The sequence below is a fragment of the Streptomyces sp. NPDC006207 genome (genome assembly GCF_040613835.1).
Classification (GTDB): domain Bacteria; phylum Actinomycetota; class Actinomycetes; order Streptomycetales; family Streptomycetaceae; genus Actinacidiphila.
This window is the reverse complement of record NZ_JBEXSX010000024.1, coordinates 1-54716: the sequence shown is the minus strand read 5'-3', so window position 1 is coordinate 54716 and position 54716 is coordinate 1. Positions and strand designations below refer to the sequence as shown.

The 54716-nt window shown below is 72.5% G+C and carries 61 protein-coding genes and 2 pseudogenes (1 of these 63 running past the window's edge); 39 read left to right on the top strand and 24 right to left on the bottom strand.

The genetic code is table 11. From position 1 onward, the window contains the following. Together ABZ312_RS20760 and ABZ312_RS20755 are read left to right on the top strand one after the other, a co-directional pair. Positions 1-133: the 3' end of an alpha/beta hydrolase family protein gene (locus tag ABZ312_RS20760; RefSeq protein ID WP_500327337.1), read on the top strand. It extends 980 nt beyond the left edge of the window; 133 of the gene's 1113 nt are visible here — the last part of the coding sequence; its start codon lies beyond the left edge, outside the window; the stop codon is at positions 131-133. 125 nt (positions 134-258) lie between these two features. Then, positions 259-1641, top strand: a complete 1383-nt coding sequence (locus ABZ312_RS20755; protein WP_500327338.1) for a hypothetical protein — start codon at positions 259-261, stop codon at positions 1639-1641. 34 nt (positions 1642-1675) lie between these two features. Here the strand turns inward: ABZ312_RS20755 and ABZ312_RS20750 are convergent, their stop codons facing one another. Next, positions 1676-2089, bottom strand: a complete 414-nt coding sequence (locus ABZ312_RS20750) for a VOC family protein (RefSeq protein ID WP_500327340.1) — start codon at positions 2087-2089, stop codon at positions 1676-1678. Between the two features lie 102 nt (positions 2090-2191). Next, positions 2192-3094 carry a KPN_02809 family neutral zinc metallopeptidase gene (gene ypfJ, locus ABZ312_RS20745; RefSeq protein WP_500357594.1) on the bottom strand — a complete coding sequence of 301 codons (903 nt, stop codon included), beginning with the start codon at positions 3092-3094 and terminating at the stop codon, positions 2192-2194. Between the two features lie 242 nt (positions 3095-3336). Here ypfJ and ABZ312_RS20740 point away from each other — a divergent pair, with 242 nt between their 5' ends. From ABZ312_RS20740 to ABZ312_RS20730, 3 genes are all read left to right on the top strand, one after another. Continuing rightward, positions 3337-4935: an ABC-F family ATP-binding cassette domain-containing protein gene (locus ABZ312_RS20740; protein ID WP_499511146.1), complete on the top strand. Its 1599-nt coding sequence runs from the start codon at positions 3337-3339 to the stop codon at positions 4933-4935. 377 nt (positions 4936-5312) lie between these two features. Beyond that, positions 5313-5534 carry a helix-turn-helix domain-containing protein gene (locus tag ABZ312_RS20735; protein ID WP_018560612.1) on the top strand — a complete coding sequence of 74 codons (222 nt, stop codon included), beginning with the start codon at positions 5313-5315 and terminating at the stop codon, positions 5532-5534. A gap of 119 nt (positions 5535-5653) precedes the next feature. Then, a complete protein-coding gene (locus tag ABZ312_RS20730; protein WP_500327343.1) occupies positions 5654-6445 on the top strand; it encodes an enoyl-CoA hydratase/isomerase family protein in 792 nt (263 codons plus the stop codon). A 98-nt stretch (positions 6446-6543) separates the two neighbouring features. On the opposite strand, the gene ABZ312_RS20725 is transcribed toward ABZ312_RS20730, so the two are convergent. Next, complete coding sequence (locus tag ABZ312_RS20725) at positions 6544-7257, bottom strand: hypothetical protein (protein ID WP_500327345.1); 714 nt, start codon at positions 7255-7257, stop codon at positions 6544-6546. A 157-nt stretch (positions 7258-7414) separates the two neighbouring features. Here ABZ312_RS20725 and ABZ312_RS20720 point away from each other — a divergent pair, with 157 nt between their 5' ends. Genes ABZ312_RS20720 through ABZ312_RS20700 form a run of 5 tightly spaced genes read left to right on the top strand, consistent with a single transcriptional unit; the run spans position 7415 to position 9693 of the window. Further along, positions 7415-7909: an Asp23/Gls24 family envelope stress response protein gene (locus tag ABZ312_RS20720; RefSeq protein ID WP_500327347.1), complete on the top strand. Its 495-nt coding sequence runs from the start codon at positions 7415-7417 to the stop codon at positions 7907-7909. Between the two features lie 31 nt (positions 7910-7940). After that, positions 7941-8123: a hypothetical protein gene (locus tag ABZ312_RS20715; protein ID WP_018560608.1), complete on the top strand. Its 183-nt coding sequence runs from the start codon at positions 7941-7943 to the stop codon at positions 8121-8123. 8 nt (positions 8124-8131) lie between these two features. Next, on the top strand, positions 8132-8524 hold the full coding sequence (locus tag ABZ312_RS20710) for an Asp23/Gls24 family envelope stress response protein (RefSeq protein ID WP_500438423.1): 393 nt from the start codon (positions 8132-8134) through the stop codon (positions 8522-8524). Beyond that, positions 8521-9117, top strand: a complete 597-nt coding sequence (locus tag ABZ312_RS20705) for a DUF6286 domain-containing protein (RefSeq protein ID WP_500327349.1) — start codon at positions 8521-8523, stop codon at positions 9115-9117. The genes ABZ312_RS20710 and ABZ312_RS20705 overlap by 4 nt, the downstream gene beginning before the upstream one ends. Before the next feature lie 6 nt (positions 9118-9123). Beyond that, positions 9124-9693, top strand: coding sequence for an alkaline shock response membrane anchor protein AmaP (locus ABZ312_RS20700; protein WP_500327351.1), 570 nt, complete (start codon positions 9124-9126; stop codon positions 9691-9693). A gap of 51 nt (positions 9694-9744) precedes the next feature. Here the strand turns inward: ABZ312_RS20700 and ABZ312_RS20695 are convergent, their stop codons facing one another. The 5 genes from ABZ312_RS20695 to ABZ312_RS20675 form a co-directional block, all read right to left on the bottom strand. Then, positions 9745-10506: an SDR family oxidoreductase gene (locus tag ABZ312_RS20695; RefSeq protein WP_500327353.1), complete on the bottom strand. Its 762-nt coding sequence runs from the start codon at positions 10504-10506 to the stop codon at positions 9745-9747. 4 nt (positions 10507-10510) lie between these two features. Further along, positions 10511-12304, bottom strand: a complete 1794-nt coding sequence (locus tag ABZ312_RS20690; RefSeq protein WP_500327355.1) for a glycoside hydrolase family 15 protein — start codon at positions 12302-12304, stop codon at positions 10511-10513. A 58-nt stretch (positions 12305-12362) separates the two neighbouring features. Further along, entirely contained in the window at positions 12363-13190 is an 828-nt protein-coding gene (locus tag ABZ312_RS20685) for an SURF1 family cytochrome oxidase biogenesis protein (protein WP_500327357.1), read from the bottom strand. A gap of 86 nt (positions 13191-13276) precedes the next feature. Continuing rightward, positions 13277-13531, bottom strand: a complete 255-nt coding sequence (locus ABZ312_RS20680; protein WP_431963558.1) for a metallothionein — start codon at positions 13529-13531, stop codon at positions 13277-13279. An 80-nt stretch (positions 13532-13611) separates the two neighbouring features. Next, positions 13612-14598 carry a DEDDh family exonuclease gene (locus tag ABZ312_RS20675; RefSeq protein ID WP_500327360.1) on the bottom strand — a complete coding sequence of 329 codons (987 nt, stop codon included), beginning with the start codon at positions 14596-14598 and terminating at the stop codon, positions 13612-13614. A 269-nt stretch (positions 14599-14867) separates the two neighbouring features. Between ABZ312_RS20675 and ABZ312_RS20670 the strand changes: the two genes are divergently transcribed. Genes ABZ312_RS20670 through ABZ312_RS20660 form a run of 3 tightly spaced genes read left to right on the top strand, consistent with a single transcriptional unit; the run spans position 14868 to position 17424 of the window. Continuing rightward, positions 14868-15716 carry a sterol desaturase family protein gene (locus ABZ312_RS20670; RefSeq protein WP_500327362.1) on the top strand — a complete coding sequence of 283 codons (849 nt, stop codon included), beginning with the start codon at positions 14868-14870 and terminating at the stop codon, positions 15714-15716. After that, positions 15713-16396, top strand: coding sequence for a lysoplasmalogenase (locus tag ABZ312_RS20665; protein ID WP_500438421.1), 684 nt, complete (start codon positions 15713-15715; stop codon positions 16394-16396). Before ABZ312_RS20670 ends, ABZ312_RS20665 begins: the two co-directional genes overlap by 4 nt. Next, a complete protein-coding gene (locus tag ABZ312_RS20660; RefSeq protein ID WP_500327364.1) occupies positions 16381-17424 on the top strand; it encodes a zinc-dependent alcohol dehydrogenase family protein in 1044 nt (347 codons plus the stop codon). The genes ABZ312_RS20665 and ABZ312_RS20660 overlap by 16 nt, the downstream gene beginning before the upstream one ends. An 84-nt stretch (positions 17425-17508) precedes the next feature. Here ABZ312_RS20660 and ABZ312_RS20655 read toward each other — a convergent pair whose 3' ends face one another. Continuing rightward, on the bottom strand, positions 17509-19041 hold the full coding sequence (locus tag ABZ312_RS20655; protein WP_499511131.1) for a S8 family peptidase: 1533 nt from the start codon (positions 19039-19041) through the stop codon (positions 17509-17511). A gap of 302 nt (positions 19042-19343) precedes the next feature. On the opposite strand from ABZ312_RS20655, the gene ABZ312_RS20650 reads away from it, so the two are divergent. The 3 genes from ABZ312_RS20650 (at position 19344) to moaA (ending at position 22451) form a co-directional block, all read left to right on the top strand. After that, complete coding sequence (locus tag ABZ312_RS20650; protein ID WP_499511130.1) at positions 19344-19733, top strand: DUF485 domain-containing protein; 390 nt, start codon at positions 19344-19346, stop codon at positions 19731-19733. Continuing rightward, complete coding sequence (locus ABZ312_RS20645; RefSeq protein WP_499511129.1) at positions 19730-21367, top strand: monocarboxylic acid transporter; 1638 nt, start codon at positions 19730-19732, stop codon at positions 21365-21367. Before ABZ312_RS20650 ends, ABZ312_RS20645 begins: the two co-directional genes overlap by 4 nt. A gap of 94 nt (positions 21368-21461) precedes the next feature. Beyond that, positions 21462-22451: a GTP 3',8-cyclase MoaA gene (gene moaA / locus ABZ312_RS20640; RefSeq protein WP_500327366.1), complete on the top strand. Its 990-nt coding sequence runs from the start codon at positions 21462-21464 to the stop codon at positions 22449-22451. Here the strand turns inward: moaA and ABZ312_RS20635 are convergent. Together ABZ312_RS20635 and ABZ312_RS20630 are read right to left on the bottom strand one after the other, a co-directional pair. Beyond that, a complete protein-coding gene (locus ABZ312_RS20635; protein ID WP_500327367.1) occupies positions 22434-22667 on the bottom strand; it encodes a hypothetical protein in 234 nt (77 codons plus the stop codon). The genes moaA and ABZ312_RS20635 overlap by 18 nt on opposite strands. A gap of 192 nt (positions 22668-22859) precedes the next feature. Continuing rightward, the gene (locus ABZ312_RS20630) at positions 22860-23222 is read right to left on the bottom strand and encodes a DUF3099 domain-containing protein (protein ID WP_500327368.1); all 363 of its coding nucleotides are present in this window, start codon (positions 23220-23222) and stop codon (positions 22860-22862) included. Between the two features lie 178 nt (positions 23223-23400). Here ABZ312_RS20630 and ABZ312_RS20625 point away from each other — a divergent pair, with 178 nt between their 5' ends. Next, positions 23401-23682, top strand: coding sequence for a GlsB/YeaQ/YmgE family stress response membrane protein (locus tag ABZ312_RS20625; RefSeq protein WP_499511125.1), 282 nt, complete (start codon positions 23401-23403; stop codon positions 23680-23682). A gap of 21 nt (positions 23683-23703) precedes the next feature. Here ABZ312_RS20625 and ABZ312_RS20620 read toward each other — a convergent pair whose 3' ends face one another. From ABZ312_RS20620 to ABZ312_RS20610, 3 genes are read right to left on the bottom strand one after another with little or no spacing between them, the layout of a single operon-like run. Further along, positions 23704-24255: an RNA 2'-phosphotransferase gene (locus ABZ312_RS20620; protein ID WP_500327370.1), complete on the bottom strand. Its 552-nt coding sequence runs from the start codon at positions 24253-24255 to the stop codon at positions 23704-23706. A 20-nt stretch (positions 24256-24275) separates the two neighbouring features. Beyond that, entirely contained in the window at positions 24276-25667 is a 1392-nt protein-coding gene (locus ABZ312_RS20615; RefSeq protein ID WP_500438419.1) for a metallopeptidase TldD-related protein, read from the bottom strand. After that, the gene (locus ABZ312_RS20610; RefSeq protein ID WP_500327374.1) at positions 25664-27187 is read right to left on the bottom strand and encodes a TldD/PmbA family protein; all 1524 of its coding nucleotides are present in this window, start codon (positions 27185-27187) and stop codon (positions 25664-25666) included. The genes ABZ312_RS20615 and ABZ312_RS20610 overlap by 4 nt, the downstream gene beginning before the upstream one ends. 194 nt (positions 27188-27381) lie before the next feature. Between ABZ312_RS20610 and fabG the strand changes: the two genes are divergently transcribed. From fabG to ABZ312_RS20595, 3 genes are all read left to right on the top strand, one after another. Beyond that, positions 27382-28086, top strand: a complete 705-nt coding sequence (gene fabG / locus ABZ312_RS20605; protein WP_499511121.1) for a beta-ketoacyl-ACP reductase — start codon at positions 27382-27384, stop codon at positions 28084-28086. 5 nt (positions 28087-28091) lie between these two features. Next, entirely contained in the window at positions 28092-28859 is a 768-nt protein-coding gene (gene fabI, locus ABZ312_RS20600) for an enoyl-ACP reductase FabI (protein WP_500327375.1), read from the top strand. 184 nt (positions 28860-29043) lie between these two features. Next, a complete protein-coding gene (locus ABZ312_RS20595) occupies positions 29044-29367 on the top strand; it encodes a hypothetical protein (protein ID WP_500327377.1) in 324 nt (107 codons plus the stop codon). Here ABZ312_RS20595 and ABZ312_RS20590 read toward each other — a convergent pair. Continuing rightward, positions 29348-30028, bottom strand: coding sequence for a FadR/GntR family transcriptional regulator (locus tag ABZ312_RS20590; protein ID WP_500327378.1), 681 nt, complete (start codon positions 30026-30028; stop codon positions 29348-29350). The genes ABZ312_RS20595 and ABZ312_RS20590 overlap by 20 nt on opposite strands. 43 nt (positions 30029-30071) lie before the next feature. On the opposite strand from ABZ312_RS20590, the gene ABZ312_RS20585 reads away from it, so the two are divergent. From ABZ312_RS20585 to ABZ312_RS20570, 4 genes are all read left to right on the top strand, one after another. After that, the gene (locus tag ABZ312_RS20585; RefSeq protein ID WP_500327380.1) at positions 30072-31352 is read left to right on the top strand and encodes a CynX/NimT family MFS transporter; all 1281 of its coding nucleotides are present in this window, start codon (positions 30072-30074) and stop codon (positions 31350-31352) included. 46 nt (positions 31353-31398) lie between these two features. Next, positions 31399-31521, top strand: a complete 123-nt coding sequence (locus ABZ312_RS20580; protein ID WP_500327381.1) for an SGM_5486 family transporter-associated protein — start codon at positions 31399-31401, stop codon at positions 31519-31521. 168 nt (positions 31522-31689) lie between these two features. Then, a complete protein-coding gene (locus ABZ312_RS20575; RefSeq protein ID WP_500327383.1) occupies positions 31690-31932 on the top strand; it encodes a hypothetical protein in 243 nt (80 codons plus the stop codon). Positions 31933-32004: 72 nt separating this feature from the next. Then, a complete protein-coding gene (locus ABZ312_RS20570; protein WP_499511114.1) occupies positions 32005-32526 on the top strand; it encodes a SixA phosphatase family protein in 522 nt (173 codons plus the stop codon). Between the two features lie 107 nt (positions 32527-32633). On the opposite strand, the gene serB is transcribed toward ABZ312_RS20570, so the two are convergent. Together serB and ABZ312_RS20560 are read right to left on the bottom strand one after the other, a co-directional pair. After that, positions 32634-33875, bottom strand: coding sequence for a phosphoserine phosphatase SerB (gene serB, locus ABZ312_RS20565; RefSeq protein WP_500327385.1), 1242 nt, complete (start codon positions 33873-33875; stop codon positions 32634-32636). 70 nt (positions 33876-33945) lie between these two features. Beyond that, a complete protein-coding gene (locus tag ABZ312_RS20560) occupies positions 33946-35700 on the bottom strand; it encodes a streptophobe family protein (RefSeq protein ID WP_500438417.1) in 1755 nt (584 codons plus the stop codon). Between the two features lie 201 nt (positions 35701-35901). Between ABZ312_RS20560 and ABZ312_RS20555 the strand changes: the two genes are divergently transcribed. Then, on the top strand, positions 35902-38466 hold the full coding sequence (locus ABZ312_RS20555; protein WP_500327386.1) for an FHA domain-containing protein: 2565 nt from the start codon (positions 35902-35904) through the stop codon (positions 38464-38466). Positions 38467-38556: 90 nt separating this feature from the next. Here the strand turns inward: ABZ312_RS20555 and ABZ312_RS20550 are convergent, their stop codons facing one another. The 3 genes from ABZ312_RS20550 to ABZ312_RS20540 all read right to left on the bottom strand — a co-directional run bounded on the left by ABZ312_RS20550 (position 38557) and on the right by ABZ312_RS20540 (position 41367). Next, entirely contained in the window at positions 38557-39300 is a 744-nt protein-coding gene (locus tag ABZ312_RS20550) for an aggregation-promoting factor C-terminal-like domain-containing protein (RefSeq protein WP_500327388.1), read from the bottom strand. A gap of 313 nt (positions 39301-39613) precedes the next feature. Further along, positions 39614-40672 (bottom strand): S-adenosylmethionine:tRNA ribosyltransferase-isomerase, encoded by a 1059-nt coding sequence (locus ABZ312_RS20545; RefSeq protein ID WP_500438415.1) that lies wholly within the window; start codon positions 40670-40672, stop codon positions 39614-39616. Then, positions 40669-41367 carry an SDR family oxidoreductase gene (locus ABZ312_RS20540; protein WP_500327390.1) on the bottom strand — a complete coding sequence of 233 codons (699 nt, stop codon included), beginning with the start codon at positions 41365-41367 and terminating at the stop codon, positions 40669-40671. The genes ABZ312_RS20545 and ABZ312_RS20540 overlap by 4 nt, the downstream gene beginning before the upstream one ends. A 189-nt stretch (positions 41368-41556) precedes the next feature. Between ABZ312_RS20540 and ABZ312_RS20535 the strand changes: the two genes are divergently transcribed. The 4 genes from ABZ312_RS20535 (at position 41557) to ABZ312_RS20520 (ending at position 44281) form a co-directional block, all read left to right on the top strand. Next, the gene (locus ABZ312_RS20535) at positions 41557-42711 is read left to right on the top strand and encodes a GAF domain-containing sensor histidine kinase (RefSeq protein ID WP_500327392.1); all 1155 of its coding nucleotides are present in this window, start codon (positions 41557-41559) and stop codon (positions 42709-42711) included. Continuing rightward, positions 42704-43348 carry a response regulator gene (locus ABZ312_RS20530; RefSeq protein ID WP_500327393.1) on the top strand — a complete coding sequence of 215 codons (645 nt, stop codon included), beginning with the start codon at positions 42704-42706 and terminating at the stop codon, positions 43346-43348. The genes ABZ312_RS20535 and ABZ312_RS20530 overlap by 8 nt, the downstream gene beginning before the upstream one ends. 199 nt (positions 43349-43547) lie before the next feature. Next, on the top strand, positions 43548-43796 hold the full coding sequence (locus tag ABZ312_RS20525; RefSeq protein ID WP_018560570.1) for a chaplin: 249 nt from the start codon (positions 43548-43550) through the stop codon (positions 43794-43796). 245 nt (positions 43797-44041) lie between these two features. Further along, positions 44042-44281, top strand: coding sequence for a chaplin (locus ABZ312_RS20520; protein WP_499511106.1), 240 nt, complete (start codon positions 44042-44044; stop codon positions 44279-44281). A gap of 62 nt (positions 44282-44343) precedes the next feature. On the opposite strand, the gene ABZ312_RS20515 is transcribed toward ABZ312_RS20520, so the two are convergent. Next, the gene (locus ABZ312_RS20515; RefSeq protein ID WP_500438413.1) at positions 44344-45141 is read right to left on the bottom strand and encodes an Rv1486c family protein; all 798 of its coding nucleotides are present in this window, start codon (positions 45139-45141) and stop codon (positions 44344-44346) included. Positions 45142-45255: 114 nt separating this feature from the next. Between ABZ312_RS20515 and ABZ312_RS20510 the strand changes: the two genes are divergently transcribed. The 4 genes from ABZ312_RS20510 to ABZ312_RS20495 all read left to right on the top strand — a co-directional run bounded on the left by ABZ312_RS20510 (position 45256) and on the right by ABZ312_RS20495 (position 48510). After that, positions 45256-46047, top strand: a complete 792-nt coding sequence (locus tag ABZ312_RS20510; protein ID WP_500327396.1) for an ABC transporter ATP-binding protein — start codon at positions 45256-45258, stop codon at positions 46045-46047. 111 nt (positions 46048-46158) lie between these two features. Further along, positions 46159-46569 carry an NfeD family protein gene (locus tag ABZ312_RS20505; RefSeq protein WP_500438459.1) on the top strand — a complete coding sequence of 137 codons (411 nt, stop codon included), beginning with the start codon at positions 46159-46161 and terminating at the stop codon, positions 46567-46569. A gap of 128 nt (positions 46570-46697) precedes the next feature. After that, complete coding sequence (locus ABZ312_RS20500) at positions 46698-47639, top strand: SPFH domain-containing protein (RefSeq protein WP_500327398.1); 942 nt, start codon at positions 46698-46700, stop codon at positions 47637-47639. Between the two features lie 103 nt (positions 47640-47742). Next, positions 47743-48510, top strand: coding sequence for a sulfite exporter TauE/SafE family protein (locus tag ABZ312_RS20495; protein ID WP_500327400.1), 768 nt, complete (start codon positions 47743-47745; stop codon positions 48508-48510). A gap of 27 nt (positions 48511-48537) precedes the next feature. Here the strand turns inward: ABZ312_RS20495 and ABZ312_RS20490 are convergent, their stop codons facing one another. From ABZ312_RS20490 to ABZ312_RS20480, 3 genes are all read right to left on the bottom strand, one after another. Then, a complete protein-coding gene (locus ABZ312_RS20490) occupies positions 48538-49041 on the bottom strand; it encodes an HNH endonuclease (protein ID WP_499511101.1) in 504 nt (167 codons plus the stop codon). Between the two features lie 408 nt (positions 49042-49449). Then, positions 49450-49983 carry a YbhB/YbcL family Raf kinase inhibitor-like protein gene (locus ABZ312_RS20485; protein WP_500327401.1) on the bottom strand — a complete coding sequence of 178 codons (534 nt, stop codon included), beginning with the start codon at positions 49981-49983 and terminating at the stop codon, positions 49450-49452. A gap of 46 nt (positions 49984-50029) precedes the next feature. After that, positions 50030-50812: a sporulation protein gene (locus ABZ312_RS20480; protein WP_499511099.1), complete on the bottom strand. Its 783-nt coding sequence runs from the start codon at positions 50810-50812 to the stop codon at positions 50030-50032. Positions 50813-50896: 84 nt separating this feature from the next. Here ABZ312_RS20480 and ABZ312_RS20475 point away from each other — a divergent pair. The 6 genes and pseudogenes from ABZ312_RS20475 to tyrS form a co-directional block, all read left to right on the top strand. After that, positions 50897-51154 (top strand): annotated as a pseudogene (locus ABZ312_RS20475) (DNA-3-methyladenine glycosylase); the annotation flags it as partial. Between the two features lie 14 nt (positions 51155-51168). After that, positions 51169-51780, top strand: coding sequence for a DNA-3-methyladenine glycosylase (locus ABZ312_RS20470; RefSeq protein WP_500327403.1), 612 nt, complete (start codon positions 51169-51171; stop codon positions 51778-51780). Positions 51781-51888: 108 nt separating this feature from the next. After that, complete coding sequence (locus ABZ312_RS20465; protein ID WP_500327405.1) at positions 51889-52113, top strand: DUF6228 family protein; 225 nt, start codon at positions 51889-51891, stop codon at positions 52111-52113. Continuing rightward, the gene (locus ABZ312_RS20460; protein WP_500327407.1) at positions 52110-52583 is read left to right on the top strand and encodes a hypothetical protein; all 474 of its coding nucleotides are present in this window, start codon (positions 52110-52112) and stop codon (positions 52581-52583) included. The genes ABZ312_RS20465 and ABZ312_RS20460 overlap by 4 nt, the downstream gene beginning before the upstream one ends. Before the next feature lie 18 nt (positions 52584-52601). Beyond that, a pseudogene (locus tag ABZ312_RS20455) lies at positions 52602-52964 on the top strand (DNA-3-methyladenine glycosylase); the annotation flags it as partial. A gap of 64 nt (positions 52965-53028) precedes the next feature. Beyond that, positions 53029-54294, top strand: a complete 1266-nt coding sequence (gene tyrS / locus ABZ312_RS20450) for a tyrosine--tRNA ligase (RefSeq protein ID WP_500327409.1) — start codon at positions 53029-53031, stop codon at positions 54292-54294. Positions 54295-54716: the final 422 nt, after the last annotated feature.

Genomic DNA, 54716 nt, shown 5'->3' with positions numbered 1-54716 from the left:
CCAACTCGCCCGGCAGCGCCCGGACCTGGTCACGCTGCACGCCATCAGCGGCGCCTCGCACGCGGCCATGTGGAACGCCAACCCCTCAACATACGAGGAGGCCCTCCGGCGCTTCCTCACCCCCCTCCTCTGACGCTCACCATACGTGGTCTTTATATTCGTACAAAGACCTATCTCTCCCTTCAATTCGGGCGGGATCAATCCCGTTACGGGGACGCTCGTTTGGGTTTCCGGGTGCTCACCCGCAAGACTGCTCCCGTGACGTCCCGTATCCCGCGAGACACTCCGCTGCGTCTTGTCCCGCGCAGGCCACTCGCCACCGCGCGCCGTGCCGCCACAGTGCGGCGAAGCCGTCCGCCGCGGCCTCCGGAGGGAATCCCGGCGCTGCCCGAGCTCGCCCGCAGGGCGCGCACCGAACTCGCGGACGCCGTACGGCTGGCCCGCTGGGCCGACGCGGAGACCGGCGCCGCCGCCCCCGGGACCGCCGGGATACTACGGGACCCCGACGTGCTGCGGGCGGCCGCCGCTCTGGGCCTGACGGAGCGGCAGGTGCGCACCGCCTGGGACCGGGCGCGGCTGACCGGCCTGATCGAGCTGCACAAAGGGGGGGCCGCCCGGCCCGGCTGGCGACTGCGCGCCTGGGACCGCGACGACACCGCCGTGCTGCGCGGCTGGGTCGCGCTCTTCGACGCGTGGTCGCTCGCGCACCCCGCGGCGCTCGAGCCGGAGTGCGCCGACGCCGACCCCTCGCTCGTCGCCGAGGTCGTCGAGGCCGCACCGCAACTGCTCTCCCTGCTCCACCTCTCCTCCGGTCCGGTCGCCGTGGCCGTACTGTTGGACCTGTTGCGGCAGCGTGTGGCCGAGCTACGCGCGGAGCGCCACGAGCCCCCGGCCGGTGCCGCCCGCGACGAACTGCCCGCGCTGCTGGACTGGACGCTGGACGCGCTCGCCCGGGTCGGCGCGCTCAGGCCCCGCGACCCCGCCCGCCCCGGCGAGGTCACCGTCACCGCGCTCGGCAGCTGGGCGGTGTGGGTGAAGCTGGAGCAGATCTGCGTGGCCGCGCAGGGCCCCGCCGGGCACTTCGAGCACTCCGCCGAGGAGATGCTCAAGGCCTGCATCGGGATGCCGCCCGGTGCCGCCCGCGACGAGTACAAGGCCTGGCTGGCGGCCCGCCCGGTGGCCCAGGCGGTGGGCGAGTTGCTGGACGTGGCACGCGGCGACGACGCCCTGCTGCGCGCCCTGGCCTTCGAGGCGCTGCGCGTCGTCGGCGGCCCGGCGGAGCCGGCCGTGCGCGTCGTGGTGGACGAAGCCGGCCTGCGGCCCTACGCGCTGCTGTGGCTCGCCGAGCACGAGGGCGGGGACCCGGAGGACGTCGCCGCGCTGCTCACCCGCGAGGAGTCCACCTGGCTGTGGGTGGACACCGCCGCGGCCGTCGCCGACCACGGCGAGAGCCACCTACTGGTGAGCCATCTGGAGACGGCCGTCCAGGGCTCGGTCAGCCGCCTGCTGGAGGAGCTGCGCCACGCGGGCCACCCCCGCACCGTCCAGGTGCTGGTCGCCCTCGCCGCCGCCCACCCCGACCCGGCCCTGTCCAAGATGATCCGCCGGGCCGCCTTCCAGGTGCACACCGGGGGAGAGTGACGACAGGGCCGCGACGGACCCGCGGAGGCGGGGCCTACTCGTCCGGTATCCGCGGCACGTAGGTGCCGAAGGACCAGAGGTTGCCCTCGGGGTCGCGGGCCGTGTAGTCCCGCGACCCGTAGTCCTGGTCGGTGAGCGGCAGCACGACCTCGGCCCCGGCCGCGACGGCGCGCTCGTGGTGGGCGTCGGTGTCCTCCACGACCACGTACACCGACACGGCGCCCAGGTCCGCGGCGATCCGGCTGAAAGCCGTCCCCGAACGCTCGTTGCCGAGCATCACCACGCCGTTGCCGTAGGCGAGTTCCGCGTGCTCCACGACGCCGTCCTCGCCCTGGTGCACCGCGACCTCGGTGAAGCCGAAGGCCTGCTTGAGGAAGGCGATGGCGGCCTTCGCGTCCTTGTAGTGCAGCGTCGGGTAGACGGTGGGCGCGGTTCCCCTGCCGGCCATGAAGATCACCCTCCCCTTCCGGGACCTGACGTCCTGTGTGACGTGGATCCCAGTCTGGCAGGGGGGTCCGACAATGGCCCCGCACACGGACATTCCAACCGATCAGCGCTGGAAGGTGTCGCAGTCGCCGGGGTCGCCGGTGTCCAGTCCGGTGGTGAACCACTGCTGCCGCTGCGCGGACGAGCCGTGCGTCCAGGATTCCGGGGTCACCCGGCCCTGGACCCGGGACTGGATCGCGTCGTCGCCTACCGCCGCGGCGGCGTCCAGCCCCCGCCGGATGTCCTCCTCGTCGAGAGCGCTGATCATCGGCCTGCCCGTGTCCTCGTCCGGGGTCCGCGTGGCGTTGTGCGCCCACACCCCCGCGTAGCAGTCGGCCTGCAGCTCCACGCGCACCGAGTTGCTGCTGGGACCGGTGAGCCGGTCCTGCGCCTTGCCCAGCGTCCCCACCAGGTCCTGCACGTGGTGCCCGTACTCGTGGGCGACGACGTAGCTCTCGGCGAACGGGCCGCCCTGCGCGCCGAAACGGCTGCTCAGGGTCGAGAAGAAGTCCAGGTCCAGGTAGACCTTGCGGTCCACGGGGCAGTAGAACGGGCCCGACGCGGGGTCCGCGACCCCGCACCCGGTGCGGATGGGCTGGTCGAAGAAGACGGTCGGCGCGGGTTCGTAGGTCATGCCGCGCTTGCGGAACTCCGACGCCCAGTACGCCTGCACGTTGTTGATCACCCCGACCATGCGGCACTCCTGGTGGGCGTTGGCGTCCGCGCCGGTGCGGCAGCCGGCGGCGAGGTCCGAGCCCGAGGTGGTGCCCGGGGCCTGGCCCGGCGGATCGGAGGAGAGCCCCAGCTGGTCGGGACTGATGCCGAAGATCAGCCCGATCACCAGAACGATCAGCCCGGCGAGACCGCCGCCCACCATCTTGCCCCGCGGCCTGCCGCCGAACCGTCCGCCGCTTCGCCGGTCCTCCACCTGGGACGTGTCGAGCGATGCGTCGTCGTCGAACTGCATACCTATGATTATCTGCCGCTTTGTCCCTCCCGGCCCGTCACGGCCCCCGTCACGGCCCCCTGGACGGTCCCCGGCCGGGCCCGCCCCGGGGCCCCGGCCGAAAACCGTTTGCCGGGGACCCGTGCCGCCCCCGGTAGACTGGAGACATGGCAGTGATCCTCACGCATTAGACGGCGTCCGACCGCGACCCACCGCGACCACATCGTCCGACTGCCGTCCGCCACGTTCTGGAGCTTCTTCCCGTGATTACTGCCACCGGCATCGAGCTGCGCGCCGGAGCCCGCGTCCTCATCGAGTCCGCCTCCTTCCGCATCGCCCGCGGCGACCGCGTCGGCCTGGTCGGCCGCAACGGCGCCGGCAAGACCACCCTCACCAAGGTGCTCGCGGGCGAGGGCCTGCCCGCCGGCGGCACCGTGACGCGTTCCGGTGAGGTCGGTTATCTGCCCCAGGATCCGCGTACCGGCGACCTCGACGTCCTGGCCCGCGACCGCATCCTGTCCGCCCGCGGCCTGGACACCGTCCTGCGCAAGATGCGCGAGAACGAGGACCGGATGGCCAACGGCAAGGGCGCCACCCGCGACAACGCGATGAAGAAGTACGCGCGCCTGGAGACCGAGTTCCTCACCAAGGGCGGCTACGCCGCCGAGGCCGAGGCCGCCACCATCGCCGCCGCCCTGGGCCTGCCCGACCGGGTCCTCGCCCAGCCGCTGCACACGCTCTCCGGTGGTCAGCGCCGCCGCGTGGAGCTGGCCCGCATCCTCTTCTCGGACGCCGACACCCTGCTGCTCGACGAGCCGACCAACCACCTCGACGCCGACTCGATCGTCTGGCTGCGGGACTTCCTCAAGACCTACCGCGGTGGGTTCATCGTCATCTCCCACGACATCAACCTGGTCGAGACGGTCGTCAACAAGGTGTTCTATCTGGACGCCAACCGCTCCCAGATCGACGTCTACAACATGGGCTGGAAGCAGTACCTGACCCAGCGCGAGGCCGATGAGAAGCGCCGCAAGCGCGAGCGCGCCAACGCCGAGAAGAAGGCCGCGACCCTCAACGCCCAGGCCGACAAGATGCGCGCCAAGGCCACCAAGACCGTCGCCGCCCAGAACATGGCCCGCCGCGCCGACAAGCTGCTGTCGGGGCTGGAGGCGGTGCGGCAGTCCGACAAGGTCGCCAAGCTGCGCTTCCCCGACCCCGCGCCGTGCGGCAAGACGCCCCTGACCGCCGAGGGCCTGTCCAAGTCGTACGGCTCGCTGGAGATCTTCACCGACGTCGACCTGGCCATCGACAAGGGCTCCCGGGTCGTCATCCTGGGCCTCAACGGCGCCGGCAAGACGACGCTGCTGCGGCTGCTGGCGGGCGTCGAGCAGCCCGACACCGGGGAGGTCGTGCCCGGGCACGGCCTCAAGCTCGGCTACTACGCCCAGGAGCACGAGACCCTCGACCCCGACCGGACCGTGCTGGAGAACATGCGCTCGTCGGCGCCCGACATGGACCTGGTCGCCGTCCGCAAGATCCTCGGCTCGTTCCTCTTCTCCGGCGACGACGTCGACAAGCCCGCCGGCGTGCTGTCCGGCGGCGAGAAGACCCGGCTGGCGCTCGCCACCCTCGTCGTCTCCAGCGCCAACGTGCTGCTGCTCGACGAGCCCACCAACAACCTCGACCCGGCCAGCCGCGAGGAGATCCTCGGCGCGCTGCGCACCTTCACGGGCGCGGTCGTCCTCGTCACCCACGACGAGGGCGCGGTGGAGGCGCTGCAGCCGGAGCGGATCATCCTCCTGCCCGACGGCGTCGAGGACCTGTGGGGCCAGGACTACGCCGACCTCGTCACGCTCGCCTGATCCTTCCGGTGCCCGCTGCCGATCATCCGTGTGGATCACTCCACTGGATCATTCGGCCGACGGGTGATCCTTCATCTGTGTGAGACCGGCTCGTACACCGGCGCGGGAACGTGCGAAATACCGGACGTAGGAATGGATCAGCCGCGTCACATGGGGAAACTCCTTACCGGCCCGGGTGACCTGCCTTTTCTCCGCCGCGCTCCGGAGGGAGTCCGGGACGGCCCGGCGGAATGCCGGATTCCACTTGCCCGGCGCCGGGTGTCCGCGTCAACGGCGCGCCAAATGTTGTCGCACGGACCTTGCCGAATGGGTGGCCAGGAAGTCTCCTAGGGGTGATCATGAGAGTCACAGAGCGCACTTCCCTAGAGGAGGCACGGGTGGCCGAGACTCTGAAGAAGGGCAGCCGGGTGACCGGCGCCGCGCGCGAGAAGCTCGCGGCAGACCTCAAGAAGAAGTACGACGGTGGAGCAAGCATCCGGGCGCTGGCCGAGGAGACCGGCCGCTCGTACGGCTTCGTCCACCGGATGCTCAGTGAGTCCGGCGTGACCCTGCGCGGTCGCGGCGGGGCGACACGGGGCAAGAAGGTTTCCACGGCCTGACACAGCCGGGCGCCCCGTGCGGCGGCTCGGAGTCGTGGCAGCACCACCCGGTCGCGGAAACGGCCGACCGGGTGGTTACTCTTCGGTAATCCAGACTGCGGATCGCCAGGAGGTGCCCGATGTCCGACCCCATTGTGTTGCTGGAACGTGACGGCGTACGACTCGTGACGGAGGATTCCGTCGCCACCGTCACGCTGTGCAACGCGGCCAAGCGCAACGCCCAGTCGCCCGCCATGTGGCGGGCGCTGGTCGAGGCCGGTCGTCTGCTCCCGGGCGGCGTACGGGTCGTCGTGCTCCGCGCGGAGGGCGTGTCCTTCTCCGCCGGGCTGGACCGTCAGGCCTTCACGCCTGAAGGGTTCGACGGCGAGCCGTCGTTCATCGACCTCGCACGGGCTCCCGAGGGCGAACTCGACGCCACGATCGCCGAGTACCAGGCGGCGTTCACCTGGTGGCGGCGGAACGACGTCGTCACCGTCGCCGCCGTGCAGGGGCACGCCATCGGAGCGGGTTTCCAGTTGGCCCTCGCCTGCGACCTGCGCGTCGTCGCCGACGACGTGCAGTTCGCCATGCGCGAGACCAGCCTGGGCCTGGTCCCCGACCTCGCCGGCACCAAGCCGCTGACCGAACTGGTCGGCTACGCCCGGGCGCTGGAGATCTGCGCCACGGGCCGCTTCGTCGGCGCCGAGGAGGCCTGTGCCAGCGGCCTGGCCAACGTCGCCGTCCCGGCCGCGGAACTGGACGCCACGGTCAAGGACCTGGTGGGCGCCCTGCTGGCCGCGCCACGCGACGCGGTGATCGAGACCAAGGCCCTGCTCCGCGAGGCCGCCGGCCGTTCGTACGACGCGCAGCGGGTGGCCGAACGCGCCGCGCAGGGCCGCCGGCTGCGGGACCTGGCGGGCGTGGGGGAGTAACGCCCCGACCGGGCGCGCGCACCGGACCGGGCGCCCGGCGCCGACGGCGTCCGCGCGCCGCTCCGCGGCCGCGGTGTCGCGGGCCGGGTCCCGGTGGCTCAGCGCTCGGCGATGTCGGTGACCACGACGGTCGTGATCTCCTGCGTCACGGCCGTCACCGCCGTGGCCACCGCCCGCCCGACGTCCAGGGCACGGTGACCCGCGTCCACCGCGATCTGCACCTGTGACGGATGCCGCCTGCCGCCCAGTCGCGAGGTCAGCCCGGCCACCCCGGGCACCGCCGCCGCGACGCGGCCCGCGGTGGTGGCGGTTCGCCCGCCCTCCGGCGGGTCGTCGGCGTCCGCGGGGTGCGCCGCCGACGGTCCGCCCTCCTCCAGCAGTCCGGTGACGGTCAGGTCGACCGCCTCCGGCTCCAGACCGACGCCCTCGGTCGCCGCCTCCCACAGCGCGTCGCGCAGCCGTCCGGCCGACTCGGGCAGCGGAAGCTCCGGGGTGGCCTCGAAGCCGGCCTCCACCCGCAGCGGCCGCCTCGGCAGCGCCCCGGACGGCGCCGACTCCGGCAGCACCGTTGTCGCGTTTCCGGGCTCCCCGTCCTGTGGTCCGTCGGGTGCGTCCCGTCCGTCAGGTCCGTCCGCCGTGCCGATGCGCAGGGTGCCCAGGCGGATCCCGGGCACCGCGTCGGCGGCCGCGCGCAGCACCCCGGCCGCCGCCCGCTCGGTGACCCACACCGTGTCCCCGGGCCCGCCGAGGGGGAGCACCCGGCCGTGCCCGAGCTGCCGGCGTACCGCACGAGCCAGCCGGTCCGCGGTCATCGGCCGTCGCCTCCCTCCACCGCGCGCGTCCGCGCGGACCGCCATCCTGGCCCTGATCGCTGCATCCTCACGGCGCGACGGGGCATGCCCACATAGTGTGGTGCACGGAGCAGCCCGTACCGCTCCCGCCATCGGAATCCCGAAGGGAAGAGGTGCGATGACCGACACCGCGCAGCAGCCGGAGGGGCGGGGCCGGACCCTGGAGAAGGGGACCAGCCCGGCCGGCAACGCCACGTCAGGGCAGCGGCGGGCGCCCCTGGGCGATCCCGCGACGCGCGGGCGGACCACCATCGCGGACGGCGTGGTCGAGAAGATCGCCGGGCTTGCGGCGCGTGACGTGGAGGGCGTGCACGCCCTCGGTTCCGGGGTCTCCCGCGGTTTCGGTGCGGTCCGCGACCGGGTGCCCGGCGGCAAGTCCGTGACCCGGGGCGTCCGGGCCGAGGTGGGCGAGGTGCAGGCCGCCCTCGACCTCGACGTCGTCGTGGACTACGGGGTCTCGATCGTGGCGGTCGCGCACGGGGTGCGCGAGAACGTCATCGCGGCCGTTGAGCGGATGACCGGCCTCGAGGTCATCGAGGTCAACATCGCGGTGGGCGACGTCAAGCTGCCCGAGGACACGGACGACGACGACCAGGAGCAGCGGGTCCAGTGACGGGCCCCGGGCGGGAAACAGGGAGCGGACGATGAGCATGGCCGTGCTCGGCTTGATCGTCGGGATGGCGCTCGGATTCGCCGGGTACTTCGGTGGGTTCGCGGCCTTCCTGCTCGTGGCGGCGCTCGGCGCCGTCGGGTTCGTCGTCGGCCGGTTCCTCGACGGCGACCTGGAACCAGGGGAGTTCTTCCGCAGCCGTGACCGGAGGCGGTGAGCCCCCGGATGACGGCCGCGGTGCCGACGCCGGCGTCCTCCGTTCCGCCGCCCCTAGTCCCCGGCGAGCGCGGTTCGCTCCGCCTCGCCGACCGCGTGCTGGCGAAGATCGCCTCCCAGGCGGCCCGCGAGGCGCTGGCCGACGCCCCCGGCAGGGAGTACGTGCCGCGCGGGGCGCGCCCCCAGGCCGGCGTCTCCGTCCACCGCGAGCAGGTGTACGTACGGCTCTCCGTCGAACTCGGCTACCCGGTGGACATCGCCGCGGTGTGCCGCGCGGTGCGCCGTCATGTCGCGGCCCGGGTCGAGGAGTTGACCGGCGTCGTGGTCTTCGGGGTGACCGTGGAGGTCGAGCGGCTGCACTCACGGGCCAGCCACATCGTGGAGGAGGCGAGGGTCCGGTGAGCGACCTCGGCCCGGCACCCCTGCCGCCGACCGGACGGCCGCCGTACGGCTCCCGCCCGCGGCGCTTCTGGTCCCCGCGCCGCCTCCCGGCCGCGATCACCGCCGCCCTCCTGGCCGCCGCGGCCGGGCTGCTGCTGTACGACGTCGCCGCGGTGCGCGCCGGACGGCCCGGGATGGCCTGGCGCCGGATCCTCGCGGACGAACTGGCCACCCGCCCCATGGACGACCCGTGGATCCTGGCCGGGGCCTGTGTGGCGGTCCTGCTCGGCCTGTGGCTGCTCGTCCTCGCCGTCACTCCGGGGCTGCGCGACGTGCTCGCCATGCGCGCCGGAACGGCGCCCGTACGGGCCGGACTCGACCGCCACGCCGCCGAACTCACCCTGCGCGACCGCGCGGTGGAGGTCTCCGGGGTGCGTTCGGCGCGCGTCACGGTGACCCGCCGCACCGCCACCGTGCGCGCCGTGATCGCCTTCCGGGAGACGGAGGCGGTCCGCGCCGATCTGGCGTCCTCCCTGGCCGACGCCATGGAACAGCTGGGCCTGGCCCGGCCGCTGGGCCTCGCGCTGCACGTCCGCCGCATGGAAGAGGGGTGAGGCGCGGTGCGCGCCACCGTCAATCGTGTCGTCCTCGCCCTCGTCGGGCTGGCCCTGGTGCTCGCCGGCGCCGCCGTGCTGTGCTCCGCGACGGGCCTGCTGCGCCGCCCGTACACCGGGCGGGACGACGTGCTGCTCAGCGGGGGCGACCGGAGCCGCTACGAGGACTCCTCGTGGTGGTGGCCCGTCGTGATCGGCGTGCTGGCGCTGCTCGTGCTGGGCGCCCTGTGGTGGCTGCTCGCCCAGGTGCGCGACCGCAGGCTGCGCCGGCTGGCGGTGGACGCCGACGACGACGGTGTGGCCCTGCTGCGCGGCCGCGCACTGGAGGAGATCATCGCCGCCGACGCCGAGCAGCTCCACGGCGTCGACCATGCCACCACCGCGCTCATGGGCACGCCCACCGCGCCCCGCGCCCGGCTGCAGCTCGCGCTGTCCCCGCATGCCGTCCCCGGCGACGTCCTCGCCGGGCTCGACTCCGCCGTCCTGGACCGCGCCCGCGTCAGCGCCGGCCTCCCCCGGCTCCCCGCCGAGGCGCGCCTGCGCGCCGTCAGCCACCGGGCCGCCCGCGTCAGCTGACCGCGCCGGTGCGCGACGGACTGCGCGACGGACGGGGCGGCGGACGCGCCGCTAGAAGCCGCCGCGCGCCCCGCCGTCCACCGGGAGCATGACCCCCGTCAGGTAGGACGCCGCGGGCGACAGCAGGAAGGCGGCGGTTCGTCCGAACTCCTGCGGGGTGCCGTAGCGGCGCAGCGGGATGCGCTCGCTGAGCCGGGCGCGGGCGGCGTCCGCGTCCCCGGTGAGGGCGTCGAGCTCGCGGACGCGGTCGGTGTCGATCCGGGCGGGCAGCAGCCCCACCACGCGGATGCCGCGCGGTCCCAGTTCGTTGGCCAGGCTCTTGGCGTAGCCGGCCAGGCCCGGCCGCAGGCCGTTGGAGACCACGAGCCCGGGGATCGGCTCGTGCACCGAGCCCGAGAGCACGAAGCCGATGACGCCGCCCTCGCCGAGCTCGTCGGCGGCCGCCCGGGACAGCCGTACGGCACCGAGGAAGACGGACTCGAACGCGTCCCGCCACTGGTCGTCGCCGATGACGTCGGCGCCGCCCGCCGGCGGCCCGCCGACGCTGATGAGGAAGCCGTCGAGCCTGCCGAACGCCCGGCGGGCGGCGGCGACCAGCCGCTCCGGCGCCTGGGGCCCGGCGTTGTCCGCGACGACGCCGGTCGCCCGCTCCGCGCCGCCGAGCGCCGCCACGGCGGCGGCCACCGACTCCTCGTGCCGGCCGCTGACGACCACCCGCGCGCCGTCCGCCACCAGTTCCCGTGCGGCGGCGAAGCCCAGCCCGCGGGTCCCGCCCGTGACGACGTACACCCTGTCCTTCAGCCCGAGGTCCATGGCGTCATCGTGCCCCATCGCGGCCGGAGAGGGTGAGCGCGGTGTTGACCAGGCCGATGTGGCTGAACGCCTGCGGGAAGTTGCCCAGCTGGCGCCGGTCGACCGGGTCCCATTCCTCCGCCAGCAGTCCGACGTCGTTGCGCAGGCCCAGCAGCCGCTCGAACAGCTCGCGCGCCTCGTCGGTGCGGCCGATCCGGTGCAGCGCGTCGGCGAGCCAGAACGAGCAGGCCAGGAAGGCGCCTTCGCCGCCGGGCAGCCCGTCCACGCTGCTGTCCTCCAGGGTGTAGCGGCGTACGAAGCCGCCGTGGTCCAGCTCGCGGCGCACCGCCTCCACCGTGCCGACCACCCGGCTGTCGCTGACGGGGAGGAAGCCCACCTGCGGGATCAGCAGGGTCGCCGCGTCCAGTTCCTTGGAGCCGTAGTACTGCGTGAAGGTGTTGCGCTCGCGGTCGAAGCCCTTGCGGCACACCTCCCGGTGCACCTCGCTGCGCATCGCCCGCCAGGAGTCCGCGTCACCGGAAAGGTGCGGCTGCCCCTCCAGGGTGCGCACCGCCCGGTCGGCGGCCGCCCAGGCCATCACCTTGGAGTGCACGAAGTGCCGCCGGTCGCCGCGCACCTCCCACAGGCCCTCGTCGGGTTCGTGCCACTTGGACTCCAGGAAGTCCATCAGCGTGCGCTGCACCGCCCAGGCGTGGGGCTCGTCGCGCAGCCCGAAGCTGCGGGCCAGGAAGAGCGAGTCCAGGACCTCGCCGTAGACGTCGAGCTGGAGCTGCTTGGCGGCGGCGTTCCCGGTCCGCACCGGCAGGGACGCCTCGTACCCGGCGAGCCAGTCCAGCTCCTCCTCCGGCAGCCGGCGCTCACCGGCCAGCCCGTACATGATCTGCAGGTCGGCGGGGTCGCCGGCGACGGCGCGCAGCAGCCAGTCGCGCCAGTGGTAGGCCTCCTTGAGGTAGCCGGTCTCCACCAGCACGTTCAAGGTGAGCGTCGCGTCGCGCAGCCAGCAGAAGCGGTAGTCCCAGTTCCGAACCCCGCGGATCTCCTCGGGCAGCGAGGAGGTCGCCGCCGCGACGATGCCGCCGCTGGGCGCGTACGTGAGCGCCTTGAGGGTGATCAGCGAGCGCAGCACCGCGTCCCGCCAGGGACCGTCGTAGCGGCACTTGGCCGACCAGGACTCCCAGTCCGCGCAACTCTGCTCCAGTGCCCGGAAGGGGTCGATCAGGCGCGGCCGGCTCTCGTGGGAGGGGTGCCAGGTCAGGACGAAGGCGATCCGCTCGCCCTCGGCGACGGTGAAGTCGGCGTGGGTGGCGAAGCCCCGGCCATACATGGGCACCTGCGGCTCGGCGCGCAGCCACACCGAGTCCGGCCCGGCGATCGCGACGCGGTGGCCGTCGGTGCGGCGCATCCAGGGGACGACCCGCCCGTAGTCGAAGCGCAGCCGCAGCTCGCTGCTCATGGCGACGTGTCCGCGCACGCCCTCGACGATGCGCATGACGTCCGGTGCGCGATCGCGCTGCGGCATGAAGTCGATCACCTTGGCGGTGCCGTCGCGGGTCTCCCACACGCTCTCCAGCACCAGGGTGCCCTCGCGGTACGAGCGGCGCGTGCACGGCTCCTCGTCCCAGGCGGAGGCCGGGGCGATCCGCCAGGTACCGTTGTCCTCGTCGCCCAGCAGCGCGGCGAAGCAGGCGCCGGAGTCGAAGCGGGGCAGGCACAGCCAGTCGATGGAGCCGCTCCTGGAGATCAGCGCGACGGTTTGCAGGTCACCGATGACCGCGTAGTCCTCGATCAGTGCCGCCACGGTCGGCCTCCGTCTCTCCCGCTACGAGGGTCCCCGCTCTACGAGGGTGCCCCCGGCACTAGGGCGACGCGACCGCAGCGGCGGCCGGCTCGGCCGTGGTGCTCTCCTGCGCCGCCGCGTCGCGGGCGGCGAGCCGCTCCCGCCGCTCCCGGCGGACGAGGATGACCCAGCCGACCGGCACCATGGCGGTGAACAGCCACCACTGGATCGCATACCCCATGTGCATGCCGATGCTGCCGTGGTCGGGATCCGGGATCAGCTCGGGCTGCCGCCCGGAGGGCTTGGGGGAGGTCGCCACCAGCTCGATGTAGCCGCCGACCGGCCGCTCCGCCGCGGGCAGGTCCTTGGCCACCATCCCGCTGTTGATCAGCATGATCATGCGGTCGGGCAGCCCGCCCTTGTTCCTGATGCCGGTCGCCGCGGTGGTCTCGTCCGGGCGCAGCCGGCCGGTGACGGTGATCTCGCCGGACGGTGCCGCGGGGACCTCGGGGAACGTGGTCAGGTCGGTGCCGGCGGGAATCCAGCCCCGGTTGACCAGCACCGACCGGCCGTCGGCCAGGACCAGCGGGGTGATCACGTGGTAGCCGATGCTGTCCCCGTCGGCGGCGGTGCGCTGGCGGGCGACGACCTCGTGGGCGGTGTCGTAGTGCCCGGTCGCGGTGACCGTGCGGTAGATCTGCCGCTTCGGCACGGCCGTGCCGGGGGCGGTCAGGGACTCCACCGGGACGGGCTCCGCCTCGAGGTTGTCCGCGATCAGGTGGTTGCTGGCCACCCGGCGCTCGTGCCGGTGCAGCTGCCAGAAGCCCAGCTCGACCATGGCGGGCATCAGGAGCAGTGCGATGAGGGTGAGGATCACCCACTGCCGGGACAACAGGAAGCGGTACACCCCATGACCGTACAACTCGGTCGCGGGGCGCCTTCCGGAGGGGTCGGACGGTGCCCGGGCGCGGCCACCGGGATCAGCCGCCGGGATCAGCCGCCGCCGGGCAGCGAGCCGACCCGGTCGACGATGCCGCTGCGGCCCTCCGCCTTGGAGCAGTGGCCGCCGCAGTACCAGTGGCCGTCGACCTCGACCCCGTGGCCGACGATCCGTACCCGGCAGTGCTCGCAGATGGGCGCCATCCGGTGGATCGCGCACTCGAAGCTGTCGAAGACGTGCACGGCCCCCTGGGCGTGCACTTCGAAGCTCATCACGTAGTCGTTTCCGCATACTTCGCATCGGGCCATGAGGCCCAGGGTGCGGGCCGGGCCCTGGCGCGGCAATCGGTGACCGGGTGCGTCGCGGGCGCACCACTCGAACGGAGGCGTCAGCCGTGCACGTCCGGCGCGGGGGCGACGTCCCGCAGCAACTCGGCGAAGCGGCGCTCGTCGACGACCGGGGTGCCGAGCTGCCGGGCCCGTACGGCCTTCGTGGTGAGCGAGTCGGGGTCGTTGGTCACCAGGAGGCTGGTCAGCCGGCTCACGGAGGACGACACGTGCAGACCCGCCTCGGTGGCGCGGTCCTCCAGCAGTTCGCGGTCGATGCCCGTGTCGCCCGAAAAGGCGACCCGCATCCCCTGGACCAGCGGTCCGCCGGACTCCAGCCGCCCCGGGTTGGGATAGGGGCAGGCCGGCCGCTTCCGCGAGGTCCGCCAGTTCATCGGCCGGTACGTGCTGCGGTAGCCCGCGGAGACCGACTGCCGGGGGACGGCCGTGTCGATCCACTCCGTCAGGGGACGGCAGGCGTGCAGCGGCAACTGCAGTCCGCCCGCCGCGGCCTGCCGCAGGCTGGGGCGGAACACCTCCGCCAGCACGCGCGCGTCGTCCAGGGCGTGGTGGGCGCGCTGCTGGACGACGCCGAAGTGCGCGGCCAGGGACTCCAGCTTGTGGTTGGCCAGCGGCAGCCCCAGCGCCTTGGAGAGCACGATGGTGCACAGCCGGTGCTCCACCGGCGCCACGGTGCCCGCCCGCGCGAACTCCCGGGCGAGCATGGACCAGTCGAAGACCGCGTTGTGGGCGACGAACACCCGGCCCGACAGCCGGTCCGCCAGCTCGGCGGCGACCTCGCCGAAGAGCGGGGCGTCGGCCAGCATGGCCGAGGTGAGGCCGTGGATCCACACCGGGCCCGGGTCACGCTGCGGGTTGACGGGGGTGTACCAGTGGTCCTCCACCTCGCCGCGCGCGTCCAGCCGGTAGACGGCCGCGGACACTATCCGGTCGTCGCGGCCGAGGCCGGTGGTCTCGACGTCCACGACGGCGTATCCGTCGGGGTAGGCCTCTGGCCACGACGGGTGCGGAAGCTGGGGCGCGTGCATGGAGGAACACAATACGGGCGGCCACCGACAGTGCCCGCCGTCACCCGTCCCTGGCGCACCGTCGGATCCCGCCGGGGACGGGTCGGCCGCGGCGGCGCGCGGGGCCCGCCGCGCGCGGCCTCCGTGGGTCAACCATCAATCGCGCGGACCCGGTTGGGCCGTCGCCCCTCCGAGGCGGCCGGCCCGGCGTGATCCCGCGGGTACTCCCGGGTAGAACCGATCGGTAACGACCTCTAGCCCGGGCCGCCGCACGCCCTTAAGGTGCGCGCATGCCGCAACTGCCCGATGCCGTGATGTGGTCCATACCCGCGTTCGTGCTGCTCACCGTCCTGGAGCTGATCAGCTACCGGATCCATCCGGACGAGGACGCCGCCGGCTACGCCGCCAAGGACACCGCGACGAGCCTGTCGATGGGACTCGGCAGCCTGTTCTTCGACTTCCTCTGGAAGATCCCGATCGTCGCGGTCTACACCGCTGTGTACGCGTTCACCCCGTTGCGGGTGCCCGTGGTGTGGTGGACGATCCCGCTGATGCTGCTCGCGCAGGACTTCCTCTACTACTGGCAGCACCGCGGCCACCACGTGGTGCGCATCCTGTGGGCGTCCCACGTGGTGCACCACTCCAGCCGGAAGTTCAACCTCTCCACCGCGCTGCGCCAGCCCTGGACCGGCATGACGTCGTGGGTGTTCTACCTGCCGATGATCGTCTGCGGGGTGCACCCGGCGGCACTGGCCTTCTGCTCCTCGCTCAACCTCGTCTACCAGTTCTGGATCCACACCGAGCGCGTCGACAAGCTCCCCCGCCCGGTGGAGTTCGTCCTCAACACGCCCTCGCACCACCGCGTGCACCACGCCTCGCAGGGCGGCTACCTGGACCGCAACTTCGGCGGCATCCTGATCGTCTGGGACCGGCTGTTCGGTTCCTTCGCGGCGGAGGTGCAGCGCCCGGTCTTCGGACTCACCAAGAACATCACCACGTTCAACCCGTTGCGCGTGGCCACCCACGAGTACGCCGCGATCGCCCGGGACGTGGCCGCCGCCCGCACCTGGCGGGACCGAGCGGGCCACGTCCTGCGCGGTCCCGGCTGGCGGCCGCGGGGCGAGGAGCCGGCGGCGTGACCCGGGAGCGCGCCGCCCGCGCGGCACTGGCCGTCTTCGCGGTGGTGGCCGCGGTCCACCTGACCGCCCAGCTCGCGGGGTCGGTGACGGCCGACCACCTCACCAAGCCCGTCCTGGTGCCGCTGCTCGCGGTCTGCGCGGCACTGCGGGGCGGCCCCCGGCTGCTGGTCGCCGCGCTGCTGTGCGGCTGGGCCGGGGACGTGCTGCTGCAGCTCGACGGGGACACGTCCTTCCTCGCCGGGATGGGCGCCTTCGCGGCCGGGCACGTCTGTTACCTCACACTTTTCGCCGCCCGCGGAGCGTTCTCCGACCGGCGGCGCGCCGCCGCGACGGCGGCCGGCTACACGGTCGTGTGGGTCGCCGCGCTCGTCGTGGTGTGGCCGGGCCTGCCCTCCGGGCTGCGGATCCCGGTCGCCGCGTACAGCCTGCTGCTGACGGCGATGGCGGCCGGTGCGGCCGCGCTCGGCCCGCGGGCGACGGCGGTGGGCGGGGCGCTGTTCCTGCTCTCCGACACCCTGCTCGCGACCAGGCTCGCCGACCTCGCGCAGCTCCCGGCGGCCGACTTCTGGATCATGCTCACCTATCTCGGGGCGCAGTCCCTGCTCGCCACCGGCCGGTACGGTGGTACGACCCCATTCGTACGACCAGCGAGGACGACCACCGTATGCGCGCCACCGTGATCCACGCCCCCCACGACATACGGGTGGAGGAGGTGCCGGACCCGGCGGTCCGGCAGCCCACCGACGCGGTGGTGCGCGTGGTGCTGGCCTGCATCTGCGGCAGCGACCTGTGGGCGTACCGCGGCGAGTCGGCCCGGCAGCCGGGACAGCGCATCGGGCACGAGTTCCTCGGCGTCGTGGAGGAGACCGGCTCCGAGGTGTCCGGGCTCACGCCGGGCGACCTGGTCGTCTCGCCCTTCGTGTGGTCCGACGGCACGTGCGCCTACTGCGCGGAGGGTCTGACGACCTCCTGCCCGGCCGGCGGCTTCTGGGGCCAGGTCGGCTCCGACGGCGGCCAGGGCGAGGCCGTGCGCGTGCCGTTCGCGGACGCCACCCTCGTACGGCTGCCCGCCGAGGCGCTCTCCGACGACCGCCTGCTGGCCGGTCTGCTCACCCTCTCCGACGTGCTGGGCACCGGCCACCACGCCGCCGTCGGCGCCGGTGTGCGGCCCGGCGCCACGGTCGCGGTCGTCGGGGACGGCGCGGTCGGCCTGTGCGGTGTGCTGGCCGCCCGGCGGCTCGGCGCGGAGCGGATCATCGCGCTCGGCCGGCACGAGGCCCGTACCGCGATCGCCCGCACCTTCGGCGCCACCGACGTCGTCGCCGAGCGCGGCGAGGCCGCCGTCGCGGCGGTCCGCGAACTGACCGGCGGCCACGGCGCCCACGCGGTCATCGAGGCCGTCGGCACCGAGCAGTCGATGCGCACCGCCGTCGCCATCACCCGCGACGGCGGCGCCGTCGGCTACGTCGGCGTCCCGCACGGCAGCGGCACCGGCCTCGACCTGAGCGACATGTTCGACCGCAACGTCTCCCTGCGCGGCGGCGTCGCCCCGGTCCGCACCTACATCCCCGAACTGCTCCCGGACGTCCTCGACGGCACCATCGACCCGTCCCCGGTCTTCGACCTCACCGTCGGCCTGGACGGCGTCCCCGGCGGCTACAAGGCGATGGACGGGCGCACCGCGCTGAAGGTCCTCGTCAAGGCCTGACCGCTGCCCGGGCGGCGGAACGCCCGGACAGCGGAACGCCCGGCGGGGATCCCGCCGGGCGTTCCTCGTCTCACGCGGGGCGCGTCACTTCGTGACGGCGTCCAGGGCGTCGACGACGCCGTGGCCGTAGAAGCTGGTCACGTGCCGGCCGGCGGTGCAGGTGGCGTCCTGCACGCCATTGCCGTCCGGGTCGTACAGACCCGTCGGGCAACCCGGGTCGTCGGCCTGGGCCTTGAGCATCCACTGCAGCTGCTCCGGGGAGGCGTGCGGGTGGCGGCTCTTGATGAGCGCGGCGACGGCGGCCACGTGCGGGCTGGCCATCGACGTGCCCTGCAGGTAGCCGTAGGTGTTGCCGGGCAGGGTGGACAGGATCCGCCCGTTGGCCGAGGGGGTGGCGGGGATCTGGTAGCGGTCGCCGCCGGGGCCCGCGACGTCGACGACGCCGAGACCGTAGCTGGAGTAGTACGACTTCAGCTTCTGCACACCGGTCGCGGAGACGGTGACGACGCCCGGCAGCTGGGTCGGGATGTCCCAGCAGACGTGCGGGTCGATGGTCCGGGTGACCGGGGTGGTGTCGTCGGGGCTCGTCGCGTCGACGATCGCGTCCGAGTCGAGGTCGTGGTTGGAGTTGCCCGCGGAGGCGACGTTCAGCACGCCCTTCTTGTGGGAGTACTGCGCGGCCCGGTTGACGGCGTCGACGATGGCCCGCTGGTCGGGGTCGCCGAAGCAGTTGTAGAGCCACGGGTCGATGTAGTAGCTGTTGTTGGTGATCTCGACGCCGTGGTCGGCGGCGAAGACGAAGGCGCAGACCACGCTCTCCGGGAAGAACAGCTGCGTGACGGGGTCGGCCACCTTGATGGAGGCGACCTTCACGCCCGGGGCCACACCGGCCACGCCGATCCCGTTGCGCGCCGCGGCGATCTCACCCGCGACGTGCGTGCCGTGGTAGGCGTCCGGGGTGTACGGGCGCCAGGCGCCGGGGCTGGTGTCGGCCTTGCCGCCCACGCAGTTGGCGGACTGCGAGGCGGAGAAGTTGGCGGTGAGGTCCGGGTGCGTGTCGTCGACGCCGGTGTCGATGACGGCGACGGTGACCTTGCGGCTGCCCGGGTTGATCCGGGCGGCCTTGTCGGCCCTGATGGCCGGCAGGTCCCACTGGTCCGGCTCCATCGGCTCCTGCGCGGCGGTGGCCGCGGACTTCGCCCGGGCGGCGTCGGCGGCCGTGATCTCCTGCACCGCGCCCAGCTCCGTCGTCGACGCCGTGGACAGCGCGGCCGTCCGGGTCGCCCCGGCGGTCTGCACACCGCGGACCTTGCGCATCTCGGAGGCGAACGCGGGGTTCGCCGAGTGGACGACGATCACGCCGATCCGGTCGTAGGTGGTGACGACGTCACCACCGCTGCGGGACACGGCCCGCTCCACGGACTTGATGGTTCCCCGGTCGGTCTTGGTGTTGACCACGTACGACAGCGTCGGGCCGTCGTACGCGGCACTGCCGCCGCCCGAGGCGGATCCGGCGGTGGCGGCCGAGGCGGCGTTCGGCAGGAAGGCGAGAGCACTCGCCACCGCGACACCGATCGGTATCGCGAAGGCGCGGCGCCGTCTTGGCAGTGGAGCCATGGGATCTCCAATCGTCCAAACGCCCGTCCTGGCGGCCGTGTTGCCCTTGGACGGGTACATGACGCTGGAAGCTATCGCCGCCGTCGGCGCGCTATCAATGGATTGGTAAAGAAAGCTCAAGTTCCGGTTGCCGAGGAACAACCAGTTTTCAACTACCGCCCCCTGTCGGCGGCCGTGGTCGCGCATCTACCATGCGCGGGTCCGATCTTTACGTGACGTAGCTCACGTCGGCGCCCCCGTGCGCCCACGCGGGTCGCGTCGCCTGTTCGTGCCCTCTCAAGCTCCGCCCCACAGGAGGCATCGTGGACCCCGCACGACCGTCGGCAAGCTCCGGTCCGCCGTCTGCCGACTCGTACGCCGAGGTGCAGGCGAGCGCGGAGTTCGCCCAACTGCGCCGCTCATACCGCTCGTTCGCGTTCCCGCTCACGGTCGCTTTCATCACCTGGTACCTGCTCTACGTCCTGCTGTCGAACTACGCCGGCGGCTTCATGGACACCAAGGTCGTGGGCCACATCAACGTGGCCCTCGTCTTCGGGCTCGCGCAGTTCGCCACCACCTTCGGGATCGCCGTGTGGTACTCCCGGCACGCGAACGCCAAGCTCGACGCCCGCGCGGACGCCATCAAGGCGAGCCTGGAAGGCCCTGGCCCCCAGGGCACCGACGACACCGAGAGCACGGAGGCCACCGCATGACCGCGCTGCACACCACGGGAGTCCAGGTGGTCGCGGTCGGCGCGAGCGAACACCGACCGCTCATCATCACCCTGTTCTCGGTCTTCGTCGTCGCGACGCTCGGCATCACCGTCTGGGCCGGCCGCCAGACCAAGGACGCCACCGACTTCTACGCCGGCGGCCGTTCTTTCAGCGGCTTCCAGAACGGCCTGGCGATCTCCGGCGACTACATGTCGGCCGCGTCCTTCCTGGGCATCGCGGGTTCGATCGCCCTCGTCGGCTACGACGGCTTCCTCTACTCGATCGGCTTCCTCGTCGCCTGGCTGGTGGCGCTGCTGCTGGTCGCCGAACCCCTGCGCAACTCCGGCCGGTTCACCATGGCCGACGCCCTCGCCTTCCGGCTGCGGCAACGTCCGGTGCGCACGGCCGCGGGCATCTCGACCATCGTTGTCAGCATCTTCTACCTGCTGGCCCAGATGGTCGGCGCGGGCGCCCTGGTGGCCCTGCTGCTCGGCATCACCGGTGAGGGGCCGCGCCGCCTGATCGTCATCCTCGTCGGCGTCGTCATGGTGCTGTACGTGACCATCGGCGGCATGAAGGGCACCACCTGGGTGCAGATGGTCAAGGCGGTGCTGCTGATCGGCGGGACCCTGCTGATCACGTTCCTGGTCTTCGCCAAGTTCCACTGGAACCTGTCGTCGCTGCTCGGCGCCGCCGCGGAGAAGAGCGGCAAGGGCGCGGCCTTCCTGGAGCCGGGCCTGAAGTACGGCGTCACGGCCACCTCGAAGATCGACTTCATCTCGCTGGGCCTGGCCCTCGTGCTCGGCACCGCGGGCCTGCCGCACATCCTGATCCGCTTCTACACCGTGCCCACCGCCCGGGCCGCCCGTACCTCGGTGAACTGGGCGATCGGCATCATCGGCTGCTTCTACCTGATGACGATCGCGCTGGGCTTCGGGGCCGCCGCCCTGCTCACCCCGGAGACGATCACCACCTCCAACGCGGCCGGCAACACCGCGGCCCCGCTGCTCGCCCAGGAGATCGGCGGCGGCGCGGACTCCACGGGCGGCGCGATCCTGCTCGCCGTGATCTCCGCGGTCGCCTTCGCCACGATCCTGGCCGTGGTCGCGGGCCTCACCCTCGCCTCCTCGTCGTCCTTCGCGCACGACCTGTACGCCAACGTCATCCGCAAGGGCACGGCGAGCGAGAAGGAGGAGGTCGCGGCGGCGAAGATCGCGGCGGTCGCCATCGGGGCCGTGGCGATCCTGCTCGGCATCTTCGCGGGCAAGCTCAACATCGCCTTCCTGGTCGCCCTGGCCTTCGCCGTCGCGGCGTCCGCGAACCTGCCGACGCTCCTGTACAGCCTGTTCTGGAAGCGCTTCAACACCACGGGGGCGCTGTGGAGCATCTACGGCGGTCTGATCACCTCCGTGGTCCTGGTGGTCTTCTCGCCCGTGGTCTCGGGCAAGGAGACCGCGATGTTCCCCGGCGTGGACTTCCACTGGTTCCCGCTGGAGAACCCCGGGATCGTCTCCATCCCCGTCGGTTTCCTGCTCGGTGTGGTGGGCACGCTCCTGTCCAAGCCGGAAGAGGACGCCGACCGCAAGTACGCGGAGCTGGAGGTCCGCTCCCTCACCGGAGCCGGAGCGCATTAAACAGACTGTTGAACGTCGGTGCCGTCCCGTAGGCTGCGAAGTAACGGGACGGCACTGCCGTCCCACCGACCGGACCCTTAAAGGGAGGCGCGCCGTGCTGATCGACACCTACGGCCGGATCGCGACCGACCTGAGGGTCTCGCTGACCGACCGGTGCAATCTGCGGTGCACCTACTGCATGCCCGAGGAGGGCCTGCAGTGGCTCGGCAAGCCCGAACTGCTCACCGACGACGAGATCGTCCGGCTGGTGCGGATCGCCGTCACCACGCTCGGCGTCAAGGACGTCCGCTTCACCGGCGGCGAGCCCCTGCTCCGCCCCGGTCTGGTCGGGATCGTCGAGCGCTGCGCGGAGCTGGAGCCCCGCCCCAAGCTCTCCCTGACCACCAACGGCATAGGCCTCGCCCGTACCGCGCAGGCGCTGAGGGGGGCCGGTCTGGACCGGGTGAACGTCTCCCTGGACACCCTGCGTCCCGACGTCTTCCAGACCCTCACCCGCCGCAAGCGGCACGATGACGTCGTCCGCGGCCTGGAGGCCGCCCACGCCGCGGGACTGACCCCGGTCAAGGTCAACACCGTGCTGATGCGCGGCATCAACGACGACGAGGCCCCCGAGCTGCTGGCCTGGGCCCTGGAGCGCGACTACGAGCTGCGCTTCATCGAGCAGATGCCGCTCGACGCCCAGCACGGCTGGCAGCGCAGCGACATGGTCACCGCCCAGGAGATCCTGGAGAGCCTGCGGACCCGGTTCACGCTGACCGCCGAGCCCGACGCGGCCCGCGGTCACGCCCCCGCCGAGCGCTGGCTGGTGGACGGCGGGCCCGCCCGGGTCGGTGTGATCGCCTCCGTCACCCGGCCCTTCTGCAGGGCCTGCGACCGCACCCGGCTCACGGCCGACGGTCAGGTGCGCAACTGCCTCTTCGCGCGCGAGGAGACCGACCTGCGCGCGGCGCTCCGCTCCGGTGGCTCCGACGAGGAGGTCGCCGAACTCTGGCGGACCGCGATGTGGGGCAAGAAGGCCGGCTCCGGCCTGGACGACCCCACGTTCCTGCAGCCCGAGCGGCCCATGTCAGCCATCGGCGGCTGAGTTCGACTCCCACTCCTCGAAGGGCACGACGTCCTTCAGGAAGCCGCGGACGCCCAGGAACGACGAGAGGTGCTCGCGGTGCTCCTCGCACGCCAGCCAGGTCTTGCGGCGCTCGGGCGTGTGGATCTTCGGGTTGTTCCAGGCGAGCACCCACACGGCGGGGGCGCGGCAACCCTTGGCGGAGCAGATCGGGGATTCGTCGTTCACGAACCCCATCCAAACATGGCGACGCCGGGCAGCCACGGGGGGAGCCGCCCGGCGTCGGTCCGTCGCTCCGACGGGGGATGCGGAGCGCGTACGCAGTATGTCACGCGGAAAGGCCCGCAGTGCAGTGGATCCCCATGATTGATCTGAGGTTTTCTTGAGCTTCGGAGCGGCCCCTGAGCAGGCCCGGAGCGGTGGAAAGGTTCAGACCTGACCGGAGGGGGAGCGTCCGTCCTCTTCCGGGGTCCGCTCCGCCGGCAGCAGCGGTTCGCCGGGGCCGAGCGCCGGCCGTACGGGCGGCGCGATCCGGGCCGACGGCAGTCCGGGGGCGTTCTCCCGGCCCGCGTTGGCGATGACGACCGCGATGTACGGCAGCACCAGGCCGAGGACCAGCGCGATCCAGGCCAGCGGCGTCGAGACGTGCCACAGGACGACCGCCAGGATGAAGGACAGGGTGCGGACCGACATCGAGATGATGTAGCGCCGCTGCCTTCCGCGGACGTCGTCGGTGAGCCCTGCCGCGGTCCCGGTGATCCGGAAGACCTCGGTACCGCTCCGCTTCCGCATCACGTTCCACCACCTGCTCGAAACGCCGGAAGCCACCCGGTTCCGGCACTGTCCACGGTACGCCGTGGGTTTGCCGCAGAGGAGACCGGGGAGGCCGTCTGCGTGTGACAGCGCCCGCCGTACGGCGTATGGCCGCCTTCGGCATGCGGCGTACCTGGGCCACGCCGAGACTGGCCGCATGAACTGGTTCTGGGCGATCATCGTCGGCATCGTGCTCGGGTTCCTGGCGAAGCTGCTCCTGCCGGGGAGGCAGGACATCCCCTGGTGGCTCACCATCATCTGCGGCATCCTCGGCGCCTTCCTGGGCAACGCGGTCGCCGGATGGATCGGCGTCCGGCACACCGGTGGCATCGACTGGATCCGTCACGTGCTCCAGATCCTCGGCGCGATCCTCGTCGTCGCCGTGATCACCCCGCTGTGGGCCTCGATCCGCGGCAGGCGGCGGCGGACGGCCACCTGACGGGGGCGCCCCGCTCAGGGCTCACGGGACGTGCGGCCGCAGATGCGTCGGGGGCACCAGGTCGGTGAGCCACACGCCGTTGGCGCTCACCCGGAACTCGTGGCCCGCGGCCGCCAGTCCGGCCGCGTCCACCGCCAGCACCACCGGACGGCCGTGCCGCGCACCGACGCGCACGGCCGTCTCCACGTCCGCGGACAGGTGGACGTCCTGCCGGGACATCGGCTTGAGCCCCTCGCGCAGCACGGTCGGCAGGGTGGTGCTGGCCGTGCCGTGGAAGAGGACGGCCGGCGGCTCCGCCGGCGACAGCCCGAGGTCGACCTCCACCGAGTGCCCCTGACTGGCCCGGATCCGCCGCCCGTCCTCCGAGAACGCGTACCGCTTCTTGTTGTTGGTGGCCACGACGTGGTCGAGGTCGGTGCGCGAGAAACGCCGGCCCGCCCGGCCGGACGCGGCGATCAGCTCGTCCACGTCCACCCAGCCGGACTCGTCCAGGGTGATCCCGATCGAGGCCGGGTCGTGCCGTAGCACCCGCGCCAGGAACTTCGAGACCTTGACCGTCTGCTTCTCGTCCATCGCCCCACCCATCGTCCTGGTCAGACCCCCTGGCTGACCGAGCTCATGTTGAAGTCCGGGACCCGCATGGCCGGGAACGCGGCCCGGGTGAACCAGTCGCTCCACTCGCGCGGCAGCGTCCGCTCGGTGCGGCCCACCTCGGTGGCCCGGCCCAGCAGGTCCACCGGCGACTCGTTGAACCGGAAGTTGTTGACCACTCCGGTCACCTCGCCGCCCTCCACCAGGTAGACCCCGTCCCGGGTCAGCCCGGTCAGCAGCAAGGTGGCCGGATCCACCTCGCGGATGTACCACAGGCAGGTCAGCAGCAGGCCGCGCTCGGTGTCCGCCACCATCTCCTCCAGCGACCGCTTGCCGCCGCCGTCCAGGATCAGGTTGCCCCCGGACGGCGTGAACGGCAGCCCGGTCAGACCGGCGCTGTGCCGCGTGGTGGACAGGCGGTTGAGCACGCCCTCGCGCACCCAGTCGGTCGCCTCGACGGGCAGCCCGTTGTCGAAGACCGACGCGGCGTCACCCGAGGCGTGCGCGATGACGAACGGCGCCGACTCCAGGCCCGGTTCGGCCGGGTCGCTGCGCAGCGTCAGCGGCAGTTCCGAGAGCTTCTCGCCGACCCGGGTGCCCCCGCCCGGCCGGCTGAAGACCGTACGGCCCTCCGCGGCGTCCCGGGCCGCCGCGCTCCACTGCTGGTAGATCACCAGGTCCGCCACGGCGGAGGGCGGCAGCAGCGTCTCGTACCGCCCGGCGGGCAGGTCGATCCGGCGCTCGGCCCAGGCCAGGCGCTGCGCCAGGTCGGCGTCGAGGGCTGCCGGGTCGACGTCGGTGAAGTCGCGGGTGCCGGCCCCGGCCCACGCCGAGCGCGACATGTCCTGCGACTTGGCGTTGAGCTCCAGGGTCCCGCTGGGCTGGTCGTGCCGGAGCCGCAGCCCCGAGGACGTGCCCAGGTAGGTGGAGGTGACGTAGTGGTAGGCGAACCCGTACAGCCGCCGGCCGCCGGCCCGGGCCGCGGCGAAGGACTCGCCGAGGGCGGGCGCGAAGGCGGCGAACACCTCGGAGGAGGTCTCGGCCGGCGGCTCGGTGAAGGAGGCGCTCGCCGGCACCCCCTCGACCAGCGGCTGGGCGTCCTCAGCGGGGCCGGCGGCGCGCGCGGCCGCCTCGGCCGCCCGCACCAGCGGCTCCAGTTCGTCCGCGGTGACCGCGGCGCGGGACACCACGCCCGAGGTGGTGCCCTGGGAGCCGTTCACCGTCGCGATCACCGTGAGGGTGCGGCCCCGCGTCACGCCGTTGGTGGTCAGCGCGTTGCCCGCCCAGCGCAGGTTGGCCGAGGACTCCTCGTCGGCGATGACGACGCAGCCGTCCGCCCGGGACAGTTCCAGGGCGCGCTCGACGATCTCGTGGGGCTTCGAAACGGAGCTCATCGACCGGCCTCCTGCGTGGTGTTGAGGATGTTGACGCCGCGGAAGAGCGCGGAGGGGCAGCCGTGCGAGACGGCGGCGACCTGACCCGGCTGGGCCTTGCCGCAGTTGAAGGCGCCGCCCAGGACGTAGGTCTGCGGCCCGCCGACGGCCTCCATGGAGCCCCAGAAGTCCGTGGTGGTGGCCTGGTAGGCGACGTCGCGCAGCTGCCCGGCCAGCCGGCCGTTCTCGATCCTGAAGAAGCGCTGGCCCGTGAACTGGAAGTTGTAGCGCTGCATGTCGATCGACCAGGAGCGGTCGCCCACGACGTAGATGCCGCGCTCGACGCCGCCGATCAGTTCCTGCGTCGACGGCCCGTCCGGCGCGGGCTGCAGCGACACGTTCGCCATCCGCTGCACCGGGACGTGGCCGGGGGAGTCCGCGTAGGCGCAGCCGTTGGAGCGCTCGAAGCCGGTGAGCCGGGCGATCCTGCGGTCGAGCTGGTAGCCGACCAGGACTCCGTCCTTGACCAGGTCCCAGGACTGCCCGGCCACGCCCTCGTCGTCGTAGCCGATGGTCGCCAGGCCGTGCTCGGCGGTGCGGTCACCGGTGACGTTCATGTGCGGGGAACCGTACTGCAGCGTGCCCAGCTGGTCGAAGGTCGCGAAGGAGGTGCCCGCGTAGGCGGCCTCGTAGCCCAGCGCACGGTCCAGCTCGGTGGCGTGGCCGATCGACTCGTGGATGGTCAGCCACAGGTTCGAGGGGTCGACCACGAGGTCGTACGAGCCCGCCTCCACCGAGGGCGCCGCCATCTTCTCGGCGAGCAGCCCGGGGATCTGCGCGAGCTCCGCGTCCCAGTCCCAGCCGGTGCCGGTCAGGTACTCCCAGCCGCGGCCGGCCGGCGGCGCCAGGGTGCGCATCGAGTCGAACTCCCCGGAACCCGGGTCCACCGCGACGGCGGTCAGCTCCGGGTGCACCCGCACCCGCTGCTGGGTCGTGGTCGTCCCCGCGGTGTCCGCGTAGAACTTGTTCTCGTGGACGGTCATCAGGGAGGCGTCGACGTGCGACACGCCGTCGGCGGCCAGCAGCCGCCCGCTCCACTCGGACAGCAGACCCGTCTTGTCGGCATCGGGCACCTCGAAGGGGTCGACCTCGTACGAGGAGACCCACACCCTGTCGGAGTGGACCGGCTCGGCCGCCAGCTCCACCCGCTCGTCGGAGCCCGCCGCGGCGATCACCTTGGCCGACAGCTTCGCCATCGCGACCGCCTGCCCGGCCACGCGCGCCGCGGCGTCCATCGTCAGGTCGACCCCGGAGGCGAAGCCCCACGCCCCGCCGTGCACCACGCGCACCGCATAGCCGACGTCCGTGGTGTCCGACGACCCGGACGCCCTGCCGTCGCGCAACCGCCACGAGGCGCTGCGCACCCGCTCGAGGCGGAAGTCCGCGTGCTCGGCACCCAGGGCGCGGGCGCGTGCCAGCGCCGCGTCCGCGAGCGCCCGCAGCGGCAGCGCCAGGAATGACTGATCGACCTCGTGGGGCACGACGGCCTCCCGTTCTGTCCAATCGTCAAGGTCTCCGCAGTGAATCATGCCGCTCCGACAATCCGCCCGCCTGCGGTTTTCTGTAGAGACTCGACAGCGACTCGCACACGCCCCTGTCGGGGGTCGATTCCCCGTACCGCGAGGTAGGCAGATAGTTTTCTGGAGTACCAGACCTCTAGGGAAAGGGTGATCCGTTGAGCCGCTCGGTTCTCGTCACCGGAGGAAACCGGGGCATCGGCCTCGCCATCGCCAGGGCGTTCGCCGACGCGGGCGACAAGGTCGCCGTCACCTACCGCTCGGGCGAGCCCCCGGAGGGGCTCTTCGCCGTCAAGTGCGACATCACCGACGGTGAGCAGGTCGAGCAGGCGTTCAAGGAGATCGAGGCCCAGCAGGGCGCGGTGGAGGTGCTGGTGGCGAACGCCGGCGTCACCCGCGACCAGCTGCTGCTGCGGATGTCCGACGACGACTTCACGTCCGTCGTGGACACCAACCTCACCGGCACCTTCCGCGTGGTCAAGGCCGCGTCGAGGAAGATGCTGCGCGCCCGCAAGGGCCGCATCGTGCTGATCTCCTCCGTGGTGGGGCTGCTCGGCTCGGCGGGCCAGGCGAACTACGCCGCGTCCAAGGCCGGCCTGGTCGGCTTCGCGCGCTCCCTCGCCCGTGAGCTGGGCTCGCGCAACATCACCGTCAACGTCGTCGCCCCCGGCTTCGTCGACACCGACATGACCCGTGTGCTCACCGACGAGCAGCGGAAGAACATCGTCAGCCAGGTCCCGCTGGCCCGCTACGCGCAGCCCGAGGAGATCGCCTCCTCGGTCCGCTTCCTCGCCTCCGACGAGGCGGCATACATCACCGGAGCCGTCATTCCCGTCGACGGCGGATTGGGTATGGGTCACTGAGCACCATGAGCGGAATCCTCGCTGGAAAGCGCATCCTCATCACCGGCGTGCTGATGGAGTCCTCCATCGCGTTCCACACCGCGAAGCTCGCCCAGGAACAGGGTGCCGAGATCATCCTCACGGCGTTCCCGCGGCCCACGCTGACCGAGCGCATCGCCAAGAAGCTGCCCAAGCCGGTCAAGGTCATCGAGCTCGACGTCACCAACGACGAGCAGCTGGCCTCCCTCGCCGACGTGGTCGGCGCGGAGCTGGGCGGCCTCGACGGCGTCGTGCACTCCATCGGCTTCGCGCCGCAGGACGCGCTCGGCGGCAACTTCCTCAACACGCCGTTCGAGTCCGTCGCCACCGCGATGCACGTCTCCGCGTACTCGCTGAAGTCGCTCACCATGGCCTGCCTGCCGCTGATGCAGGAGGGCGGTTCGGTCGTCGGCCTCACCTTCGACGCGCAGTTCGCCTGGCCCCAGTACGACTGGATGGGCCCGGCCAAGGCGGCGCTGGAGGCCACCTCCCGCTACATCGCCCGGGACCTGGGCAAGCAGAACATCCGCTGCAACCTGATCTCGGCCGGCCCGATCGGCTCCATGGCCGCCAAGTCCATCCCGGGCTTCGGTGAGCTGGCCGACGTCTGGAACCACCGGGCCCCGCTCGAGTGGGACCTCGCCGACCCCGAGCCGGCCGGCCGCGGTGTCGTCGCGCTGCTGAGCGACTGGTTCCCCAAGACCACGGGGGAGATCGTCCACGTCGACGGCGGTCTGCACGCGGTCGGCGCCTGATCGTACGGGCCCGTTCCGGCCCCTTCGCGTACGGCCTTGGTGCCGCCCTCGGGCGGCACCAAGGCCGTACGCGCGTTCGGGGCGCCGTCCCCCGTTCGGCCCAGCAGACCGGGTGGCCGGACCCCCCGGGCCGGGAGGATGGCTGTGCGGGGGCCCGGGGGTGAGCGGAGGGAGGGCGTCGATCGTGCGTCCCTACGTATGCGCCGCGGCGGTGGTCGCGGCGCTCGCCGCGGGTGTGGGCCCGGCGGCCGCGGCGGCGGGGGCCGCGGCCCGGCTGCCGGACGTCGCGCAGTGCCGGACCTCGGTGCAGGGCAGCGAGGGCGTCGCCGTGTGCTTCAATCCCGACCCCGACCTGGACCGCGTGCAGCTGCACATCGAGTGCCTCCAGTGGTGGGACCCGGACGTCGACGGAGCCCCCGTCCCGGTCGGACCCGCGCAGACCGTCACGCTCAGCGACCGCTGCTGGAAGGAGATCCAGGAGGTCTGGGTCACCGGGACGCTGGACTGAAGCGGCAGCTGAAGGCGTGCGCGGAGGCCTCGGCGGAAGCCGCCTCCTGATCGCCGGCCCGGATCGCCTCGACCAGGCGGGCGTGGTCCACGTACTGCTCGGCGCGCAGCTCCTCGCCGACGTCCGCGCGCAGGAAGGCGCGCAGCACCTCGCCGAGGTCGGCGTAGAGCTCGGCGACGACGTCGTTGTGCGAGGCCGCCACGACGGACAGGTGCAGCGCCGCGTCGGCGTCGACGAAGGCCTCGGTACGGCCCGACTCCCAGGCCCGTTCGCGCCGGGCCAAGGCCGCGTCCAGCTGCTTCAGGTCGCGGTCCGTCCGCCGCCGCGCGGCGAGCGCGGCCGCGGACGCCTCCAGGGCGCTGCGCAGCTCGGCCACGTGCCGCGGGTCGGCGTCGGCGAAGCGGCGGTGCATCACCCCGGCGAGCTCGCTGGTGGCCAGCACATAGGTGCCGGAGCCCTGCCGGATGTCGAGCAGTCCGTTGTGCGCGAGCGCCCGCACCGCCTCGCGGACGGTGTTGCGGGCCACCCCGAGCTGCTCGACCAGCTGGGTCTCGGTGGGGATCCGCGACCCCACCGGCCACTCACCGGAGGTGATCTGGGCGCGCAGCTGCGCGATCACCTGGTCGGCCAGGGCGGAGCGCCGGGGTGAGGTCAGGGGCATGGGGTCTCCTCAACATTCATCCCATCATTCTATGATGGTCGGCATGCGTGACGACGAAGCGACGCTCGACCCTGCCACGGAACGGGCCACCATGCCCGCACACCTTCCCCTCGCCGCGCAAGGCGTACGGCGCACCCGGATCCTGGTGGCGGTCGCGCTGGTGCTCGCCGCCCTCAATCTGCGGCCCGCCATCACCAGCCTCGGCGCCCTCCTGGAGGAGGTCCGCGACGGCCTGGGCATGAGCGGCACCGTCGCGGGCCTGCTCACCTCCGTCCCCGCGCTGTGCTTCGCCGTGTTCGGGGTGACCGCGCCCCGGCTGGCCCGCCGCCGCGGCCCCGGCGCCGTGGTCTGCGCGGGGCTGGTCGCGATCACCCTCGGGCTCTTCCTGCGTCCGTTCGCCGGCGGCACGGCGCTCTTCCTCGCCGCCAGCGCCCTCGCGCTCGGCGGCATAGCCGTCGGCAACGTCCTGATGCCCGTCGTCGTCAAGCGCTGGTTCCCGGACCGGGTGGGCACCATGACGGGGCTCTACTCGATGGCCCTGTCCCTGGGCACCGCCCTCGCCGCCGCGGCGACCGTCCCGGCGACCCGCGCCTTCGGCGGCGACTGGCGGCTCGGCCTCGCCGCCTGGGGCGTGATCGCCGCCGTCGCCGTACTGCCCTGGCTCGCCCTCGTCCGGGACCGGGACCACGCCCCCACGGCCCCCGCCGCCACCCCCGCAGCCCCGCCCGCGGAGCGGGCGCCCGCCGGCAGCATCGCCCGCAGCCGTACCGCCTGGGCACTCGCCGTCTACTTCGGGCTCCAGGCCACGGGCGCGTACATCACCATGGGGTGGCTGCCGCAGATCTTCCGCGACGCCGGGGTCTCCGCCTCCACCGCGGGCGTGCTGCTCGCCGTCACCATGGTGATGGGCGTACCGCTCTCCTTCGTGCTGCCCGCGCTCGCCGGCCGGATGCGGCACCAGGGCGGACTCGCCGTCGGCCTCGGCCTGTTCGGGATCGTCGGCTACGGCGGCCTGTGGGCGGCCCCGGCCGCCGCGCCCTGGGTGTGGGCCCTGCTGCTGGGCATCTCCAACTGCTCGTTCCCGCTCGCCCTCACCATGATCGGGATGCGCTCGCGCACCGGCGGCGGGGTGGTGCGGCTGTCGGCCTTCGCGCAGTGCACGGGCTACCTGCTCTCCATCCCCGGTCCGATCCTCGTCGGGGCCCTCTACCAGCACACCGGCGGCTGGGACCTGCCGGTGGCCTTCATGCTGGCCCTGCTGGTGCCGCAGATCGCCGCGGGCGTGGTCGCAGGCCGCGACCGCTCCGTGGAGGACGAGCTCTGACCACCCGCGTGCGCGGCCGCCACGGCCGGGTGCGAGACTGGGCCGCATGCCCGTGCTCGAGCCCGACCCCCCGCAGCCGCAGAAGAAGCTCCTGATCATCTTCGGCCTCATGATGGCCGTGCCCGCCCTCGTCGCGGTGATCGCGATCATCGGCGCCAAGTTCGGCTGACCTGCCACCCCGAGACCCGGGGTAGGGACAACCCCACCTCCCCTAGGGGGCCAGGGTCAGGGTCGAGTGGGTGGGCCACCCGATGGGCCCGGCGCCCGTCCTTCCGTAGCGTCGTGGTGCAAGGTCGGACACCGCTCCGGCACCCCGGCTGACCCACGGAGGCGTCCCGTGTCCCTGCAGGCTGTTCCCTCGCGTACCCCGCGAACCCGCGCCGCCCGCCCGGCGGTCGGGGGCGGCACGCAGACGCGCCTGCCGTGGTGGGCGCTCGCCCTGCCCGCACTCGCCTTCGTGGCGCTGCTCGCCCTGGTCGCCGGCCCCGGTGCCGCGGACGCCTCGGCCGCGGAGCCCGTCGGACAGCTCCTGCACGCGGTCGGCGAAGGGCTCCCGGGGCTCCTGCAGCACCTGCTGTGACGCTCCCGCGGCGATCCGTGATCCGTCCCGCAGCCCGCGCCTGGCGGCAGGATTTCTGGAAAGCTGAGGGTCATGAGCGCAGCTGCATCGCCCCGCCGGATCGTCCTGCTCCGGCATGCCAAAGCCGACTGGCCCGACGTCCCCGACCACGAGCGACCGCTGGCGGAACGGGGACGCAAGGAGGCCCCCGTCGCCGGCCGCAGGCTCGCCGAACTGGGGATCCCGTTCGAACTGACCCTCTGCTCCTCGGCCGCGCGCACCCGCGAGACGTGGAAGCTGGCCGCCCACGAACTCCCGCACCGCCCGCGGACCGTCTACGAGGAGCGCCTCTACGACGCCACCCTCGGTGACCTGATCGCCCTGCTCAACGAGACCCCGGAGGACGTCGACGACCTGCTGCTGGTGGGCCACAACCCGACCATCCACGCACTGGCCGACGCCCTCGCGGGGGAGAGCGACGGGGACGCCCGTGCGCGGATGAACCGCACCGGATTCCCGACGGCGGCCATCGCGGTGATCACCTTCTCCGGTCCGTGGAAGACGGTCGAGCACGGCGTCGGCCGCCTCGTCGACTTCTGGTCGCCGCACGACTGAGCCCGCAGCCGGCCGAGCCGCCGACACGCAGCGCCGCAGGGACCGTACGGAAAGGGCCCCGGAGCACCTGCTCCGGAGCCCTTTCCCTGCCCGTGGGTCCGCGCCGGTCAGGCCCCGGCGGGCGCGCCGTCCCCGGCGTCGGCCGACTCGACCTCCTCGCGCGTGATGCCCAGCAGGTAGAGCACGGTGTCCAGGAACGGCACGTTGACCGCGGCGTCCGCGGCCCGCCGCACCACCGGCTTGGCGTTGAAGGCGACCCCCAGGCCCGCCGCGTTGAGCATGTCCAGGTCGTTGGCGCCGTCGCCGATGGCGACGGTCTGGCTGAGCGGCACCCCGGCCTCCGCCGCGAAGCGCCGCAGCAACCGGGCCTTGCCCGCCCGGTCGACGATCTCGCCGGTCACCCGGCCGGTGAGCTTGCCGTCCACGATCTCCAGGGTGTTGGCGGCGGCGAAGTCCAGTCCCAGCCGCTCCTTGAGGTCGTCGGTGACCTGCGTGAAGCCCCCGGAGACCACGCCCACCTGGTAGCCCATCCGCTTGAGCGTGCGGATCAGCGTGCGGGCCCCGGCCGTCAGCCGCACCTCCTGGCGGACCTTGTCCACCACGGACTCGTCCAGCCCCTTGAGCAGGGCGACCCGCGCGTGCAGGGACTGCGCGAAGTCCAGTTCGCCGCGCATCGCCGCGGCCGTCACCTCGGCGACCTGGTCCTCGCAGCCCGCGTGCGCCGCGAAGAGCTCGATCACCTCGTCCTGGATGACGGTGGAGTCCACGTCCATGACCACCAGGCGCTGCGCCCGGCGCTGCAGGCCGGCCGAGACCACGGCCACGTCCACCCCGCGCTCGTGGGCCTCCAGGGCCAGCGCGGGACGCAGCGTGGCGGTGGCGACACCGGACACGGCGAACTCCACGGCCGTCACCGGGTACTTCGCGAGCCGGAAGATGCGGTCGATGTTGCCGCCGGTGCCGGTGATCCTGGCCGCTATGGCCGCAGTGGACTCCGCGGTCAGCGGGTGCCCCAGCACCGTCACGTGGGAGCGGCCCTCGCCGCGCGGCCGGTTGTCACCGATGCCGGAGATGATCTCGGCCTGCAGGCGCATCGACTCCGCCCACGCATGCACCGTCGCGCGCAGCTCGCCCTCCACCGAACGGCCCGCGGGGGCGGGCACCAGGGCGCAGAGCACGATGCGCCCACGGGTGACGACCTGCTCGATGTCGATGACGTTCACCTGGAAGCGGGCCAGCGTCTCGAAGAGCCCGGCGGTGATCCCCGGCCGGTCCTTCCCGAAGATCTTGACCAGCAGCGTCGGCACATTGGCGGCGGTGGCAGCGGTCGCCTGCGATGCGTCGTTCATGGTGCCTCCACCGTATCGGGCACCGCGCCCCGGACGGACATGTGTTCCGCCTGGCGGACACCGTCCGTGGTCAGCGGCGGCCTCCGGGCGCGCCGGGCGGCGGCGGGCCCTCGCGCGACGGGCCGGGCGGCGGCCCCGGAGGAGGCCCGGGCGGCCCGGGCGGCGGGGGCAGCGGCGCCCCGGTGACGGTCCGCGCGGAATGCGGCGCCTGGCCCTGCGGCGGGCGTCCCTGCGGCGGCGCCTGGCCCTGCGGGGGCTGCCGGTAGGGGTTGGGCCCGGCGTCCGGCCGGCCGTAACCGGCGCTCGGGATGTAGGGACCGGGCTGGTAGGCGATGCCCGGGTACGTGCGGGAGCTGCTCTCCCCGGCCGCCGCCTCGGCGGCCCGGCGCAGCGCGTACGGCGACACCCGGCGCCCTGCGGTGCCCGTCAGCAGGGCCAGCAGCGCCCCCGCGCCGCCCGCCACCGCCCCCCAGGCGGCGCCCAGCAGGAACGCCAGGGGAAGGCTGCCGTGCAGGTCGACGCCGGCGCCCACGGCGTCGAACCCGAAGACCGAGACGCCCGCGTTCACCGAGACCCCCGTCACCCACACCAGCAAGGGGAAGGCGACCGCCGTGACCAGGCCGAGCCGCACCGCGCAACGCCCCGCGTACCCGGCCCGCGTCGCCCCCCACAGCGGGGTGCGGGCCGCCGCCAGCGCCCCCGCCGCCAGCATCATCAGCGCTGCGGCGACGGTCAGCAGCCACACCCGCTGGTCGTACTCGGCCAGCCGGGCGGGCGTCACCGGCTCCGCCACGCTGGTCGACAGCAGCCGGTCCAGCGGATCCGGAAGCACCTTCGCCAGCTCCCCGGTGGCCGTGCCCCGCCAGGACACGAACAGCCCGAGCGGCACCGCAAGCCACACCCCGTTGGGCGCCCCCAGCAGGGCGGCCCCGGCGATCCGGCCGGGCTCGTCACCAGTCACCGCCGCGTACCCCGCGGCGGCGCAGCCCGCGACGACGGCCAGCAGCAGCACCCAGCGCAGCGCCGACGCGGCGGGCCGCACGGCCCGGTGCAGCCCTTCGAGGGCGGGCGGCAGCGGCGTACGGCGCGAGGTGAGCAGGGCCAGCAGCAGCACGACCAGCACCCACAGCAGGCCGCCCAGCAGGGTGCGGCCGGTGGCGACGTGGAAGCTCACCGAGGCCTTGGCGTCGATCAGGTCCTGCAGCCCGTCCCCGAGCCCCCCGCCGATGTCACCGATGCCCGGGATCCCGTCCGTCAGGCCACCGCCCTTCCCCCCGCTCAGCGCGGCGCCGTCGAGGGCGATGGTGTCCTCCCCGGCCCAGGCGAGTGCGCCGAGCAGCGTCACGAAGAGCACCACCACCGCCCCGGCCCGCGCGGCGAGTTCACCCCCGGAGACGGTCAGCCCCGCACCGCGCAGCGACCGCAGGAACACCCAGGCCAGCAGCAGGGCCCCCACCAGGCCGACGCCCAGCGGCATGAGGTCGAGCCGGCCCTCGCCGCCCGCACCGCCCAGCCCGAACACCGCGACGTCACCGGAGGGGACGACCTTGCCGCCCACCGCCATCGCGACCACGGCCGCCGTCATCGGCCCCAGCGAGCCCGCGGTGTCGGCACCGAGCAGGTGCAGCCCCAGCGCGGCGGCCCCCACCATCCCCAGGTACGCCCAGCTGACCGCGGCGACCGCGGAGAGCAGCACACCGCCCCAGGGGACCGGGCGCCCCGGGCGCGCGGGCGCGTTGGAAGGTGTGGAGGTGTACGCGGTCATGCCCGCCCCCGAGGTCTCGCGTCCGAACCGCCTGCGCTGCATGGTGCCCTGATCCGTCATGATCCGCACGGTTCATGGGCGGTTACCACTCTCCGGTGGTGTTTCGGCGCCGTCAACGGCTTCTCGGAAGAGGGTCCACATCACTCCCCTCGCGCGGCTTCCCGACGGGTGGGCGTGCCTGGAATGGTTCCTCCCGATGTTCGCAATCCCTAGACTCCCCCCATGGGGGATAACCCGGGGGACAACTTTGTGGGGCTTGGGGTGCCTGAACTCGTACTCGAACTGAACGGACAGACCTGGGCGCTCGATCCGGCCAGGTCCTACAGCCTCGGCCGGGATCCGCAGTCGGACGTCGTCCTCGACGACGCGCGGGTCTCCTGGCGGCACGCCACCATCCGCCGGGGCGAACGCGGTTGGGTCATCGAGGACCTCGGCAGCACCAACGGCACCTACGTCCAGGGCCAGCGCGTCCACGCCTACGACGTCGCCGCCGGGGCCGCCGTCAACCTCGGCAACGCCACCGACGGCCCGCGCCTGAGCTTCAGCGGCGGCGCCGCGGCCGGCGGTGACATCTACAGCGCCGACACCGCACTGGCCAAGCCGCAGCAGCAGGCCCGGCAGTCCGGCCCCGCCGCGCAGGGGACGCCCCACTCCGTCGCCCCGCCGCGGCAGGGCGGCTGGGGGAACGGGTCGTCCGCCGCGCACGTGCCGCAGCCCTCGCAGGCCCCGCGGCCGGACCAGCGCGCACCGCAGGCGCACATCCCGTCCCCGCACGGGCCGTCGGGCGCCTCCGGCGCGCCGCCCGTCTACGGCGACCGCAGCCCGACCACCTTCCACCACCTGGTGCTCGGCCGTGTCATGAAGATCGGCCGTGCCCTGGAGAACGACCTGGTCGTCTCCGACCTGCAGGTCTCGCGCTTCCACGCGGAGTTCCGCGCGCACCCCGACGGCCGCTACGAGATCGTCGACCTCGGCAGCCACAACGGCACGTACGTCAACGGCCAGCCGATACAGCGTCATCTGCTGGGCCCCAACGACATCGTGGGCGTCGGCCACTCCACCTTCCGGCTCGTCGGCGACCAGCTCGAGGAGTTCGTCGACACCGGCGAGATCTCCTTCTCCGCCCGCCGGCTCACCGTCCGCGTGCCGCAGGGCAGCACGACCAAGACCATCCTCAACGACGTCTCCTTCGGCGTCCCCGAGAAGTCGCTGGTCGCCGTCATCGGCCCGTCCGGCTCCGGCAAGTCGACGCTGCTGCGCGCCCTGACCGGCTACCGTCCGGCCGAAGAGGGCGAGGTGCTGTACGACAGCCGCAACCTCTACAAGCAGTTCGCCGAGCTGCGGCAGCGCATCGGCCTCGTCCCGCAGGACGACATCCTGCACAAGGAGCTGACGATCCGCAGGGCCCTGCGCTACGCGGCCAAGCTCCGCTTCCCCGGCGACACCAAGGCCGCCGAGCGCGAGGCCCGCATCGACGAGGTGCTGCGCGAGCTGAAGCTCGACGTGCACGCCGACAAGCGCGTCACCTCGCTCTCCGGCGGCCAGCGCAAGCGCGTCTCCGTCGCCCTGGAACTGCTCACCAAGCCCTCGCTGATCTTCCTGGACGAGCCCACCTCCGGCCTCGACCCGGGCATGGACCGCGACGTCATGAAGCTGCTGCGCGGCCTCGCCGACGACGGCCGCACCGTGCTCGTCGTGACCCACTCGGTGGCCGAACTCGCCCTGTGCGACAAGCTGCTGGTGATGGCGCCGGGCGGCGCGGTGGCCTACTTCGGCCCGCCCGAGGAGGCGCTGAACTTCTTCGGCTACGAAACCTGGGCCGACGTCTTCTCCGCCTTCGAGAACTACCGCGACTACGACTGGTCCGGTCGCTGGCGCGGCTCCCAGCACTACCAGATCTACGCCGCGGACCTGGACGCGGTCGCCCCGCAGTCCGTAGGCGCCGCCCCGCAGCGGGCCAAGCCGCCCAAGCCGCAGAGCTGGCCGGCGCAGTTCGTCACCCTCGTCCGCCGCTACCTGTCGGTGATCGCCTCCGACCGGGGCTTCATGGCGCTGATGGTGATCCTCCCGGCCGTCCTCGGCCTGGTGAGCGTGGTCATCCCGGCGAAGTCCGGCCTGGCCCCGCCCGACGAGGCGGGGAAGTTCAACGCCGACGCGGGCACCATCATGCTGATCATCGCCGTCGGCGCCTGCTTCTCGGGCGCGGCGAACTCGGTGCGCGAGCTGATCAAGGAACGGGTGATCTACGAACGGGAACGCGCCACGGGCCTGTCCCGCTCCGCGTACCTGGTCTCCAAGGTCTTCGTGCTGGGCCTGATCAGCGCCCTGCAGGGCGTCATCATCTGCGCCATCGGGCTGTCGGTGCGCAAGCTTCCCGAGGAGGGCCTGATCGTCAAGGGCTTCCCGGCCGCGGAGATCACCCTGGTGGTCATCGCCCTGGGCTTCACCTCGATGATGTTCGGCCTGGTCATCTCCTCGCTGGTGAAGACCGCCGAGAAGACCATGCCCCTGCTGGTGATGTTCGCGATCGTCCAGGTCGTCTTCACCGGCGTCCTGTTCCAGATCTTCGGCACCGTCGGCCTGGAGCAGGTCGCCTGGCTGATGCCCTCCCGCTGGGCCGTCGGCGCCGCCGGTGCCACCCTCGACCTCGGCCGGCTCATGCCGCCGTGGGACCAGGCCAAGCCCGACAACGTGGACCCGCTGTGGGAGCACTCGGCGAGCCAGTGGGGCTTCGACATGGCGATCCTGCTCGGCATCGCCCTCGTCTGCGGCATCCTCGTCCTGAGGCTGCTGCGCCGCCACGAGCCGGAGGTCATGCGCAAGTAGCGGCCCCCGCGTACGGATGCGGAAGGCGGCGGCTCCCCGGGGAGGGGAACCGCCGCCTTCCGCATGTCCGTACGGTCCGCGCCCGCCGGCTCAGTACCAGTGGTTGGCCTGCCAGAACGACCAGGCGCCGCAGGGGCTGCCGTAACGCCCGTTCATGTAGTCCAGGCCCCACTTGATCTGCGTGGCCGGGTTGGTGCGCCAGTCCGCGCCCGCGGAGGCCATCTTGGAGCCCGGCAGCGCCTGGACCAGGCCGTACGCCCCGGAGGAGGGGTTGACCGCGTACGGGTTCCAGGTGCTCTCGTGCATCACGATGTTGGCGAAGCACTGGAACTGGGCCGCGTCGCCGATGATCTGCTGCGCCATCTGCTGCGGGCTGCCGGACGGGGCCGCCGGGGCGGCCGCGCGCGGTGCCGGACGCGAGGTCTCGTGCCGCTGCTGCGGGACGAGGGCCTTGCGCTCGTGGCTGCGGTTGGCGGCCTGCTGCTCCTGCAGGCGTGCGTGGGCCCGGTGCGCCTCGTGCGCGGCCTGGCGGGCGCGCTCCTCGGCGTGGCGCTTGCGCACCGCGGCCTGGTGCGCGACGTGGGCGGCGTGCTGCCTGGCGAGCGCCTTGCGGTGCGCCACGTGCGCGACGTGCGACGCGTGCTGCTTGGCGGCGGCGGACCGTGCCTGTCCGGCGACCGCCTCCGGTGCCTTGCCGGAGGCCTGCGCCGTCCCGCTGGTCCCGGTCACACCGGTGATGGCCAGGACACCCACACCGGCCGCGGCGAGGCCGGCGGCGGAGAACTTGTGGGTCTTGGTCAGGCGGTCGAACTTCGGGATCGTCGGGAGCTGCATGGGGGAGTGACCTCTTCCATTCGGCTGCGCCCCACTCCGCCCTCGGGCAAGGAGAGGCGCCGCGTGTCGAACGCGGCGCGGAGCGACCCGAGCATTCTTAGCCCCGGGAAATTCCCCGACCAAACCCGTCCATTACTACCCGAAGTCGTAGCGGCCGGACCGACCGGGTAGGCATATCCCGCACTTCCGGCCGATCCGGCCGCCCCGCCTCCTACTAGGCGTCCTCGTACGTGACGTACGCCCTATGTGCCGCCTCACAGGCGCGTCGCGCACCGCGACCGCGGGGCGACTGCGGGTGCACCGGGCGGGGCCGTCAGGGCAGCAACAGGTTCACGTCCCCGAACTCGTGCCAGAGGTAACCGGCCCCCACCGCAGCGGCGTAGACCCGTTCCAGCAGCTCGCGCCCGGCCACCGCCTCCAGCATCAGCAGATGCGACGCCGCGGGGTCGTGCAGCCCGGTGAGGAGGCCGTCCACCGCCCGTACGCCCCGCTCCGGGGTGACCACCAGGTCCGTCCAGCCGCCCGCCGCCGCGACCCGCCCCCGCCCGTCGGCCGCCGTCTCCAGGGCGCGCACCGCGGTGGTGCCCACCGCCACCACCCGGCCGCCGCCCGCCCGGGCGGCGTTCACCAGCCAGGCGGTGCTCTCCGGCACCGAGAAGCGCTCCGGGTAGGGCGGCTCGTGCGCCTCGCCCGAGGACACCCCGGTGTGCAGCACCACCGGAGCGATCTGCACGCCCCGGCTCACCAGCGCCGTGACCAGCCCGGCCGTGAAGGGGCGCGCCGCGCTCGGCATCTCCGCCGAGCCGAGGCCGTCGGCCGACGGGACCGAGAACACCGTCTGGTACGCCGCCAGCGGCTGGTCCCGCCGGGTGTACGCGTACCGGATCGGCCGCCCCTGCCGGTGCAGGAACGCCATCGCGTCCGCCACCGACGCCCGCGCCACCCACAGCCGCTCCCCGCAGGGGCTCAGCGGCTCCTGCAGCATCAGCCGCTCACCCTCGGGCAGCGCCACCGCCACCCCCGCCGGGCCGCCCGTCCGCGGCCGGGTCGTGCCCCGTCCGTCGGGCGTGCGCAACTCCACCACCCAGCGCCCGTCGTCCAGCAGCCCCGAGAAGTGCACCACCACCGGGGACTCCCCGAGCGCCGCGTCCACCGCCGCCGGCAGGGTCCGCGAGGTGTTCACCACCAGTACGTCCCCGGCCCGCAGCAGCCCCGGCAGGTCACCGAAGGCGTGGTGCGCGACCTCGCCCCGGGCCCGCCCGCCCACCAGCATCCGCACCCCGTCGCGGCCCGACGCCCCGTCGGCACGCTGCTCCACCGGGACCCGCGCCGCCAGCTCCTCCGGCACCCTCAGCGCGCCCAGCGCGGTCACCGCCCGGCCTCCAGCAGCGCCGGGGCCGTGTAGCGGCCACCGGCCGCGCCCGTGTCGAGCAGCCCGAGCACGGCCGGCACCACCGACTCGGGGGCCGGGCGCCCGTCCGCGTCCGGATCGTCGGGCACCGCCGCCGCGTAGAGCTCGGTCCTCATGTCGCCCGGGTCCAGCCACCACACCCGCAGCTCCGGCTCCTCCACCGCCAGCACCGCCGACAGCTGCTCAAGCGCCGCCTTGCTCGCGCCGTACCCTCCCCACGTGGGGTACGCCTCGACGGCGGCGTCCGAGCTGATGTTGAGCACCGCCCCTCGCCGCCGGCGCAGCAGCGGCAGCCCCTCCTGCACGAGGCCCAGCGCGGCCACCACATTGGTCTCCAGCGCCGCCCGCAACCCCTCCAGCGGCTGCTCGGACAACGGCCGCAGCGGCTCGGCGCCCAGTGCGCTCGCGTTGTTCACCAGCAGGTCGAGCCCGCCGAAATCCCAGGCCGCCGAGACCAGTTCCACCCGGTGCCGCGGGTCGGTGACGTCGCCCGGCAGCGCGGCCACCCGCGTCCGGCCCGCCAGCTCCCCCTCCGCCCGCTTCAGCGCCTCGTCGGACCGCGCGTCGATCACCAGGTCCCAGCCCCGCTCCGCGAGCGCTCCGGCGAGGGCCCGTCCCAGCCCCCGCGACGCTCCCGTGATGATTGCCACCGGCATGACGTGTCCTCCCACCGGCCGCCCGGTCCGTCGCCCGGCGGCTGCCCCCCACCGTAGGAACGGCCCCGTCCCGGCCACCTCGGCCGCCCGCAGCACCGGGGCAGGGAACTTCGCCCTAGGTCCACGGACCGGTGGCGCTCGGTCACCAGGCCGATCCCACCGGCCGCGACCCGCCGGTACGGTGAGGTCATGTCCAGCCGATCGTCCCGACGCGGCATCGAGGCGGTGAGCGCGGCCGTCCTCGCGATGAGCCGGCACCTGGAAGTGCGCGAGGTCCTGCAGACCATCGTCTCGTCCGCCCGCGAACTGCTCGACGCCGAGTACGCGGCGCTGGGCGTGCCGGACGACCACGGCGGCTTCGCCCAGTTCGTCGTGGACGGCGTCAGCGACGAGCAATGGAAGGCGATCGGCCCGCTGCCCCGGCAGCACGGCATCCTCGCCGCGATGCTCCACGAGGCCACCCCGCAGCGCCTGCGGGACGTGAAGGGCGACCCCCGCTTCGGCGGCTGGCCGTCCGCCCACCCCGACATGTCCGACTTCCTCGGCATGCCGGTGGTCGACGGCGACGAGATCCTGGGCGCCCTCTTCCTCGCCAACAAGCGCTGCGCCACCCGCCCGCCGGAGGACGGCCGCGGCTTCACCGAGGAGGACGAGGAGCTGCTGCGCACCCTGGCCGCGCACGCCGCGATCGCCCTCACCAACGCCCGCCTGTACGAGCGCAGCCGCGAGCTGACGCTCGCCGGGGAGCGGGCCCGCATCGCCCACGAACTGCACGACGCCGTCTCGCAGAAGCTGTTCTCGCTGCGGCTGACCGCACAGGCCGCCTCCGCCCTGGTGTCCCGCGACCCGGAGCGCGCCCGCGAGGAGTTGCGGCAGGTCGCCACGCTCGCCGCCGAGGCCGCCGACGAACTGCGCGCGGTCGTGGTGGAGCTGCGCCCCGCCGCCCTGGACGAGGACGGCCTGCTGGCCACCTTGCGCACGCAGGTCGACGTCCTGGACCGGGCGCACTCGTCGCGGATCTCCTTCAGCCACCGCCAGGTCCGCGCCCTGCCCGCCGCCCAGGAGGAAGCGCTGCTGCGGGTCGCCCAGGAGGCGCTGCACAACGCGCTGCGCCACGCGGACGCGGCCTCGGTGACCGTGCGACTGGAGGGCCGGGGCAGGGGAGCGGTGCTCACGGTGCGGGACGACGGGCGGGGCTTCGACCCGTCCGCGGTGCGCCGGGCCGGCCGCCACCTGGGCCTGGTCTCCATGCGGGACCGGGCCGACGGGGTGGGCGGCGGACTGACGGTGGACTCGGCGCCCGGCAGGGGCACCGTGATCGAGATGGAGGTGCCCGGTGGCTGACGGCCCCATTCGCGTCCTGCTGGTCGACGACCACCAGGTGGTCCGGCGCGGCCTGCGGACCTTCCTGGAGGTGCAGCCCGACATCGAGGTGGTGGGCGAGGCCGGGGACGGCGAGGAGGGCGTGCAGCGCGCCGGGGAACTCGCGCCCGACGTGATCCTGATGGACGTCCGGATGCCGGGCGTGGACGGCATCGAGGCCCTGCGCCTGCTGCGCGACAGCGGCAGCAAGGCCCGCGTCCTGGTCGTCACCAGCTTCACCGAGCAGCGCACCGTCGTCCCGGCGCTGCGCGCGGGCGCGGCCGGCTACGTCTACAAGGACGTGGACCCGGACGCGCTGGCCGGCGCCATCCGCTCGGTCCACGCCGGCCACGTGCTGCTGCAGTCGGAGGTCGCCGACGCCCTGCTCTCCCAGGAGGACACCGGTCCCGGTCAGGGCCGCGGGGGCACCCTCACCGACCGGGAGCGCGAGGTGCTGTCGTTGATCGCGGAGGGCCGCTCCAACCGGGAGATCGCCCGCGCCCTGGTGCTGTCGGAGAAGACCGTCAAGACCCACGTGTCGAACATCCTGATGAAGCTGGACCTCTCCGACCGCACCCAGGCCGCCCTGTGGGCGGTGCGGCACGGGATCGGCGGCTGATCCGGCGCACCCGAGGGGCGTCCGACGCCACGGAAGCCGGGGCACGTAGCGGTAGGACAAGCGGATCGTCGCCATCCGGAGTGAGATTCATACCGTCGGGTGTATGTCCCCCGGATGGCGCAACCTGGCCGGGCGTGGGCCGTTCTCCATGGCGTGCTGCGGCGCCTGCCGCGGCACCCATGCAAGGAGGGTCAAGAACGTGAAGAACCTGCACAAGGCCGCCGCCGTTGCCATGGTCGCCGGGAGCCTCGCCATGGTCGGCGCGGGTGCCGCCTCCGCCCACAGCGGTGGCGCCCAGGCCCACGGTGGCGCGAAGAACAGCCCCGGCGTGGTCTCCGGCAACGTGATCCAGGTGCCGGTGCACGTTCCGGTGAACGTCTGCGGCAACACCATCAGCGTCATCGGTCTGCTCAACCCGGCCATCGGGAACGTCTGCGTCAACCGCTGACCCAGGACGTCAACCCCACGGCACGGCCGTGACCACCGGCCCCGGAGCGCTCCGCCGCCCCGGGGCCGGTCCGTTGGTGCGGCTCACGGCGTCCGCGCGTACGCCGCGCGCACACGCCGGTGCGACACGCAGATTCCGCCGTACGGAGGTTTCCGGTGCCCTCCCCGTGTCAACGCCCCGGGCTCCGCGTTCCTCACAGTGCGGCTCCTCGAACCGGGCCGTGCCATCACAGGAGGAACAGTTTCATGAACAGCGCCAAGAAGGCCGCCCTGATCATCGCCGCCGCCGGTGCGGCCGCCGCCGGTTCGGCCGGTACCGCGCTCGCCGAATCCCACGCGGGTGCCGTGGCCGCCGGCTCGCCCGGTGTGCTCTCCGGCAACGTGATCCAGGTTCCGGTGAACATCCCGATCAACCTCTGCGGCAACACCATCGACGCGGTCGGCATCCTGAACCCCGCGATCGGCAACGTCTGCTTCAACCACTGACGTGCCCTGAAGGCCCCGCGGACAGCGTCGTCCGCGGGGCCTTCCACCGTTCCCGGCCGGCCTCAGCCCCGGCGCCGCTCGGCCTCCTCGACGTACGCGTTGTACGCCGCCACCTGCGCCCGCCGCGCCGTACGCTCCACCGGCCGCAGCAGCTCCGCGCGGGCGGCGATCTCCGAGGCGCTGACGGCCGCCCCGTGCCCGGACCGGGCCCCGGTCGCGATCCCGACCAGCGTGCCCACCCGCTGGGCCAGTTCCAGCACCCGTACCGCCCGCGGCGGATACCCCGGCGCGAGCACCTCGCGGCCGCGCGCCGCCCGCGCCCGGTACGCCTCCAGAGCCGCCTGTGCCGCCGGGCCCGCGCCGGCCACGTCCAGCCGCGCCAGCGTCTCCGTGGCGTCCCGCAGCGCCTCCGCGAGCTCCCGTTCCGCCTCGCCCAGCGAGGGCACGTCCGCCGGCGGAGCGTCCCGCACCTGCAGGCACTGCCACTCGACCGACACGTGCACGTCGCCCTGCGGGCCCGCCTCCGTGACCTCCGGCACCAGGCCGATGGCCGGTCCGCCGACGGTGATGACCGCTTCGCCCACCGCCAGCGCCCGCGCGTTGAACTCCGGCGGCCCGCTGAGCCCGAGCGGGTGCCCGGGCACCGGGAGCGCTATCCGCAGCCCGGACACGCCGAGCGCGCGCAGCCGCCCCAGCCCCAGCGTCAGCCCCACCGGGCCGGCCTCCCCGGGGAGGCCCGAGATCCGGTGGACCGAATCGTCGGCGATCACTTCCTGAGCGGCGTCATCCGGCGCGGCAAGTCCGGCAATCAGGGCATTTCCCCAAGCCGCCAGCCGTCCTGAGCGAGGTTCGTCGAGCATCCCCCCAGCCTAAGGACTGGGGCGGCCCGGGCGTGGCGTAGATTTCCTGGGGGCGGCGCCTACAGGTGCTCGCAACGGCAGACATGCGATCGGGAAGTGGGAGACAACACGCTCATGAGCGATGTTCTGGAGCTGGTGGACGTATCCGTGGTCCGAGACGGCCGGGCTCTGGTGGACCAGGTCTCCTGGTCGGTCGCCGAGGGCGAGCGCTGGGTCATCCTCGGTCCCAACGGCGCCGGCAAGACGACCCTGCTGAACATCGCCTCCAGCTACCTCTTCCCGACCTCCGGCACCGTCCAGATCCTCGGCGAGAAGATGGGCGGCGTCGACGTCTTCGAACTGCGCCCCCGCATCGGCATCGCGGGCGTCGCCCTGGCCGAGAAGCTGCCGCGCAGGCAGACCGTCCTGGAGACCGTGCTCACCGCCGCGTACGGCATGACCGCGCACTGGCAGGAGAGCTACGAGCAGGTCGACGAGGACCGCGCCCGCGCCTTCCTGGACCGGCTCGGCATGAGCGACTACCTCGACCGCAAGTTCGGCACCCTCTCCGAGGGCGAGCGCAAGCGCACCCTCATCGCGCGCGCCATGATGACCGACCCCGAGCTCCTGCTGCTCGACGAGCCCGCCGCCGGCCTCGACCTCGGCGGCCGCGAGGACCTCGTCCGCCGTCTCGGCCGGCTCGCCCGCGACCCGATCGCGCCCTCCATGGTCATGGTCACCCACCACGTCGAGGAGATCGCCCCGGGCTTCACCCACGTCCTGATGATCCGTCAGGGCAAGGTCGTCGCCGCCGGTCCCATGGAGACCGAACTCAGCTCCCGCAACCTCTCTCTGTGCTTCGGCCTCCCGCTCGTCGTCGAGCGCCGCGGCGACCGCTGGACGGCCAACGGGCTGCCCCTGAAGTGACCCCCTGAGGCCCCCCGCGCACGAAGCCCCGCGCCGAAAGCCTTTGGGAGAGCCGTCGCACCCTGTCACAGATCCACTGCGGACCCCTACGATGGGCCTGTGGACGACTGGTTGTGGTGGCTGATCGCCGCCGTGGGGCTGGGTATTCCGCTCGTGGTGACCGCGATGCCCGAGTTCGGGATGTTCGCGGTCGGAGCCGTCGCCGCCGCGATCGCGGCAGGCCTCGGCCTGGGCATCACTCCGCAGGTACTGATCTTCGTCATCGTCTCGGTCGCGGGCATCGCCGTCGTACGCCCGCTGGCCAACCGGAGCCGCTCGCAACGCCCGGAGCTGCGCAGCGGCATCGACGCGCTCAAGGGCCGCCAGGCCGTCGTCCTGGAACGGGTCGACGGGCACGGCGGCCGGATCAAGCTCAACGGGGAGGTCTGGTCGGCCCGTTCCCTCGAGACGGGACGGGCCTTCGAGCCCGGTGAGAGCGTGGACGTCGTCGAGATCGAGGGCGCGATGGCCGTCGTGATGTGATCCTGCCCGCCCCCGCACCCCGAGACGGCACGGGAATTCGCCGAACCCGGCCCGCCTCCCCGCGGGGTCTGCCAGACTTGATCATGTCTTCGTACAGGTAGCCACAGGCAATCGGCGTGGGAGTGGACGTGCAGCCGATCATCATCGTCCTGATCATCCTGGTGGTGCTCGTCTTCATCGCGCTCATCAAGACGGTCCAGGTCATCCCGCAGGCCAGCGCGGCGATCGTCGAACGCTTCGGTCGCTACACCAGGACCCTGAGCGCGGGCCTCAACATCGTGGTGCCGTTCATCGACACCATCCGCAACCGCATCGACCTGCGCGAGCAGGTCGTGCCGTTCCCGCCGCAGCCGGTGATCACCCAGGACAACCTGGTCGTCAACATCGACACGGTCATCTACTACCAGGTCACCGACGCGCGGGCGGCCACCTACGAGGTCGCCAGCTACATCCAGGCGATCGAGCAGCTCACCGTCACCACGCTCCGCAACATCATCGGCGGCATGGACCTGGAGCGGACCCTGACCTCCCGCGAGGAGATCAACGCTGCACTGCGCGGCGTCCTCGACGAGGCCACCGGCAAGTGGGGCATCCGCGTCAACCGCGTCGAACTCAAGGCCATCGAGCCGCCCACCTCCATCCAGGACTCGATGGAGAAGCAGATGCGCGCCGACCGCGACAAGCGCGCCGCCATCCTCACCGCCGAGGGCATCCGGCAGTCCCAGATCCTCACCGCCGAGGGCGAGAAGCAGTCCGCGATCCTGCGCGCCGAGGGCGAGGCCAAGGCCGCCGCCCTCAAGGCCGAGGGCGAGGCCCAGGCCATCCGCACGGTCTTCGAGTCCATCCACGAGGGCGACCCCGACCAGAAGCTCCTCGCCTACCAGTACCTGCAGATGCTCCCCAAGATCGCCGAGGGCGAGTCCAACAAGCTCTGGATCATCCCCAGCGAACTCAACGACGCCCTCAAGGGCCTCGGCGGCATCGTCAACCTCCCCGGCGCCCCCGGCAGCGGCCCGGGCAACGGCGAGGGCGGCACCCGTCGCGAGACCCCCCGGCTCGACAAGGACTGAGCAGTGCGGCCGCCGCCGCGAACGCGTATGACATGATCCGTGCGCTCCGGCTCCCCCCGGTCCCGTCGGGGGGAGGGGAGCCGCACCGACCATGGAGACGCCTATGACCTACTGGGAAGCCCTGGCCGTGTTCGCGGCCGGAATCGGGGCCGGCACCATCAACACCGTCGTCGGCTCCGGCACGCTCATCACCTTCCCCGTCCTGCTCGCCGTCGGCCTGCCGCCCGTCACCGCCAACGTGTCCAACACCCTCGGCCTCGTCCCCGGTTCCCTCAGCGGTGCCATCGGCTACCGGCGCGAACTCGCCGGACAGCGCGACCGCCTGCTGCGGCTCGGCGCCGCCGCCCTCGTCGGCGGACTCACCGGGGCCGTCCTGCTGCTGGCGCTGCCCTCCCAGGCCTTCGACACCATCGTGCCGATCCTGATCGCGGTGGCCCTCGTCCTCGTCGTCGTCCAGCCCCGGCTCTCCCGCGTGCTCCAGGCCCGCCGGGCCGGCAACGGCACGCACGCCCCCGAGCACGGCGGCCCGCTCCTCCTCGGCGGCCTCCTCCTCGCCAGCATGTACGGCGGCTACTTCGGCGCCGCCCAGGGAGTCATCTACCTCTCCCTGATGGGCGTCCTCCTCGAGGAGTCCTGGCAGCGGATCAACGCCGTGAAGAACGTCCTCGCGCTGATCGTCAACGGCGTCGCCGCGGCGTTCTTCCTCTTCGTCGCCGACTTCGACTGGACCGCCGTCGCGCTCATCGCCGTCGGGGCGGCGCTCGGCGGCGTCCTCGGCGCCCGCATCGGCCGCCGCCTGCCGCCCGTCGCCCTGCGCGGCGTCATCGTCGTCGTGGGCCTCGTGGCGATCGCCCAGCTCCTGCTGAAGTAGCCGGGCGACCGCCTCGGGGCTCAGGACTCAGGCCGGCAGCGCGAGCCAGCCGGGGGCGTCCTCACGGTCCTTCAGACCCAGGGCCAGCAGCAGCGCGTCCGCCGGGGTCGGCTCGAACGGCTGGGTCAGCAGCCGCATCCCCGCCTGCTCCGGCGTACGGTCCGCCTTGCGGTGGTTGTCCTCCGCGCACGACGCCACGGTGTTCAGCCAGGTGTCCCCACCACCGCGCGACCGCGGCTGCACGTGGTCCACGGTCGTCGCCCTCCGGCCGCAGTACGCGCACCGGTGCCGGTCCCTGACCAGCACACCCCGCCGCGACCACGCCGCCCGTTGTCGGAAGGGCACCCTCACGTACCTGCAGAGCCTGATCACCTGCGGTACGGGTACCTCCACCGCCGCCGCGCGGATCCGCAGCCCGGGATGAGCCTGCTCGACCACGGCCTTGTCCTGCATGACCAGCACCACCGCACGCCGCAGCGACACGGTCGACAGCGGCTCGAAGCTCGCGTTCAGCACCAGCGTCTCACGCACGTCGCCCACCCCTCGGGTCCATCCCCGCCCCGCGGCGAGGTGGCTCCACTGTGACCGGGCTATACCCGCGCGGACAACGCAATTTCCGCACGTGAAAGCGAACAGGAGGAAACGGGGAACGAAACGGCGGCCCCGGCCGCCGGCCACTCCGGGCGCCCGCCCCCGTGGGGTCCGGGGCGCCCGGAGCGCGGCGATCGGCGTGGACGCCCGGGCGCATGACCGGGCTCCGGCGGACGGCAGGCAGGTCGCGCGGCGAGAGCCGCACAGCGCAACGCCCCGCCGCCCCCGCCACTGCGGTGCCGACCCCCGGTGACGGTCAGGTCACCAGGCAGACACCACAGTGCGATGCGGGAGCGCCGGGGCGCAAGGGAATTTGGGACCCCCGGCCCTCGGCCGGGGGCGCCACGACTACTGCGGGTTCTCGTACTCGCCGATCAGGTTGGCGCGCGCGATCGCGTGGAACCGCAGGTTGAAGCCGACGACGGCGGGAGACACGTCCCCGTCCGGCCCCAGCTTCTCCTGGTCCACCGCGTATACGGTGAACACGTAACGGTGCGGTCCGTCCCCGGGCGGCGGCGCGGCGCCGCCGAAGTCCTTGCTCCCGTAGTCGTTGCGCACGTGCACCGCACCCTCGGGCAGCCCCTTGAAGCCGTCACTGCCGGCACCCGCGGGCAGCTCCGTCACCGACACCGGGATGTCGAAGAGCACCCAGTGCCAGAAACCGCTGCCCGTGGGCGCGTCGGGGTCGTAGCACGTGACGGCGAAGCTCCCGGTCCCCTCGGGGAACCCCTCCCACCGCAGGTGTGGCGAGACGTTGCCCTTGGCGTAGACCTGGGAGTCCTTCAGCGTGCCGCCCGGCTCGATGTCGTCGCTCACCACCGTGAACGACGGCACCTGGGGATGGAAATCGTGGGGGAGCGGCCGCCGCTTCTGCTCGGTCACCTCGGTACCTCCTGCTGATCGCGAAACGCGCTTCCGCCCGCCGATCCTAGAACCAGTTGCGCTTCCCGCCGACCTCGGCCAGCCACTGGTTGAGGTAACCCGCCCAGTCGGTCGCGTGGAAGTTGTTCAGGTCCACGGTGAAGGAGCGGAAGGCGTCGCTGCCCTCGCTGAACAGGCCCGGCTTCTTGTCCATCTCCAGGATGACGTCCATCTCGTGGCCGTCGGCGACGAAGCTCAGCTCCACCTGGTTCAGCCCGCGGTACTGCTGCGGCGCGAAGAACTCGATCTCCTGGTAGAACGGCAGCCGCTGCCGCGTGCCGCGGATGTGGCCGCGCTCCAGGTCCGCGTTCTTGAAGCCGAAGCCCAGCTGGCCGAACGCGTCGAGGATCGCCTGCTGCGCCGGCACCGGGTGCACGTTGATCGGGTCGAGGTCACCGGAGTCCACCGCACGGGCGATCGCCAGCTCCGTCGTCACCCCGACGTTCATCCCGGTCAGGTGACGCCCCAGGAAGGTCGTGATCGGGGTCTCCCACGGGATCTCCAGCCCGAACGGCACCACGTGCACCGCACCCGGCTGCACCTCGAACGCCCCGCCCAGCTGCTGCCGGTGGAACTCGACGTCCTGCTTGTACTCCGCGTCCTGGCCCTCGACCTCGACGCGGGCCTGCAGGCCCACCGACAGTCCCTCGATCCGCTGCGGCACCGAGCCGCCCTGGATCCGCACCTCGCCCTGGACGACCCCGCCCGGGACGACGTTCGGCTCGTTGAGCACCGTCTCGACCGACGCGCCACCGGCGCCCAAGCTCGCAAGCAGCTTCTTGAAGCCCACGATGTCCCTCTCCCTTGACTGGCGGTTGCCTCGGTCATTACGAACGCGGCCCCACCCCGAACGGTTCCATTACTCTCGTACCGCATGATCCCCCCTCCTGAAAGCACCCCGCTCCCCAGGTCCTTCTTCGACCGGCCGGTGCTGGAGGTGGCCCCCGACCTCCTGGGGCGGACCCTCGTACGCAGGACGGACGATGGCCCCGTGGCGCTCCGGCTGACCGAGGTCGGGGCCTACGCCGGCCCCGTCGACCCGGGCTCCCACGCCTACCGCGGGCGCACCGACCGCAACGCGGTCATGTTCGGCCCCCCAGGGCACGCGTACGTCTACTTCACCTACGGCATGTCAAGGCGGTCAGCATGAACGTCATGGATCTTGCTCACCCCGCTGAAGAAGTCGCCCCCAAGCTGCTCGGTGCCATCTTCACCCACGAGACCCCCGAGGGAACCGTGAGCATCACCATCACGGAGACCGAGGCGTACTCCGGTTCGGCCGACCCTGCCTCCCACGCCTACAGAGGCAGGACACCCCGAAATGCCGTCATGTTCGGACGTGCGGGACACCTGTACGTCTACCGGTCTCACGGACTCCACTGGTGCGCCAACGTCGTCACCGGGGCAGACGGCATCGCTACAGCCGTCCTCATCCGGGCAGGCAGGGTCATCGCAGGGGAAGACCTGGCCCGCGAGCGGCGAGGGGGCAAGGTCGAGAGTCCACGTCTCGCGCGAGGCCCGGGGAACTTCTGCCAGGCGCTCGGCATCACGGCAGAGCACAACGGCACAGACCTACTGACAGGCGCCACGGTCGCGCTGTCCGAGGGCGAGCCGGTACCCGCCGCACTCATCCGGGTTGGTCCTCGGGTAGGCGTGAGCAAAGCCCACGACTGGCAGCACCGCTTCTACCTCGCGGGGGATCCAACGGTCTCGGCGTACCGACTGAGCCCGAGAGCCAAGCCGTCCGCCGGAGCCTGAGCCGCTGTGCGCCTCGCTCGCGGTTCGCCGATGGGTCGGCGCGGAGTTGGGCCCGAAGATGTGTGACCGCTCGCCAGCGTGGCGCCTGGCGCGTTCCTTGCCGGCCGAGTGACTTGGGACGGCGAACGGAGCTGGCAGACCACCGACCGAGACCTGACGGTGTCGGCCGTCTTTCGATCCGGCGGCTACGTCGGGCTGACCTGGGCCTTGCGGCCGTGGCCACAGGCCGCTGGCGGCTGGGGCGCCTCGGTGACCACCTGGCTCGAGGCCGGCGAGCAGATGACTTCCCTGGCGGCCGACGTCCGGAACTTCCTCACCGGGGAGCAGTCGTGACATCCGGCATGCGCATCACCTGGACGCTGGCGGGATCCGGGTGGGCCGACTGCACCCTTGAAGATCGCCAGACGAAAGTCGAGCTCACCGCGTCCTACATCAGCAATGCGCCCGAGGAACTCCTGACTGCGGTGGCCCGGCTCGTCGCCGGTGAGACAGAGACCCGTGCCCAGTTCGAGGCCGAGCCGACCGCCTACCGGTGGATCTTCTACCGCGAAGGCAAGGACACGTGGGTCCGCGTGCTCGAACTGCGCGACGGCAGCGACCACGACAACAAGGGAACCGAGATCTGGTCGAGTCGGCTCAGCATCCATCAGCTCGCCCGCGCCGTGATCCGCTGCTTCGACGAGGTCGCACAGACCGACGGCGAGAGCGGCTACCGAGGCAAGTGGGGTGAGCACTTCCCCCGAACCGAACTCGAAGCCCTCAGACGTCTCTGGCGCACTCACCGGCACCCCCAAGACACGTAGTCCAGGGACAGCGCACACCGCGGCGGCGACGTCATCGAGGGCGCCGAACTCGCCCGCGGGCGCCGGGTCACCTCACGACGCCCCCACGACCTAGCCCAGGGCCCCGCCCGCCTCGCCACCGCCCTCGACATCGACCGCGCCCTCAACGGTGCCGACGTCTGCCCCGACGACCCCGCCGCCTCGCCCTTCCGCGTCCTGACCGGCACCCCGCCCGACCCCGCCGCCGTCCGCACCGGACCGCGCACCGGCGTCGGCGGCGACGGCGCCGCCCACCCCTGGCGCTTCTGGATCGACGGCGACCCCACCGTCAGCCCCTACCGCGCCCACTCACCCCGCCGCCGCGCCCCAGGGGGCGCAAAAGGAGTCGAGCGGAACGCGTAGTCTCGGAAAGACTCCGTACGAACAGGTACGAGGCACCGACCGACACCGAGGAGACACGAGAACCGTGACGGACATCGTCGACGAGCTGCGGTGGCGAGGGCTGATCGCCGTTTCCACCGACGAGGACGCACTGCGCAAGGCGTTCGCGGACGGCCCGGTCACGGTCTATTGCGGCTTCGACCCCACCGCCCCGAGCCTCCACCTCGGCAACCTGGTGCAGATCCTCACCATCCGCCGGCTCCAGTTGGCGGGCAACCGGCCGCTCGCCCTCGTCGGCGGCGCCACCGGCCTGATCGGCGACCCCAAGCCGACGGCCGAGCGGACGCTGAACGACGCCGACGTCGTCGCCGGCTGGGTCGAGCGGATCCGCGCCCAGATCGAGCCCTTCCTCTCCTTCGAGGGCCCGAACGCCGCCGTGATGGTCAACAACCTCGACTGGACCTCGGGCCTGTCGGCCATCGAGTTCCTGCGCGACGTGGGCAAGTACTTCCGGGTCAACAAGATGATCGCCAAGGAGGCCGTCGCCCGCCGGCTCAACTCCGAGGCAGGCATCAGCTACACGGAGTTCAGCTACCAGATCCTGCAGGGCATGGACTTCCTGGAGCTCCACCGCCGGTACGGCTGCACCATGCAGACCGGCGGCAGCGACCAGTGGGGCAACCTGACGGCCGGCATCGACCTGATCGGGCGCGTCGAGGGCACCTCCGTGCACGCCCTCGCCACCCCGCTCATCACCAAGGCCGACGGCACGAAGTTCGGCAAGACGGAGTCCGGCACGGTCTGGCTCGACCCCGAGATGACCACGCCGTACGCCTTCTACCAGTTCTGGCTGAACGCCGACGACCGCGACGTCTCCACGTTCCTGCGCATCTTCAGCTTCAGGACGCAGGAGGAGATCGAGGAACTGGAGCGGCTCACCGAGGAGCGCCCGCAGGCCCGCGCGGCCCAGCGTGCCCTCGCCGAGGAGCTCACCACGCTCGTCCACGGCGCCGGGCAGTGCGCCGCGGTCATCGCCGCGTCCAAGGCACTTTTCGGCCAGGGCGAACTCACCGGACTCGACGAGCGGACCCTCGCCGCGGCGCTCGGCGAACTGCCGCACGCCAAGGTCGCCGAGCTCGCCTCCGTCGCCGACCTCTTCGCCGAGGTCGGCCTCGTGGCCAGCAAGTCCGCGGCCCGCCGCACCATTAAGGAGGGCGGCGCGTACGTGAACAACGTCAAGATCGGCGACGAGGACGCGACCCCCGAGGCCGCCGACCTGCTGCACGGCCGCTGGCTCGTGCTGCGGCGCGGCAAGAAGAGCCTGGCGGCCGTCGAGATCGCCGGCGACTGACGTCGGCTGGTTATCCACGTTTGAGCGGCGGCGGAGCTTGACTCCGCCGCCGCACGTGCGTAACGTAGCCCGAGCCGCTTGAGACGGTGCGCCCGGTTCGTCCGGATCCTCCGATCGGCGGTCACTCACCACGACGACAACAACCCCGAGATTCGGGTGCACTTGCGTGCTCTCGAATTCTATTGGCGTGGAATCGTACGGCGAGTGGGGGACGAATTCGCATGACGCGAAGGAATCCGCTAACGTAGTGAATGTCGCCGAGGCGGAAACGCCGAAAGCGAAACCCCCTCCAGAGGGTGGCAGAGAAGGAAATCGGATCTGCTAAGCTGGAGACAACGAAGGGAAAGCCCGGAGGGGCCGGTGAAACGGTCTCGAAGGAAGCTTCCGTTCCTTGAGAACTCAACAGCGTGCCAAAAGTCAAC

Bases quoted from the DNA above. Each gene is read 5' to 3' on its own strand.
- ABZ312_RS20470 (WP_500327403.1), top strand. From the start codon at position 51,169: ATGAACGTCATGGATCTTGCTCACCCCGCTGAAGAAGTCGCCCCCAAG.
- ABZ312_RS20590 (WP_500327378.1), bottom strand. From the start codon at position 30,028: ATGCCCCTGACCTCACCCCGGCGCTCCGCCCTGGCCGACCAGGTGATC.
- ABZ312_RS20720 (WP_500327347.1), top strand. From the start codon at position 7,415: ATGACCGACACCGCGCAGCAGCCGGAGGGGCGGGGCCGGACCCTGGAG.
- ABZ312_RS20535 (WP_500327392.1), top strand. From the start codon at position 41,557: ATGTCCAGCCGATCGTCCCGACGCGGCATCGAGGCGGTGAGCGCGGCC.
- serB (WP_500327385.1), bottom strand. From the start codon at position 33,875: ATGAACGACGCATCGCAGGCGACCGCTGCCACCGCCGCCAATGTGCCG.
- ABZ312_RS20625 (WP_499511125.1), top strand. From the start codon at position 23,401: ATGAACTGGTTCTGGGCGATCATCGTCGGCATCGTGCTCGGGTTCCTG.
- ABZ312_RS20635 (WP_500327367.1), bottom strand. From the start codon at position 22,667: ATGGGGTTCGTGAACGACGAATCCCCGATCTGCTCCGCCAAGGGTTGC.
- ABZ312_RS20750 (WP_500327340.1), bottom strand. From the start codon at position 2,089: ATGGCCGGCAGGGGAACCGCGCCCACCGTCTACCCGACGCTGCACTAC.
- ABZ312_RS20510 (WP_500327396.1), top strand. From the start codon at position 45,256: ATGAGCGATGTTCTGGAGCTGGTGGACGTATCCGTGGTCCGAGACGGC.
- ABZ312_RS20620 (WP_500327370.1), bottom strand. From the start codon at position 24,255: ATGGACGAGAAGCAGACGGTCAAGGTCTCGAAGTTCCTGGCGCGGGTG.
- ABZ312_RS20670 (WP_500327362.1), top strand. From the start codon at position 14,868: ATGCCGCAACTGCCCGATGCCGTGATGTGGTCCATACCCGCGTTCGTG.
- ABZ312_RS20680 (WP_431963558.1), bottom strand. From the start codon at position 13,531: ATGGCCCGATGCGAAGTATGCGGAAACGACTACGTGATGAGCTTCGAA.
- ABZ312_RS20515 (WP_500438413.1), bottom strand. From the start codon at position 45,141: ATGCTCGACGAACCTCGCTCAGGACGGCTGGCGGCTTGGGGAAATGCC.
- ABZ312_RS20495 (WP_500327400.1), top strand. From the start codon at position 47,743: ATGACCTACTGGGAAGCCCTGGCCGTGTTCGCGGCCGGAATCGGGGCC.
- ABZ312_RS20560 (WP_500438417.1), bottom strand. From the start codon at position 35,700: ATGACGGATCAGGGCACCATGCAGCGCAGGCGGTTCGGACGCGAGACC.
- ABZ312_RS20655 (WP_499511131.1), bottom strand. From the start codon at position 19,041: ATGGCTCCACTGCCAAGACGGCGCCGCGCCTTCGCGATACCGATCGGT.
- ABZ312_RS20540 (WP_500327390.1), bottom strand. From the start codon at position 41,367: ATGCCGGTGGCAATCATCACGGGAGCGTCGCGGGGGCTGGGACGGGCC.
- ABZ312_RS20585 (WP_500327380.1), top strand. From the start codon at position 30,072: ATGCGTGACGACGAAGCGACGCTCGACCCTGCCACGGAACGGGCCACC.
- ABZ312_RS20660 (WP_500327364.1), top strand. From the start codon at position 16,381: ATGCGCGCCACCGTGATCCACGCCCCCCACGACATACGGGTGGAGGAG.
- ABZ312_RS20570 (WP_499511114.1), top strand. From the start codon at position 32,005: ATGAGCGCAGCTGCATCGCCCCGCCGGATCGTCCTGCTCCGGCATGCC.
- ABZ312_RS20725 (WP_500327345.1), bottom strand. From the start codon at position 7,257: ATGACCGCGGACCGGCTGGCTCGTGCGGTACGCCGGCAGCTCGGGCAC.
- ABZ312_RS20550 (WP_500327388.1), bottom strand. From the start codon at position 39,300: ATGCAGCTCCCGACGATCCCGAAGTTCGACCGCCTGACCAAGACCCAC.
- ABZ312_RS20630 (WP_500327368.1), bottom strand. From the start codon at position 23,222: ATGCGGAAGCGGAGCGGTACCGAGGTCTTCCGGATCACCGGGACCGCG.
- ABZ312_RS20695 (WP_500327353.1), bottom strand. From the start codon at position 10,506: ATGGACCTCGGGCTGAAGGACAGGGTGTACGTCGTCACGGGCGGGACC.
- fabI (WP_500327375.1), top strand. From the start codon at position 28,092: ATGAGCGGAATCCTCGCTGGAAAGCGCATCCTCATCACCGGCGTGCTG.
- ABZ312_RS20520 (WP_499511106.1), top strand. From the start codon at position 44,042: ATGAACAGCGCCAAGAAGGCCGCCCTGATCATCGCCGCCGCCGGTGCG.
- ABZ312_RS20710 (WP_500438423.1), top strand. From the start codon at position 8,132: ATGACGGCCGCGGTGCCGACGCCGGCGTCCTCCGTTCCGCCGCCCCTA.
- ABZ312_RS20580 (WP_500327381.1), top strand. From the start codon at position 31,399: ATGCCCGTGCTCGAGCCCGACCCCCCGCAGCCGCAGAAGAAGCTCCTG.
- ABZ312_RS20730 (WP_500327343.1), top strand. From the start codon at position 5,654: ATGTCCGACCCCATTGTGTTGCTGGAACGTGACGGCGTACGACTCGTG.
- ABZ312_RS20715 (WP_018560608.1), top strand. From the start codon at position 7,941: ATGAGCATGGCCGTGCTCGGCTTGATCGTCGGGATGGCGCTCGGATTC.
- ABZ312_RS20645 (WP_499511129.1), top strand. From the start codon at position 19,730: ATGACCGCGCTGCACACCACGGGAGTCCAGGTGGTCGCGGTCGGCGCG.
- ABZ312_RS20675 (WP_500327360.1), bottom strand. From the start codon at position 14,598: ATGCACGCGCCCCAGCTTCCGCACCCGTCGTGGCCAGAGGCCTACCCC.
- ypfJ (WP_500357594.1), bottom strand. From the start codon at position 3,094: ATGCAGTTCGACGACGACGCATCGCTCGACACGTCCCAGGTGGAGGAC.
- ABZ312_RS20615 (WP_500438419.1), bottom strand. From the start codon at position 25,667: ATGAGCTCCGTTTCGAAGCCCCACGAGATCGTCGAGCGCGCCCTGGAA.